Genomic DNA, 57,671 nt, shown 5'->3' with positions numbered 1-57,671 from the left:
AGCAATAACAATGGCTAGTGAAATGGGTCATCAAGTAGTTGATGTAGAGCATTTTCTATTAGCTTTGCTGGAAGACAATGCAGGTATATTATATCGAGTCTTAAGTAAGGCAAATGTCAATATTGCCGATCTACAAAATAAATTGAACGTAAGGTTGCAAGGTAAGCCGATTGTAAGTAATGTGGATATAAATAGTATTCGAATCTCATATGATTTGAATCAACTGCTTAGTTTAGCGGATAAGCAAATGCATAATTTTAAAGATGAATATCTAAGTGTAGAACATTTAATTATGGCATTATTTGAATTAAATAGTAGCTGGTTAAAAGAAATATTAAATGGTTATAATTTAAATAAGAAAAATGTAAAGAAAATTATTGATGAAATGCGAGGTGGAAATATGGTCGATAATCAAAATCCTGAAAACCAATACGAAGTATTGGAAAAATATGGACGTGATTTAACAAAAGATGTTGCCGATGGAAAACTTGATCCAGTTATTGGGCGAGATGAAGAAATTCGTCGTGTGATTCAGATCTTATCACGAAAAACAAAAAATAACCCAATTTTAATTGGTGAACCTGGTGTGGGTAAAACAGCAATAGTTGAAGGATTAGCTTGGCGTATCTTTAAAAATGACGTGCCAGTTTCTCTGCAAAATAAAACACTATATGAATTAGATCTAGGAGCACTAGTTGCAGGAGCTAAATATCGTGGTGAATTTGAAGAAAGATTGAAAGCCGTTTTAAATGAAATTAAGAAGGCTGAAGGAGATATTATCTTATTTATCGATGAAATCCACCAATTAGTTGGTGCTGGTAAAACTGATGGGGCAATGGATGCTGCAAACTTATTAAAGCCAATGTTGGCTCGTGGTGAGTTGCATTGTATTGGAGCAACAACATTAGATGAATATCGGATGTATATTGAAAAAGATGCTGCCCTTGAAAGACGTTTCCAAAAAGTTCAAGTTGATGAACCAGATCAAGATGATACAATTGCCATTCTTCGTGGTTTGAAAGATTCATTTGAATCACATCATGGAGTACAAATTACTGATAGTGCAATTATTGGTGCTGTTAATATGTCACAACGATATATAACTGACCGTTTCTTACCTGATAAAGCAATTGATCTAATCGATGAAGCTTGTGCTTCTATTCGTATGGAAATAGATTCATTACCAGAAGAGTTAGATGTTATAACACGTGAGAAAAATCGATTAGAAATGGAACGAATTTCAATTGAAAAAGAAGACAAAAATGAAGATAATGAAAAACGTTTAAATGAGATTAAAAGTCGGATTGCTTCTTTAGACGAACAAGTAAAAGGTTTAACTGACAAATGGCAAGAAGAAAAGAAATCATTGGATCATATTAAAGAATTAAAAGACCAAAAAGTAAGATTAGAAGCTTTAACGGATAAATATCAGACAGAGGGTAATTTGGAAGAAGCATCAAGAATCAAATATCAAACATTACCACAAATCGAAAAAGAAATTAAAGAATTTGAAGCTTCTAAAAAAGAAGATGACTTATTACAAGAAAAGGTCACTGTAGATACAGTTAGCGAAGTAATTGCTCGCTGGACAGGAATTCCAATGAATAAATTAATGGAATCTGAACGTGAAAAATTATTAAAGTTAGATGCTGCGTTAAAGGTACGGGTAATCGGTCAAGATGAAGCAATTGAAAAAGTTAGTGATGCAATTTTAAGATCAAGAGCAGGAATCAATGATGAAAATCGTCCAATTGGAAGTTTCCTATTCTTAGGTCCAACTGGAGTTGGTAAAACAGAAGTAGCTAAGTCATTAGCTGAGCAATTATTTGATACAGAGCGAAATATAGTTAGAATTGATATGTCAGAATACATGGAAAAATTCAGTGTTTCTCGTTTAGTTGGAGCGCCACCAGGATATGTTGGATATGAAGAAGGTGGACAATTAACAGAAGCTGTGCGTCGTCATCCTTATAGTATTGTTTTATTGGATGAAATTGAAAAAGCACATCCCGAAGTATTTAATATCTTGTTGCAAGTGTTAGATGATGGTCGAATTACTGACTCTAAAGGAAATCTAGTCAGCTTTAAAAATACGATTATCATTATGACTTCAAATATCGGTTCAAATTACTTATTAGAAGGTAATAATAGTGATACAAGAGCAGCGGTTGATAATGAATTGAAAGCACATTTCAAACCAGAATTCTTAAATCGTATTGATGAGATTGTTTATTTTAACTCATTAGATCAAGCGGTTGTTAATAAAATTATTGATAAATTTATTAAACAACTATCTGATCGTTTAAGTGATAAAAAGATCACTATTACAGTAAGTGATAGAGCTAAAGCTGTAATTAGTGAACAAGGTTATGATGTAACATTTGGTGCACGACCACTAAAACGTTTTATTCAGTCACGAATCGAAACATTGGTTGCTCGTGAAATGATTAAAGGTGATATTAAAAATGGAAGTCATGTATTAGTTGACTTTGATGATGATTTTAAATTAGCGATTCAATAAGTTAAAGGTGTTCTTTGAACACCTTTAACTATTTTTTTGTATGCATTTTTGTGATATAGTTAACAATAAAGAGGGATGGTGGATTATGGAAAGATTTCAAAGAGTTGTAATGAAATTTATTTCGCCCCAGGGAAACTTGTTTCGTTATTCGTTAAGTTTTTGTGTTTTGTTAGCTTTATTGCCGGCACTGATTATTTTTTTAAAGGTTTTTCAAACGGATATTTTAAGTGCGCCTAATTTAATTAATTTACTATATGATTATGTTCCTGAAACAATTTTAGCACCTTTTGTTGAGTATGTAATGTCACAAGAATATACAACATTTGTATCATTGATTATTTCAATGGGATTTTCTATTTATTTAGCGAGTAATGCTTTTTATTCTTTTATGTTGATTTCAATGACTGATGAAGGTTTTGATACTTATGCGATTTTAGTGCGAATTAAAGCTATCGTAGTTTTTGTTTTGTTAGTAATTGGTTTAGTAGGATTAACATTATTTAATTATTTAGTACCAATTAACAGCACAATTGTTATGTTGGCTGGTTTATTTATTGTATTTTACTGTTTTTATCGATATTTATCATTTGAAAAAAAACCATTATCATATGGCTTGATTGGAGCTGCTTTTACTAGTGCATGCATTGTTTTAATTGGAGTATTCTTTTTCTATATTGTCAATCATTATACACGATATAATGCTTTGTATGGGCCGCTTGCCAGCTTAGTAATCATGCTGATTTCAATTTATTTAATTTCTAGTGTAATATATTTTGGTTATTGTTTAAATCATGAGTATGGTAAGTCTTTTTCTAAAAGAACTTACAAACATCAAAAGTTTTATGATTATGGAAATAATTTTTTGGATAAAATCGTAGAAAAATTTGGAAAATTAATTTGAAATTTTACTGAAATTGGATTATATTTTTATTAATGGTTTCACTAAAAATATTGATAATATTCATTTCCGTGTTATATTTATACCATAGAAGGATTGTTGCTTTGAAGAGGTAAGACCAGATATATTTTTGTGTTTTTAGGCAAAATTATATTTGGTTTTTTTATTGGGAGGGAGTGATAAGAGAGCTATGATATCATTAGATGGCAAAGGGTAACTTCACACTCAGACAGTTAAATTATTATCTAAAGTAACGAATGAAACAGATGGGTCATCATTTATGACGGAAAAGAATGCAATGATAAAAATTTCTGCTAAAGAAACAGAAATAACTGGTAAAAATGCCAAACCACAAATAATTCCAGAGTTACGTGAATAGGTAGCGAGTGACTATCGAGTTTTAACAAGTTGTGAAATTGTAATAGGGGACAATAATAATTTAAAAAAGGTGATATTTGTAGTGAACTGAATAAGTTGTGGTCCAACTTATTCAGTTCACTACATTTTGCTTATGGAAATCAACTTTTTAATTTACTAAATTAATACTGATAAAAATAGAAGAAAAAGTAAAAAAAGTGATGTCGTTTATTGCTTTTCTCTGTCGATAATTCGTGTTAGAATGTTAGCGGAGGTCTATTATGCAACGATATTTTATAAATGAAGATTTAACAAGTAAACAACAACTAATTTTACCGGATGATGATTTGCATCATGTTAAAAAGGTAATGCGAAATATAAATGGTGATGAAATTATCTGTATAGATAATGCTGGACAAGTATATTATGGCGTAATTGAAGATATTGAGATAGGTTTAGTTAAAATTGATAAGCGGCTTGAAGAAAATAATGAATTAGATGTCGAGATAACTTTAGTTTATGCTCTACCCAAAGGGGATAAATTTGAATTAGTATTACAAAAAGCTACAGAACTTGGTGTCAAGCGTATTGTTCCAATTCAAACAAAGCGTTGCGTAGTAAAGATGGATGAGCAAAAGTTTGCTAAAAAAATCACTCGTTATCGAAAAATATTAAAAGAGGCTGCAGAACAGTCATGGCGTAATTTTATTCCAGAAATTACTAATGTAATCAAACTAGAACAGCTTGATCAATATTTAGGTGATCATAATCTAGTAGCTTTTGAAGAACTTGCTAAACAAGGTGAACATATGGTGCTAAAACAAACATTAGACCAATTATCTTCAGGTGATAAAATTACTATTGTAGTTGGAAGTGAAGGCGGCTTTGAACTTGATGAAATTGAGATGATGAATAAATTAGGAATTAAAGCTTGTTCACTAGGAAAAAGAATTTTGAGAAGTGAAACAGCTCCATTATATTTTTTAAGTGTAATTGGTTATGCTAGGGAGATTGGATAATGAGTATATTGGATTTATTAAATAAATATCGTTATGAAATAAAATTAAATAAGACAGGATTATATAATTTTGTGACTGGTGGTAATAAAGAGCTGGCAGGAGAAGGCTTTAATTATAAACTAAAGACACCGGAAGATTTATTTGCATATGAAGTTATTTTAAATGGAATTAGGACAAAAATAGCGATTGATGAGTGTTATAATAAATTTATGGCAGCTAATTATGATATTTTTGAATATGTGAATTATGAAGAAAAAAGAAAAATGTTTAATCATGATGAAGAAAAGATAATTAATAATTTCCCAAGTTTTCAAGATCATCAAAGTGGAGAAATAATTTATATTCCTTATTTAGAACCGTTTATAAACAGATATTATGCTAATGATTATCAATTAGTAACACTAAAACAACATCAAGTTTATTTAAATAGTTATGCTAAAACAATAGATAAAGTTATTGAATTATATGGAATACAACCATACAATTCACAATTTTCATCGTTGCAGCTGGTTGGTCAAGATGATGAAAGTTATTATTTTTATCATGATGATTTTAAAACGGTATATCAATTTAATGGACAAAATTATCGTATTGCAAATGAAATTAATTTAATTGATCGATATACAAAAGAATACCCTAATCTTAATTTGATTAAGGAAGCAATGGTTAAATTAGCTAATAGTCAGGATGATGAAGAAATATTAGAGTTTTTATATGAGAATAAATTTGTTGGTGATAAGACCTACAAAAAATTAATAAAGAAATTAAAAAAGGTGAGTAAATGAAGACAGTAGCATTTCATACATTAGGATGTAAAGTAAATACATATGAATCCAACGCAATGTTGAAGATTTTTAATGAAGCAGGATATCAAGAAGTTGACTTTAAACAAGTTGCTGATGTTTATGTTATCAATACTTGTACAGTTACAAATACGGGTGATAGTAAATCACGTCAAATGATTCGCAAGGCAATTCGTAAGAACCCTAAAGCGACTATTTGTGTAGTTGGGTGTTATAGTCAGACAGCCCCGGAGGAAATTGAAAAAATCGAAGGTGTTGGTGTTGTTCTTGGAACTCAATACCGTAGTGATATAGTCAAATATGTTGATGAGCATTTGGAAACTGGAGAAATGGTCATTAAAGTTGATAATGTAATGAATCTAAGGAAGTTTGAAGATCTAAATATTGATCGATTTAAAAATACACGGGCATTTTTAAAAATTCAAGATGGATGTAATAATTTTTGTACTTATTGTATTATTCCTTATGCTAGAGGAAGAGTGCGTTCAAGACAAAAAGAAAGTGTGTTAAACCAAGCCCAAAGGCTAGTTGACAATGGATATGTTGAAATTGTCTTAACTGGAATTCATACAGCTGGTTATGGTGAGGATCTAGATGACTATAGTTTTTATGAACTGCTAGTAGATTTAGTGAAGATCAAAGGCTTAAAGCGATTAAGAATCTCATCGATTGAAACAAGTCAAATTAGTGATGAAATTATTGATTTAATCGGCTCAAATGAGATTATCGTAGATCATTTACATGTTCCTTTACAAGCTGGAAGTGATGCTACTTTGAAGCGGATGAATCGTAAATATACAACAGCTGAATATCTAGAAAAAATTAATAAGATTCGCAGTTATTTACCAAATATTGCTTTTACGACAGATGTAATAGTTGGTTTTCCTGGAGAAACGGACGAGGAGTTTGAAGAAACATATAACTTTATTAAACAAGTTAATTATAGTGAATTACATGTTTTTCCATATTCACCACGAAAAAATACGCCAGCAGCTAAAATGAAAGATCAGGTAAATGATCAAATTAAGCATGAACGAGCTAATCGTTTATTGCAGTTATCGAAAGAGCTAAATCATGAGTTTGCTTTAAAACAGATTGGAAAAACTTTAAAAGTTTTATTTGAAAAAAGAGATGGAGAATATTTAATTGGTCATGCTGGTGATTATTTAAAAGTTAAAGTTAAAACAGCTGATAATTTAATTGGTGAGATCGTAACGATCAAAATTGATAAATATGATGAAATTTTGGAAGGAAGGGTTGTTTAATGAAACGCTTAAATGAATTGTTTGATACTGACAACGATATGAAAATCTATTCAATTCATAGTGATTCAAGATATGTAAAACCTTATTCGATTTTCTTTTGCATTGAAGGTTTAAGTGTTGATGGACATCGTTATGTTGAAGATGCTGTTTTTCAGGGTGCAAAAGTAATCGTTCATTCCAAAGATCTTAATTATTACCATGATAAGATTATTTATTTTCGGGTTGAGAATACTTTAGTAGAACTTAATCGTGTTTCAAATCTTTTTTATGATTGTCCAAGTAATAAAATGAAAATTATCGGAGTTACTGGCAGCAGTGGTAAGACGGTAGTTGCTTCAATGATTAAAGATGCTATGGCAAAATATTGTAGTAGTGGATATATAGGAACGATTTCGTTAGAATATAATGGCCGTAAAGAGGAATGTCCTTATACCACTCCAGAAGCTCTGTATTTGCAACGAAAATTGTTTGAAATGAATAGAGCTGGGGTCAAAGTTGTTGCAATGGAGGCATCAAGTCATGGTTTGGCTTTAGGACGTGTTGACGGGATTAATTTTAATATTGCTGTAATGACTAATATTGGGGCTGAACATTTAGATTTCCATGGAACAAAGGAACAATATGTTTTAGCTAAACAAAAATTATTTGAAATGATTAAACCGACGGGATGGGCGATTTTAAATAGTGATGATTTAAATTTTATGACTTTAAAAAATAATACCCAAGGACGCATTTTGACTTACGGAATTGAAATTGAAAGTGATATTATGGCTAAAAATATTCAATTACATTTAGATCATAGTGAGTTTGATATTTCATTTAAAGGAAATACTTTTCATGTTAATTCCCCAGTAATCGCAATGTTCAATATTTATAATGTCTTGGCTTTAACCGGTGTGTTGATTGCTATGGGATGTGATGATAAGATGGTCATTGATGCAGTTGAAAATGTAAAACCGATCGAAGGGCGAATGGAACTGATTCAAACAGAACAACAGTTTGCAGTTATTATTGATTATTGTCAACACATTAGTAATTATGAAGCTATTTTTGAATATGTTGATGGAGTTCGACAAGGGCATGGGCGAATTATTGCGGTTTTAGGGGCTCCTGGGAAGCGTAATTACAAATTACGTAAGGAACTTGGGCAATTAGCGAATCGATACTTAGATCATGTTATTTTGACACAATTGGATGATCGTGGTGAAGATGTTTATGAAATTTGTAAAACGATTCAAAAAGAAATTATCGATATTAATAGTGTAATTATCGAGTCACGTCAGATTGCAATTGAACAGGCAATCGAGATAGCTTGTAAAGATGATATCATTTTGATTCTTGGTAAGGGACATGAAAAGTTTATTTCACTCGATGTAGGACAAGTAGATTATCCTGGTGATAGCCAAATTGTTAAAGAGGCACTTGAAAGAATATATTATAAAGGAGAAGATGAAGATGAATTATAATAAAATGATTGACCACACTGTATTAAAAGCTGATGCAACTAAAGCAATGGTTGCTAAAATTATTGATGAAGCAAAAGAGTATAACTTTGCTTCAGTATGTGTTAATCCAACCTGGGTAGCTTATTGCGCTCAAGCTCTAGCTGATAGTGATGTTAAAGTATGTACTGTGATTGGATTTCCTTTAGGAGCTAATACAAGTACCGTTAAAGCGTTTGAAACAAAGGATGCTATTGCTAATGGTGCTGATGAAATTGATATGGTTATTAACATTGGAGCACTAAAAGATGGGAATACCGATCTAGTCTTTAATGACATTAAGGCAGTTGTTGATGCTGCTGCGGGTAAATGTGTAAAAGTGATTATTGAAACCTGTCTTCTTACCGATGAAGAAATTGTTACAGTATGTAAATTAGCTAAGGAAGCTCAAGCAACATTTGTTAAAACATCGACTGGTTTTTCAACAGGAGGGGCTACACCTGAAGCTGTTTCTTTGATGAAACAAACTGTTGGAGATGATTTAGAAGTAAAGGCATCTGGTGGAGTGCGGACAATTGAAGACATGGAAAAAGTTGTAGCTGCAGGAGCTACAAGAATTGGAACTAGTGCGGGATGTAAATTGGTTAAAAATAATAATTCATAACACGAATAAGTGAGTTGGTTATTTTAAATAAATAAAAAATATCTTCATTTATTACTGTTTAGTTAGAAAACTGACTAAGCACAACGAAATGAAGATATTTTTATTTAGATATTTATTTTATTCATCGATGCGATTATTAGCAACAACAAAATGTAATGCGATAAAAGCTAATTCATCATCATCGAATGATAGATTTAAATCATGTCTAACAACATCATTTAAAATCTTACTATAATTAAATTCCTCTTGATGACGTTCGATTATTTTTTCTTTTAAAGGATTTTCAACAAGTTGACCATTTGCAAGACGTTCTAAAGCTGGTTCTAAATGTAAACCGATAGCAACGAATAATTTATCATCATTTCTAAAGTCTTTATGATAGTCTTGATAAATTGTATACATTGTTTCTCTTAAAATCTTAAAAACTTGATCGTCAAGTAAATCAAAACCAGAATTTATTTCTAAATCTAATTTTTGATTTTTTGATAGATACATGGAAACCAATGAAATCTCAGCTTCAGGAAAATCAATTTCAAATTCACGTGCTAAACGGTCGCATAACATTTTTGCATATGGATAACTATGATCTTGTTTATATGAAGCGATTTGACTGTTACTCATGGGAATATAATTATTTGATTTGATCCGGATAATTGCAATGGTTAAATGTACTGAGAGATTATTGATTGAATTTTCTGAAAGAAATAAATCATAGTCATCAGCAGTATTTTTAATGATATTAGTAATTAGTACTTTTGTTTGATCAAAATCAGTATTGGTGTTGAATGTTAAATCCATTTTGTACCCTCCTAACAACTAGATATTACTATATAATAAATTGAAAAAAAAATCTACTATTTAATAGATTTAATTTTTAATGTAAAAATATTTTTATTTTATTAAATAGATAATAAAATCGTGGTAATATAATATATTCGTTTATTTTAAATTTATTAATAAAAATCTTTAAAAGTTAAAAAAAGTATTTGTAAGCGCTAACAAAACAACTGTTTCATTATATCTTAAAAAATGATTAAAATTTGTTGAAAATAATTTGTTTTTTTGGTGCAAATGACTTGAATTATAAAAACAATTTATAATATAATGCAGTCGTGGATAACAAAGGAAAATAAAGTTATTTTCCAAAATATAGTGTGTGTTATTCTTATTATGTAAGTGCATTACGATAGTAGTAGAATATTAGTCTTGATGACATCCCTTGCAAATCCATCAGATTATTATTTAAAACTTAAGTAAGAAACTTAACTAACAGTTATTAAATTTCAAGGAGGAAGAAAGAAACATGTTAGAAAAAGATCAATGGAATGGCTTTAAAGGTAGACTTTGGAAAGAGGAAGTGAACGTACGTGACTTCATCCAAAATAACTACAAGCCATATGATGGTGATGAATCATTCTTGGCTGGACCTACTGAAGCTACAGATAAATTATGGGGTAAATTACAAGAACTTCAAAAAGAAGAACGCGCTAAAGGTGGAGTATTAGATATGGAAACTCATGTGGTTTCTGGATTAACTGCTTATGGTGCTGGATATATTGACGAAGAACTTAAAGATTTAGAAGCAGTTGTAGGGTTACAAACTGATAAACCTTTAAAAAGAGCATTTATGCCTTATGGTGGTATCAAGATGGCACAACAAGCTTGTGAAACTTATGGATATACACCAGATCCTGAATTAGGAAGAATCTTTACAGAATATCATAAAACTCATAACCAAGGGGTTTTCGATGTATATACACCAGAAATCAGATTAGCTCGTCGTAATAAAATCATCACAGGTTTACCAGATACTTATGGACGTGGACGTATCGTTGGTGATTATCGTCGTGTTGCTTTATATGGTATTGATTTCTTAATTGAAGAAAAACAAAATGATTTAGCACATTGCGGAAGTGGATCAATGAGAGATGATACTATCCGTCAACGTGAAGAATTAGCTGAACAAATTAAAGCATTAAATGGTATGAAGAAAATGGCTGAAGCTTATGGTTTCGATATTTCTGAACCAGCTAAAAATGCTAAAGAAGCAGTTCAATGGTTATATTTCGGATATTTAGCTGCTATCAAAACTCAAAATGGTGCTGCTATGTCAGTTGGACGTGTATCAACATTCTTAGACATCTATCTTGAAAGAGATTTAGAAGCTGGAATTATCACAGAAGCTGAAGCTCAAGAATTAATTGATCATTTAGTAATGAAATGTAGAATGGTTAAATTCGCTCGTATTCCTTCTTACAACCAATTATTCTCTGGTGACCCAGTATGGGCTACACTAGAAGTTGCAGGACTTGGAACTGATGGACGTTCTATGGTTACTAAAAATGATTTCCGTTTCTTACACACATTAGAAAACATGGGGCCTTCACCAGAACCAAACTTAACAGTATTATATACTGCTGCATTACCAGAAAATTTCAAAAAATATGCAGCTAAGATTTCAATTGATACTAGCTCAGTACAATATGAAAATGATGATGTAATGCGTCCTGTATGGGGTGATGATTATTCAATTTGCTGTTGTGTATCTGCAACTCAAACTGGTAAAGAAATGCAATTCTTCGGAGCTCGTGCTAACTTAGCTAAATGTTTATTATACGCTATCAATGGTGGTATCGATGAAAAAACAAAAACTCAAGTAGCTCCAAAATATCGTCCAATCACTTCTGAATATTTAGATTACGAAGAAGTAATGGAAAGATATGACCAAATGATGGAATGGTTAGCTGATATTTATGTAAATACACTTAACTTAATCCAATATATGCATGATAAATATTATTATGAAGCAGCTGAAATGGCTTTAATTGATACAGATGTAAGACGTACATTTGCAACTGGTATTGCTGGATTCTCTCATGTAGTAGATTCATTAAGTGCAATTAAATATGCGAAAGTTAAAACAGTTCGTGATGAAGATGGTATTGCAATTGATTACGAAATTGAAGGAGACTTCCCTCGTTATGGTAACGATGATGATCGTGCTGATGATATTGCAGTATGGTTATTAAAAGAATTCTTAAATAAACTTAAAAAACATCACACTTACCGTGATTCAGAACCAACTACTTCTATCTTAACAATTACTTCTAATGTTGTTTATGGTAAAGCTACTGGTTCATTACCTGATGGACGTAAAGCTGGTGAACCATTATCACCAGGTGCTAACCCTTCTTACGGTGCAGAACAATCTGGTTTATTAGCTTCATTAAATTCTGTTGCTAAATTACCATACGAATGGGCATTAGATGGTATTTCTAATACTCAAACAATCAGCCCTGATACTTTAGGTCATGATGAAGAAGAACGTAAAACTAATTTAGTTCAAGTAATGGATGGATACTTTGCACAAGGTGCTCATCACTTAAATGTAAACGTATTTGGAACTGAAAAATTAATTGATGCTATGGAACATCCAGAAAAAGAAGAATATGCAAACTTCACAATTCGTGTATCTGGATATGCAGTTAAATTCATTGATTTAACTCGTGAACAACAAATGGATGTTATTTCAAGAACTTGCCATAAATCTATGTAATAGTTATTGAAAAATAAGCATAACAACAGCCTCTTAATTAAAAGAGGCTGTTTTAATGAAAAAGGAGATTAACATGGAAACAGCAATCAAGGGTTTTGTACATTCTATTGAAAGTTTCGGTTCAGTTGATGGTCCGGGAATACGCTATATAATCTTTCTACATGGATGCCCGTTACGCTGTAAATTCTGTCATAATCCAGATACTTGGGCTAATGCTAAGTCGACAATGGAAATGACACCTCAAGAAGCAATTGCTAAAGCACTTAAATACAAGAGCTATTGGGGAAATGATGGTGGAATTACAGTTAGTGGTGGTGAACCATTATTACAAATTGATTTTTTAATTGAATTATTTAAATTAGCGAAAAAAGAAGGAATCAATACTTGTATTGATACTAGTGGTGGTAATTTTACTAGAGAAGAACCGTTTTTTTCTAAATTTAATGAATTAATGAAATATACAGATTTATTATTAGTAGACCTTAAACATATTGATAGTACACAGCATCAAGAGTTAACAGGAAAAGGTAATGATAATATTTTAGATATGGCAAAATATTTAAGTACGATAAATAAACCTGTTTGGATTCGTCATGTTTTAGTACCGGGTATCAGTGATAAAGATGAATATTTAACAGAATTAGATAAATTTATTAGTACTTTGAATAATGTTAAGAAAGTGGAAGTTTTACCTTATCATACACTAGGAGTATTTAAATGGGAAGAACTAGGGATTCCTTATCAATTAGACGGAATTAACCCACCAAATCAAGAGCGTATTGATAACGCTAATAAATTATTACATACGGATAAATATAGATAGTTTAATACTATCTATATTTTTTTAGATGAAACGTAGTTTCATGAATTTGATGATTTTACGAAAACTTATGAAACATCTTGTCAAAAGTTTCTGTTTTTGCACTTAAACTATTCATTTGTATAGTAAATTAAGCTATAATGGAAATGTAAAAATGAGGAGGAAGAATAGATGAAATTAGGTGCAATTGAAGCTGGAGGAACTAAATTCGTAGTTTGTATTGGTGATGAATTTGGAAATGTAATAGAAAGAGATTCTTTCCCAACTGAAACTCCAGAAGAAACAATGGCGAATATTTTTAAATTTTTTGATGGAAAAGATATTGAGGCACTTGGAGTCGGATGTTTTGGACCAATCGATCCAGATTTAAACAGTCCAACTTATGGATATATTACAACAACACCAAAACCAGGATGGGGTAACTTTAATATCATGGGTGCTTTAAAGGAACGTTATGATATTCCTATGGGATTCGATACTGATGTTAATGGTGCTGCTTTAGGTGAAGCTTATTTTGGTGCAGCCAAAGGTTTAGACAGTGCTTTGTATATGACAATTGGTACAGGAATTGGATGTGGTGCTATTGTTGAAGGAAATTTAGTTCATGGGTTATTACATCCAGAAATGGGACACATGAATATGATTGTTCGTGAAGACGATACTTATGCAGGTAAATGTCCTTTCCACGGTACGTGTTTTGAAGGTTTAGCAGCAGGACCGGCAATTGAAGCACGTTGGGGTAAAAAAGGTTTTGAATTACCGGCTGACCATCCTGCTTGGGATTTAGAAGCTTACTATATCGGTCAGGCTCTAGCAACTTATGTTTTAGTTATTTCACCAAAGAAAATCATCTTAGGTGGTGGGGTCTCAAAACAAAAACAAATGTTCCCATTAATTCATAAATATTTAAGAGAATTCTTAAATGGATATATTCAAAAAGATGAAATTTTAACGGATAAGATTGATGATTATATTGTATCACCTGCTTTAGGTGATAATGCTGGTGTGTGTGGTGCTCTAGCATTAGCAAAACAGGCATTAGAAAAATAAATAAAAAGAGCTTAGGCTCTTTTTATTTAAATTAATTAGTATATTAAATATGATAAATATCTATACATAGATTAAAAAATGACTATTGGGTTATTGAAACCAATAGTCATTATAATCATATTTAAAGACACGATAAACGAATTTGCCCCCGGTTGTTGTGAATTTTTTGATCAAAGTACCAAATTGATCATATTCGCCCCATGACATTGCCATTCCGCTATCAATAATAATATTGTTATCAAGTTCTTGGACACTGCTTACATAACCAGAGTAATCAACGGGGATTGTATTAACCAAAGAAACAGTACGGTTATTTTCATCAATTAAATATTTATAATAATAAGAAATACCGTTTTTAGTATCGTAAGAAACATTTTGATAATTATCATCTTCTTTCCAATTATAATCGCTGCGAGTTGTACTGACTGCTAGATTATTATTATATAGATATAAATAATATTGTCCGCTGGCAAGAGTGGCATCTTCAACATAGGTAACACAGTGCTGTCCTGCCTGCAATGAAAAGTCACTTGTCTTAGTCAAAAGTAAATCATCGTAACCACTTTCTTGCCAGAAATTATTAGAACCGATCATATAGTCAACTGTTGGATTACTATAAATATTATCTAACTTCATAATTGTTGAAGTTTCTCGTGAACTAATGATCAAACTATCTTTTCCAACTAGTTCAAGTGAGTTGATATGCATCCAATCTAAATCATCTGCAGAATCTGGCTTGGCGGTAGTTTTATAGTAATCTGGAAAGAGTTCAATTAAATCAACAAGTTCTGTGATAGCTTTAGTATTATGATCAATCATAATGATTTTATCTTCACTAGTTACCGCATTCTTTTTACTGGCTAAAACAATTAAGTTATTTTGACTGTCGAAAATATAGTCATGATGCAATTTGTAATCACCAGTAGAATAAATTGTCGAAACATAACCAGTTTGATCAACTCCTACGATCTTTGTGCTTGAAACACTTAAATACATAGTATTATCTTCGAATAAAATTCGATGACTGCGGTATGAAATGATAGGAATTTCACTTCTAATCACGCCATCGTTATCATATAATCGCATATAGGTCTGTTCATCATTTTCTTCGGTTACATCATTACCTAAAACGGTGTATAAACCGTTGCTTAGCGCTGATGTAGTATCATAACTTTCAGTTGCAACGCTGAGATATTGATCACCGCCTGATAATTTAGGTGCTTGATAGCTCCACGTAATAGAATCAACTTGTTTGCCATTGGTATCCGTTAATGTAACAGTAATAGTGTTTTTAGCATCGGGAATAGATCCGATTAGCAAATATTCATGTTCTTTAGAAAAGCCGCTTAAACTATTAGTATTAAGTGTTCTGGTGAAGTCTTCGTATCCTTCGCAACTGATGGTATATGTCGCAACGCATTGATAATCAGTTGTAAAATACATATAGATTCCTGTGGTGTTTGTTCCATAAGGATTTTCAATTAACAAGGGATTGTTAAAAGTGTAATTATTTATTTGTTTAATCTTTTTAATCTGCTGATAAATATTTTTTTGATATTTATCACTGTAAATAGTTTCCGGATCACTAGTGGTATTTTTTAATTGTGTATAGGGACGACTATTTTCATCATCACTAGAGGCCTCGGTAACTAAGGGACCGTTAAAGATAAAGCATAACGCAATAATGCTAAATACTAATAGTCCAATCAATATATTTTTAACCTTCTTCATTATTACCTCCTTGAAAATATTATTAAAAATGAATATGTGAAAAATATCTTAAAAAAAACAATAATTAACAAAGTGATAAAATTTTATTTATGTTAATAGCCTATGGGAAAACGTTGATGAAAATTGCAATGTCATAATTTTAAAATTTGATGATTGTAAATCATGAAAAGGAATTATTCAGTTACGATGAAATACATCTTATTTTAAATAAGCGGAATATTATCAGATGGGCAGTGAAATTAAATTTTGAGAATGGATAAGATATTAGTGCTTTTATTTGTTATAATCTAAAATTCTCCAGAATTTTCAAATGGCTTCATATACAAGCAGCTTAATTATAGTAATCGCTTGGGATGTGATGAATATTGGATAGCGTTATTAAAAGTTTGGGCAATTGAGAATCAATGCGATGTTTTGGAGGCGAATCGTGTTGGTTATGGCGTTTTATTTGAGCTATGAGACATTTAGAACAATGAAATTACTGATAGAGGAAAAATTATTTATACATATATTGGATATGTATGTTAGAAATAACAAAAACTTTAAAGAAATTTAAGGAAGGAGTACATACCTGTAACTAATGAGAAACATCAAATGATGTTTCTTTTTTTATAATATATAATAATTATATATTATTAGTTGACAGATAATACTATATAGAATATAATATTATTGAAAGATAAATATGAAAGGAGCTGGGCTTATGATATTTAATACAGGAGCTGCATTGCTAGATGCAATTGTTCTTTCAGTAGTTTCCAAGGAGGCCGAGGGAACTTATGGTTACAAAATTACACAAGATGTTAGAATTGCTCTTGATGTTTCAGAATCGACCTTGTATCCTGTTTTAAGAAGATTATTAAAGGATAATTGTTTAGAAACATATGATCAAGAGTATGGTGGGAGAAATCGACGTTATTATAAAATAACGTCACAAGGACAAGCTCAACTTGAGATGTATAAAGGGGAATGGCATGAGTATGTGCGTAAGATCAATAAAATTATTGAAGGGGGGAAATAATTATGAATCGTAAAAAGTTTATTGAAGAACTAGCATTTTTACTTCAAGATATTGAAGATGCTGAACGAGAAGAAGCTATGCAATATTATGAAGATTATTTTGATGAAGCTGGTCCAGAAAATGAACAGCAGGTTATAAATGATTTAGGCTCTCCTGAACGGGTTGCAGCGATCATTAAAGCTGGTTTAGATAATCAGTTTGATCAGGATATTGAGTATAGTGAAAAAGGGATGGATAATTCAAATTATAAACAATCTCGTGAAATTATTGATGCTAAAATTATTAGTGAAGAGGAGACAGCTGCTGATGATAATAATGATTATCAAAATAATAAACGTCACAAGAATAATTTTAGAGGAAATTCCGACCGAAATCGAATCTTATTAATATTTATCATTATTGGGGCTGTTTTTCTAGCTTTACCAGTAGGTGGTGGGATTCTTGGTTTAGGATTAGGTTTTTTTGGAGCTGTATTTGGCCTTGGAGTTGGTATTTTGTGTGGTGGAGCCGCTTGTTTGATTGGTGCGATAGTCTGCTTTGTCAAAGCATTTATGATTATTGCAGCGTATCCAGGCGCAGGATTGATTACCATGGCGGCAGGATGTGCTTTAATTGCTTTAGCATTCGTCTTTTTCTGGTTAGCTAAAGGTTTGATTAAAATAATCCCTGCTGTTATTAGAGGAATCGTTGATTTTTGTCAAAATATATTTAATAGGGTAGGTGATCGGCGATGAAAAAAATAGGGTATGTGGCATTAGGATCGTTGTTGCTTGCAATTGTATTGTTCATCAGCGGTACGATGATTGGTGGTTTTTCAGAACTGGAAACTCTTTATGATAAGGGTGATTTTACAATCAGTCTACCTATTACTAAAACGATGGATGTAACAAAAGAATTTACAGACATTAAAAATTTGGAAATTCAAGCAGAAGCTGGAACTGTTGAATTAATTGAATATGAAGGTAGTACAATTAAAGTTGAAGCAAAAAATGTGAGCAAAAAAATTAAATTATATCAAGAACAAAACACTTTGATTGTAAAGGATAGTTTTAGATTTTGGCATCTTATAAATGTTACTGATATAACAACTAGAATTAAAATTTATATACCGAATAGCTATGAATTTAATAAGGTTGAATTAGAAGTAGATGCTGGAGAATTGATTGTTCCTAATTTGAAGGCTAATGATGTTGAAATTGATGTGGATGCTGGAAGTTTTAAGGCCGAAAATATTATTGCATCATATACTAAAGTAGACGTTGATGCCGGGGATGCACGGATTAACTTGTTGAATAGTTATCGAAGTGAATTTAACTGCGATGCTGGAGATATTGATGCAACAATGGTAGGTAGTGAATCAGATTACAGTTATGAAGTCGATAGTGATGTTGGTGATATTAGTATTGGAAGTTATCGAAGTGACGGACTGAGTGATGAATATAGTCATAGTGGCGGTCAACGTAAAATAGAAGCTGATTGTAATGTTGGAAGTATTAGAATTAAGATGGAGGTGTAAGAAATGAAAAGAATTTATCGATCACGACAAGATCGGATGGTTTGTGGAGTATGTGGTGGAATTGCAGAATACTTTGATCTTGATCCTTCATTGGTAAGATTAGGTTGGATTATTTTCTCTGCTATGGGAGGCAGTGGCTTTATTGCTTATATTATTGCCGCAATAGTAATTCCCAGCAGATAAAGGCAAAAGCGAGTTCTCAAGAGAATTCGCTTTTATTATTTTGGTAAAAAGAATAATTTTTTAATCAAAGTTGTCTTCATAAAATATTGAAATGATTATAATAATATACCTACCTTAAATGACTGATTTTGTTGAATTTGAGGAGTTTTTCTGAAAATTTAATAAATTGGGGTCACAGAAGTATAAAACGGTTTTAAATCAGCAATATTTGCCATAATAAGTTATTTTTAAACTAAAAGAACCTGTTTAAAACAAGTTCTAGTCAGTAAAGATTTCAAAACCAGTATTACTCTTAATCGTATCTGCCATTTCATAGACGATATTTGATAAAACATATTGACCATTATTAATATAAATTTCAATAATATCCTGGTCATAGTAGATGTTTAAATTACAGTGATCGATTTTTGGTGAACGTAGCTCTTTTAATGCCGTATCAGATTTAAACACATTAGAACGATCGATACAAAGACAATCGTCATACTTGATAAGATAACCTCCAATATTTATGAAATCACCTGTTTTTAAATTAGTCACGATCTTGCATGCCTGCGTAGCTTTAAACTCAGTTGCAGGCTTTTTAAAGAGACCATCGACAGATGGATGAATATTCGTAAATATAGCATCATTTTGATATGTGATTACACGTGGATAAGTAATTAATCCAATCCAGTTAGCTTCATCGGCAACAGGCATACGCATCCAGCCTACATAAATTCTTCGTCCGGCTTCGTCAATCGTTGTTTGGGGAGCATAAATATCTAAACCATAGTCAAGATAATTTAGTTCACCAGTAATCTCTAATTGACAGTTTTGATGATCAAAATTAGCTGTTGTAATACGTGCGTGAGATGGATAGCCGCTATCATTAGTCCGTTCTGGAGACATGATCAATATATCCTGATGGGCAACTGTAAAAATATCTGGGCATTCCCACATATCACCGCATTTAATGCCGCGATAATTATTAGCATAATGCCATTCAGTTGCATTTTTAGAAGTATAAAATAATAATTGACCATTATAATCATTGTTATCATCTAAATACTTACTTGCTAAAACCATATAGTAAGTATCTTGGAATTTCCATACTTTTGGATCACGTGTATGAACAGGATGACCGACTTCGCCATCTTTAAATACTGGAATGATCAATTGTTTTTGATTAAGATTATCGAAGTTAAATCCATCATCGCTTATAATCATACTTTGGCTAGAATAAAAATCATAACCTGGGGCAGTTTTATGAATATTTTCGGGATTGACTTTTTGATAAACAACAGACGTATAATATAGATACATTTTTTTATCAACTTCTAATGCTGAACCAGAAAAACAACCATTTGCATCAAAGTCTTTACTAGGGTATAATGCAATTCCCTGGTCAACCCAGTTTACTAGGTCTTTACTAGTAGCATGACCCCAGTGCATTGTTCCCCACTTATTTTCATAAGGAAAATGCTGATAAAATAAATGATAATTATTTTGGTAATAAATAAACCCGATAGGATCATTGATCCAATGTTTAGGGGCTGTTAAATGATATTTTGGGTGCATGTAATTTCCTCCTTGATGTACAGATAGATTATAATATAAATTAAATAATCAAACAATAAAAAAGGAGTCTGTTTAACAAACTCCTATGGTACTAAAATATTGATAGCTTGGCTTATTGCTTCAATTGTCACTGGCAATGGTGACCCCTCTTCACCATCAATATCAATTACAACTTTTTGTTGGCTGTAAATCTCAATTTTTTTTGCTTGAACATAAGAAATAAATGGGCTATTAGCATGTTTTTTCAACAAATAATCTTTTGATAGAGCAACTAAATCAGTAACAGAACATTTTTTTATTACGATTAAATCAAGCATTCCATCTTGAATATCTGCATAAGGGATAATATTTTCAAATCCGCCAACACGATTTGTATTTGTAACCATAAACATTTTTGCTTCTGTTTCTAAAATATTAGCATCATCTAAAACAATTTTTAAATTAATATTAGTATTTAATTGACTAGGAAGATTAGCAATACCGTTTAGATAGTAAGCTAAGGGACCTAATCTTTTTTTATCAGCTTTGCTAACGGTGAATGATACATCACTGAACATTCCCCCGGCAGCCACATTCATAAAATAGCGTTCGTTGATTTTACCTACATCGCAACAGACAGTCTTAAAATTATTGATTAAATTACAAACTCCTTCGATATTGCTAGGTAGGTTCAAATAATTTGCGAAGTCATTGACAGTTCCTGCTGCCAGTATACATAGTGGAATTTTTTTATCGCTGGCAACCATCCCGCTAACTACTTCATTGATCGTTCCATCACCGCCAACTACTGTAATGAAATCATAGTCTTGTTCGTCAGCATTTAGTGCTTTAAAATAAGCATCATCTTTTTTTAAGGTGTAGAAAACATCAATATGATTAATTAATTGACGCAAAGTAAGCTGCCCAATTAATTTATCTAAAGTGTTTTGAATAGTCCGTTGTCCCGAAGACGGATTAATAATGAATAAACAGCGTTTCATAAAACTACTCTTTAATCAGCTCTTTTAAAATTTCAACTGATTGTTTCATCATCGTGAGTGAAACAAATTCAAATGGACCATGGAAATTATCACCGCCGGTGCCGATGTTTGGGCAAGGAAGCCCCATAAATGTTAAGCGAGCACCATCGGTACCACCACGGATAGGACTAGCAAAACCTTGGATTCCAACACTATTCATTGCTTTTTCTAATCTTTCAATTATATAATAATTTTCTTTGATAACTTCTGCCATATTTAAATATGATTCTTTAATATCTAGTTTGATCAATTCATATCCATATTTTTCATCTAAATATTTTTTAATACGTTTAAAATCATTGATTTGTTTTTTGGCTAATGTAAGATCGTGATTTCTAATGATGTATTCTAAAGTAGCTTTTTCACAACCACCTTCTAAATGGTGAAGATGATTGAAACCATCATAACCATCAGTAAAATATGCTTTTTGCTGAGCTGGCAGCATGTTTTCAAATTCAATTGCAACATTGATTGCACTAACCATTTTATCTTTGGCATTTCCTGGGTGGATTGATTTTCCGGTTATTTCAACTTGAGCACTATATGCATTAAAGTTTTCATAATTATATTCTTCAATATCCCCACCATCTAAAGTATAGGCATATTTGGCTCCAAATTTATTAACATCGAAATTATCAGCTCCACGCCCGACTTCTTCATCAGGAGTAAAAGCAATTTTAATATCATTATGTTTGACTTCAGGATGTTCATACAAATAATTTGCTAAATCCATAATGATAGCAACACCAGCTTTATCATCAGCTCCTAATAAAGTAGTACCGTCAGTAGTGATTAAATCATGACCAACCATTTTCTTTAGACTAACAAATTCTTCAGGGTCTAAAGAAAGTCCTAATTCTTTATTGATTTCGATGATAGAACCATCATAATTATTGATTTTTTGAGGTTTAATATTAGTTCCGCTAGCATCTGGAGAAGTATCCATATGAGCAATAAAGCCGATGATATCCCCGGTACCACCATTCCCTTTAATTGTTCCATAAACAATACCGTATTCATCCAAATGTGCATCTGTGATTCCTAATTCCAACATTTCTTTAACTAATTCTTTTCCTAAATCTAGTTGTTTCAGCGTTGAAGGGGTAGTATCTGAGTATTCATCTGATTGTGTATCAATGCTTACATATTTTAAAAATCTTTCTTCAATATCCATATTATTTCTCCTTTAACCTAATACATTAATTATACTCATTATTGATAAATAGACAACTGTTGAGGGCTAAGGAAATTAATTTTTCTTACTTTAGTACCCTTTAAGTTTCTTTACTAAATAGAATTTCTAGTTTAAAATCATTTTATCAATTATTAAAGGAGAAGTTATGGCTAAATATTATGCAGTAAAAAATGGTCGCAAACCAGGAATTTATTCATCTTGGGATGAATGTAAGAAACAAGTTGAGAAATTTAAAGGAGCAATATATAAATCATTTACTTCATTAGAGGATGCAAAAGTATTTATTAAAGAAGAAAAGATAGAATTTGATGGGGGTTTAATTGCTTATGTTGATGGCAGCTACAATATTAAGACACATGAATATGGTTTTGGATGTGTGATTATTGAGGAACAAAAAGTAATCAAAGAAATGTATGGTAAAGGTGCTGATGAAAATTATGCTTCGATGCGTAATGTTGCGGGTGAAATTTTAGGCAGTATTTGTGCAATGGAATTTGCTAAAAACAATGGTTATAAACAAATTTGTATTTATTTTGATTACGAGGGAATTGAAAAATGGGCAAATGGTATGTGGAAAGCAAACAAACCAGGAACACAAGAATATCAGCGTAAAGTAAAAGAGTATCGTCAAGATTTAAAAATTGCATTTGTCAAAGTATTAGCCCATAGTGGTGATTTTTATAATGAAAGAGCTGATGTATTAGCGAAAAAGGCGGTTGGAATTAATGGCTAAGAAGATTAAACTAACAAAAACACAACAAAAGAAATTATTAAGATCATGGCTTGGAATCATAGTTATCTTGGCGGTAATTGGTTACAATTTTTATCAGCAGAACAAATCAATTCCCACAGGCGAACGATTTGAAGTAACTTTAGATAGATGTGTTGATGGTGACACAGCATGGTTCAATGTAGATGGTGAGAGTACAAAAGTTCGTTTTTTATATATTGATACACCTGAATCAACTAAAGAGATAGAGCCGTATGGTAAAGAAGCGAGCGATTATACAAAAACACAATTGACGAATGCTGCGAAAATCGAATTGGAATTAAATGTAGATGGTGATAGTAAAGATAAGTATGGGCGTTTATTAGCATGGGTCTTTGTAGATGGTGAATTACTTCAAGAACAAATTGCTCGTGAAGGTTTAGTTGAAAAGTTCTATGATTACGGATATGACTACACTTATAAAAATGAAATTATTGAGGCAGCAAATAGTGCTAAAAGTATGAGAAAAGGGATTTATTCTGAAAATTAAATTGTATGCGCTTTAATACAAAATTAAATAAATTATTGACTTGATAATAAATTATTGGTATAATTATCGCAGAAATCAATTAAAGTATGGTATTTATAAAAAAATTTTAATACCAACAAATTGTGTATAATCGTATACAATTTGCGGTTTTTGGGCGGAATCCCTAGGGGCTCATGGGGTTAGCGTGTAAAAAAATGTTTGAAATTTGATACATATTAAGGTATCCTAGTAGATATATAGTAAAGGAATAGGTGATTAAATGTTTAGGTATGTTTTAAAGCGGGTGCTCATTGGTATCGTAACACTGTTCTTACTTTCATCAGCAACATTCTTTTTGATGAAGGCAACACCAGGGTCGCCAATTAGTGGTGAAAAATATAAAAATGAAGCGGCACGCGAAATTGCGATTAAAAAGTACAATTTAGATAAGCCAGTATTTGAGCAATATACTCTATACATGAATGATTTGATTCATGGTGATTTAGGGGAAAGTATTGTTCGTCCTGGACGTGATGTAGGTACAACAATCTCACAAAGTTTCCCAGTTACAGCGAGACTAGGTGCAATTGCTTTTGCCTCAGCACTAGTGATTGGAGTTGCACTAGGTACTGCAGCTGCATTATCAAAACGTAAATGGCTTAACAATCTTTGTATGTTTATTGCAACAATCGGGGTATCTGTACCATCATTTTTGATCGGGGTACTTTTAATGATTGTTCTGGGGGTTAAATTGAAGCTGTTCCCATTTGTGGGGCTGACTTCACCGGCTCATTATGTTTTACCAGCCTTGTCATTGGCGTTTTATCCAATTGCCATGGTATGTCGTTTAACTAGAAGTAGTATGCTTGAAGTTATGCGTCAAGATTATATTATCTTAGCGCGGTCAAAAGGAACACCTTATAAAAAGGTCGTTATTAAGCATGCGTTAAAAAATGCATTGATTCCAGTTATTACATATGCAGGTCCTGCGTTTGCCTACATGTTAACAGGAAGTTTCGTTATTGAAACTCTATTCTCAGTACCAGGAATTGGACGAGAAATGGTTTCAAGTATTCAAACTCGTGATTATTCAATGATTATGGGATTAACAATATTCTTAGGATTCTTGGTAATTTCATTTAATATTATTACTGATTTACTATCAGCAGTAGTAGATCCACGAATCAAATTAAAATAGGAGGAAGCAAGATGGAAGAAAATAAGGTAATGAACATCGAACTTACTCCAGAAATGTTTGAGAAGTTAGATGATTCGAAAAAGAATAGCGAAAAAATCGCTTACGAAAGTAAAACATATATTGCAGATGCTTGGAATCGTTTCAAGAAAAATAAATTAGCATTGATTGGGTTATGCTTTTTATTGGTAATGGCAATTGGATGTATCTTTGTGCCAATTTTCTCATCATACACTTATGATGGACAAAATATGGCTAATACTTTCGCTGGTCCATCAATGGATCATATCTTTGGTACTGACCGTTTTGGTCGTGATGTACTGGTTAGGATTATGTACGGTGGGCGGATCTCACTTGCAGTTGGATTCTCAGCCGCAATTATTTCTTTATGTGTTGGGGTTACTTATGGGGCTATCGCTGGATATGCTGGCGGAAAAGTCGATATGATTATGATGCGTATCGTTGATGCCTTATATTCTATCCCAGATATGTTATACTTAATTATGATTACAGTTGTATTGGGTTCAAATTTCCAGTCGATCATAATTGGGATCTGTATTTCCTCATGGATGGGGATGGCTCGACAAGTACGGGCTCAAGTAATGACTTTAAAAGAACAAGAATTCTCATTAGCAGCCTTTGTTTTAGGCGCTAGCAAAAAAAGAATTTTATTAAAACACTTGATTATAAATAGTATGGGACCAATTATTGTTTCATTTACAATGTTAGTTCCAAGTGCAATTTTCTATGAAGCAACATTAGGATTCTTAGGTATCGGTTTATCAGCTCCACAAGCCAGCTGGGGGACTTTAGCTAATGATGCACGGGCGATGATCAGTTCACAGCCATTACAGGTTGTATGGCCAATTTTAGCAATCTGTTTAACTATGTTAGCTTTAAACTTTATTGGTGATGGTTTAGGGGATGCCCTTGACCCTAAGAAGAAGTAGGAGGGGAATTATAGAATGAAGATGTTAGAAGTAAATGACCTTACTACTGAATTTAGTACCGAAAATGGAACAGTTAAAGCTGTTCGTGATGTATCATTTTATGTAGATAAGGGCGAAGTGTTAGGTGTTGTTGGTGAATCTGGTTCAGGTAAATCACAAACAATGTTCTCAATTATGGGATTACTAGCTGGAAATGGTAGTGTAACTAATGGGTCAATTAAAATTGATGGTGAAGAAATAGCACCGACTCATTTTGATAGTCGTAAAAAATATGAAGAAACAATGGATCGAATTCGTGGTAATGATATGGCAATGATCTTCCAAGATCCAATGACTTTCTTAAATCCGACATTAAGAATTGAGACTCAATTAATTGAACCGATTATTAATCATAATCCAAAAATTTCAAAAAAAGAAGCACGTGATAAAGCGATTGATTTAATGCGTAAAGTAGGAATTCCTTCACCAGAAGATCGAATTCGTCAATATCCTCATCAATTCTCTGGTGGGATGCGTCAAAGAATCATCATTGCAATCGCTTTAGCGTGTGATCCAAAAGTAATCATTGCTGATGAACCTACAACAGCGTTAGATGTTACAATCCAGGCGCAAGTATTAGATTTGATTGGAAGTTTAAAAGATGAAATCGATTCAAGTATTATCATGATTACTCATGATTTAGGAGTAGTTGCTAGTATTTGTGATCGTATTGCTATTATGTATGGTGGTAAAATTGTAGAAACTGGAACTACTGATGAAATTTTCTATAATCCACAACATCCATATACAAAAGGATTACTTTCATGTATTGCCAATCCTGAAGATTTAGAGAAAAAAGAATTACATCCGATCCCTGGATCACCACCTGATTTATTAAATATTTCAGAAGGATGTCCATTCCTTGATCGTTGTGAAAACGCAATGAATATTTGTGTTGATCACATGGATGAGTATCGTAATTTTTCAAGTACTCACTGCAGCTCATGCTGGTTAAATAATCCATATTTGAAAAGGAAAGGGGAATAGACAATGAGTGAACCAATTTTAAAAGTAAAAGGACTTAAAGTTCATTTCCCAGTATCTGGTGGATTCTTAGCTAAAAAACAAGTTGTAAAAGCAGTTGATGGAGTGGATTTTGAGATTGCTCCTGGTGAAACTTTTGGCTTAGTTGGAGAATCTGGATGTGGTAAAAGTACTACTGGACGTGCTTTGGTTAAAATTTATGATCCAACAGAAGGGCAAGTCATTTTTGAAGGTGAAGATATTACAAAAATTAAAGGAGCTAAATTAAAAGAGTTCCGTCGTGATATGCAGATGATTTTTCAAGATCCATATGCAAGTTTAAATCCACGAATGACTGTTGGGGAAATTATTCGTGAACCAATGGATATTCATGGGGTTTATGATACAAAAGAAGAACGCGAAAAAAGAGTTCGTGAATTATTAGAGATCGTTGGTTTGAAACCAGATCACATTCGTCGTTATCCTCATGAGTTCTCAGGAGGACAAAGACAAAGAATTGGAATTGCGAGAACCCTTGCATTAAATCCAAAGTTTATTGTATGTGATGAACCGATTTCAGCTTTGGATGTTTCGATTCAAGCACAGGTTATCAATTTACTTGAAAAGATTCAAAATGAAATGGGAATTGCATATTTATTTATCGCCCACGATTTAAGTATGGTTAAACATATTTCTGATCGTATTGGGGTAATGTATTTGGGAAATATGGTTGAAATTGGGGATGCTGATGATATTTATCATGAGCCACTTCATCCATATACTCAAGCGCTGTTATCTTCGGTACCTATTCCGGATCCTAAGGTAGCACGCAACAAAAAACGTATCGTATTGGAAGGTGAGCTTCCAAGTCCGATAAATCCGCCTAGTGGATGCGTCTTCAGGACACGCTGTCCAAAGGCAACTGAGAGATGTGCACAAGAGAAACCAGCTTTAAAAACAGTTGGAAATCGTCAAGTGGCATGTTTCTTATATGAGAAATAGTTGAAAGGGGAAAAAACATGAAAAAACTATTAGCTTATGGTCTTAGCTTCTTAATGGCTCTAACTTGTTTAACAGGTTGTGGTGGCGGAAGTGAAGCCGATTTACGAGTTGCAGTAGGAAAAGACACTGCTGACTTAGATCCTGCAATCGTTGATGATTCAGTAACTGCTAACATTTTAGCGCAAGTTTATCAAGGTTTATATACACTTGATACTGATGGTAATGTAATTACTAATTTAGCAACTGATATGCCTGAAATCAGTGAAGATGGTCTTACTTACACAATTAAGATTTCTGGGGATACTAAATGGAGCGATGGAGAAAAAGTAAAAGCTTCTGACTTCGTATATGCTTGGAAACGTGCGGTAACTACTGGTGGTTACTACACACAATTTATTTGGCAATATATTGATGGTACTTCTCATATGGTAAAGGATAAGAAAACAGGTAAAGAAACTGACACTCCTTATACTACTATGGATGAATTAAAAGACTTTGGAGCAACTGCTTTAGATGATACAACTATTCAAATTAAGTTAAAATCTAAATGTGCTTACTTTACTTCTTTATTAACTAACACTGTATTCTATCCAGTTAGAGAAGATTATTTGAAAGAAAATGCTGAAGATATTACAAAATCTTCTTGGGGTAACAATTCTGATGTTCCTTACAATGGAGCATTCAAAGTAACTTCTGTAAACACTAAAGATGAAGTGTTATTAGAAAAAAATGATGAATATTATGATGCTAAAAATGTTACTTTAAATTCTATTTCTTTTAAAGTAATGTCAGATATGGATGCACAAACTAGTGCGTTTGAAAAAGGTGATTTAGATTTCGCTACTTCTTGTAACATTGATACTATCAATAGCAAGGATGAATTAAAGAAACAATCTTGGAAAATCGATCCTTTTGTATGTAACTACTACGTATTAATCAATGCTGGTGATGAAAATACAAGAGAAGAATTAAAAGATGCTGATATCCGTAATGCAATCGGATTATCAATTAACCGTGCTAATGTTTTAAAAGCATTAGGATATGGTGACAATGCTTATGAATTAAATGGATTAATTCCAAAAGGTATTCCTGGAGCAACTGGTGACTTCCGTGAAGAACAAGATGCTGTAGAAAAATTAGCTACTTATAACTTAGATGAAGCAAAAGCTATCATGACTTCTAAAGGTTATAGTGAAAGTAATATGTTAAAATTAACATATACTTACAATGATAACACTATGCATAAAAACGTTGCTCAAGCAATGCAAGCATCTATGAAAGAAGCTTATATTGATCTTACTTTAAGTGCAACTGAAGGTGAAGCATTCTTTGATGCTCGTGACAAAGGTGATTTCGAAATCTGTCGTCATGCCATGACTGCTGACTTCATCGATCCAATGGCTTATTTATCAATGTATGTTGGTTCAACTACTCCAGGTAACATAGTAGATGATGCTAAATACGAAGAATTAGTAGCTGCTGCTAATGCAATTGATGATAAAACTGAACGTATGAATGCTTTACATGCTGCAGAAAACTATTTAGTTGGTGAACAACATTATGTAATTCCATTATTTGGATATGCTGAACCATACTTAATGTCTTCTAAAGTAACAGGTGTAACTCATTCACCAGAAGGACATTATCAATTAGCTTATGCTAAAGTTGAAAAATAAGAAATAAAATAGGGTACACTTTGTGTACCTTATTTTTCTAGGAGGAAACTATGAAAGAGATTAGATCAGTAAAAGAACAATATCAAATTAAAGATGCTTGTTTGAAAGAACGATTAGAACTTATTTTACCTAAAGTAATGAAAAAATATGATGTTGATATGTGGATCAGTGCTTCTAAAGAATATAATGAAGATCCATTATTTCATGCAATTACACCAGCTAATTATCCAACTGCACGAAGAATTTCATTGTTTGCTTTTGTTAAAGAGGGGGATAATATACATCGTTTTTCTCTCTGTATGCCAAGTGAGGAATTAGCGCCATATTATACAAGTTATTGGACTGATTTTAATAATGAAGATCAAATGGCTTGTTTAAATCGTTTATGCAAAGAATATGATCCACAAACAATTGCAGTCAATGTTTCAAATAATTTTGCTTTTAGTGATGGATTGACACAGGGGTTATATGAAATGATTACAGCAAAAATGGCTCCAGAATATGCTGAACGAATCGTACGTAATGATATGTTGGCAATTAAGCTGATGGAGTTGCGTACTCCATTAGAATTAGAATTACATCCAGAAGTTATGGAGGTTGCTTTTTCTGTGATTGAAGAAGCTTTTAGTTCAAAAAGTATTATTCCAGGGGTTACTACTTGTGAGGACTTACAATGGTTGATGATGCAGCGTGTTAAAGATCTAGGATTAGATTATTGGTTTGAACCAACTGTTGATTTACAACGACCTGGTTTAGATAATCCCCGATATTTTGGTGTAATTGAAAAAGGTGATTTATTACATTGTGATTTTGGAATTAAATATTTGAATATTTGTACGGATACTCAAAGATTGGCTTATATTGCTAAAGATGATGAAGAGAGTATTCCACAGGAATTGCTTGATGGAATGAAGGTTAATGATCGTTTTCAAGACATTGTGGCTGAAAACATGGCTGATGGTAAAAGTGGTAATGATGTTTTGATAGATTCTTTGAAACAAGGTAAAGATGAAGGAATTGAAGCTGTATTATATTCTCATCCATGTAATATTTATGGTCATGGGCCAGGGACAACGATTGGTTTATGGAATAATCAAAAAGCAATTCCTGTTAAAGGTGATGTGTTAATGTCATATGATACAACATATGCACTTGAATTAAATACAAAGAGCAAAGCTTTTGGCCAAGATTATTATTTCTATACTGAAGAAACAGTAGCATTTACTCGAGATGGATTAATTTATTTACATCCGGGACGTAAAAATATTTATTTTATTAAGTAGGTACTAAGATGAAAAATAGAATGAAAAAAGAGTTTTTAGGGTTTGAAGGCGGGCTATTCAGCGAGGTAGAAAAAGCGGATGTTGGTGATAGTTTTGCTAAATTAGCTGAAAATGGAGTAGCATTAATGGGATGGGCCGATCCTTTTATGCCTGACTTTTCAATTCCTGAGCATATTATGGAAAAAACACTTGAAGCAATAAAATCTCCTGTAGCAGCGCATTACACTGCTCCAACGGGAAATATGGAGCTTAGGGCAATGATTTGTCAAAAAGCCAAGAAAATGTATGGAGTAGATTTAAATCCGGCTAGAAACGTAATTATTACGCCTGGAAGTGATAGTGCTTTATTCTTTGCAATGTATCCTTTCTTGGAAAAAGGTGATGAAGTAATCATTCCTTGTCCAAGTTATCCTAATAATATGCAAAATATTACAATGATGCAGGCTACGCCGGTAGTTCTTGAATTAAATGAAGCTGAAGATTATCAAATTAATCACCAAGCATTAGAATCACTAGTTAGTAACAAGACTAAGATGATTGTTTTAACTCATCCTAATAATCCGACTACAACAGTCTATAATCATGAAAGTCTTATGGCAATTAGGGAAGTGGTTTTAAAACATGATTTAGTACTTGTTTGTGATCAGGCTTTTGAAGATTTTACATTTGAAAATGAGTTTATTGCACCGATGGCTTTAGATGGTATGTTTGAACATACAGTTACCGTTTGTTCAATTTCTAAAGGGATGGGATTAAGCGGTTATCGAGTTGGCTATATTATGGCAAGTGATGTAATTATGGATGTGATGTATGGTTGTGCGGTAAGTGTGATTGGGGCAACTAATACTGTTAGTCAAATTGCTGCAATTGAAGCTTTTAAGCATCCTGAATTTATGGATGAATTCAACCGTGCTTACGATATTCGTCGTCATCAAGCTTACAATATTTTAAATACAGTACCTGGGGTTTCAATGGAATTGCCAGCCTCTGGTTTCTTAGCCTGGGTTGATGTTAGCGCTTTAGGCGATAGTAGTGCGATTTGTAAGCGTCTTATTAGTGAAGCTAAAGTGGCGGTTAATGATGGAATTAATTATGGACCCGGTGGAGCAGGACATCTACGTATTGTATTAGGTGTTTATCGTGATGATCAACAAGTTATCGAAGCATTAACTCGGATGGCAGCAACATTAGATGCAATTGCTAAAGAAAAAGGTATAAAATAAAAACATGAATTTGAATTCATGTTTTTATTTTGCTGCTTTTTTTGATTTTTTATTACAGATGTACGCAACTGCAATAGTAATTACAGCAACGATAGGTAGGATCCATAAGAAATTACTATTAATGTATTTATAATCTCCTGACCATACCGAAGTCCATTCACCGATTTTTTTAATTAGAATAGCAATAGCATAAGAAGTTGTAACAACTTGTACGGCACCAACTAATAATTTAGTCCATTTAGGAAAGACTTCAGTGAATAAAATTAAAGAAATAATACATACTGCACTAATAAAACAATTTATTACGAAATACATAGCAATTCTCCTTTAACGTATACTTAAATAAAATACCATAAAATCGTCCCAAATGCAATATCAACTATATATTATGCCATAAATATGCTAAGATATAACTAAGAATATAAATGGAGGCTATTATGAAGTTATTAACTATCTGTATTCCTTGTTACAACGCAATCGAGTATATGCACAAAGCATTGGGTTCCTGTTTATTATTAAAAGATGAACTAGAAGTTATTATTATTGATAAAAATTCAACTGATGAAACTTATGAAGTAGCAATGGAATATCAAAATGAATACCCTGATACTTTTAAAGTTATTAAAAATACTGAAAATATCGATGATATTAAATGTGCTTATCAGTATACCACCGGATTATATTTTAAACTCTTGAATAGTTATGACTGGTTTGATCAGGCATCTTTAGTACGGGTCATTGAAACATTAAAAGATATTATTCGAGTACAAGCAAATCTGGATGTTTTAGTAACCGATTATTTTTGTTGTTATGGAAAAAGACCACGCAAAGTAAGCTATCGTTCGCTTTTGCCAAGTGATAAAATTTTTGGCTGGCATGAAATAAAACATTTCAAAAAACAGCAATATTTATTAACACCGGCATTAATTATAAAAACTAAGATTATTAAAGAAGTGATTGATAATTTTCCTCTAAATGCAACTTTTTATATGGAGATGTTTGCCTACGCTCCTCTTCCATATATTAGATCATTTTGCTATATCGACATGCCTTTATACTGTTTTGGCCGTAATCCATTTGAAAATGTTATTAATAACGATATTTTTATTCCTGCATTATTAGATACAGCACGTGAATATATTGATTATTATGATATTTATACACTGCGCTCTCGTAAGCAACGTCATTATATGATCAAGTATCTATCAATGATTACTTTGATAACTTGTGCTCTTTTATCTCATGATGGTTCACCTGAGAGTATTCAAGATAAAGATGATTTGTGGAGTTATTTAAAATATACCAAGCCTAAATTATACAAGGAACTTCGAAAAACTACATATGGACGCTTATTCTCGATTGAAGGTCGTTTATCTAAAAATATTATTGATAAAGCTTATAATGTTATTTTAAAACTATATGGAATTTAAAAACTGCTTAATAGCAGTTTTTTATTTGAATAGTGTATAATTGTATACAAATTTATGATTTTCACTTTATAGTTTATGAATATACTAAAAAATAATAAAAAAATTAGTTTTTTTCAATATTTATATTGACATTTTTCTTATAGAAGCTATAATCTATTTATAAATCAATTAATGATTTATGTAGGGGAAGAAAGATACACACTATAATAGTATCTAATAACGTTTAAACAGAACTCATGGGGGATGAGTTCTGTTTAATTTTTGCCTAGAAAAAAAATAAAAAATTTCATAAATATAATATATATTAGTTGCATTATTGATGATTTATCGATATATTAACTAGAAGGAGTGAGAGTATGGAAAATAGGAGTTTAATAAAAAAAGTACTAGAGACGGATCCGGCTGCGAGATATGCCTTAAATGTGATTATTAATTATCCTGGGGTACATGCAATGTTTTGTTATCGGATCAATAGTTTTTTGTGGAAGAAATTACATCTAAAATTTTTAGCACGGATGTTTAGCCAAATTGCAAGATTTTTTACGGGAATCGAAATTCATCCTGGGGCAACTATTGGAAAGCGTTTATTTATTGATCATGGTATGGGGGTAGTTATTGGTGAAACAACGATCATAGGTGATGATTGTGTTTTATATCAAGGTGTTACTTTAGGTGGAGTTGGAACTGGTGAACACAAAGTAAAGCGCCATCCAACGTTATTGAATAATGTCATGGTTTCAGCAGGAGCAAAGGTTATTGGTGATGTTACGATTGGTAATAATAGTATTATTGGAGCTCAAACAGTTGTGTTAAAGGATGTCCCTGATAATTGTACAGTTGTTGGGGTACCAGCATTTATAGTTAAAGAAAATGGCGTTAAAGTTAAAAAAGAATTATAAACAGTGGTTTTTTTTAATCCCATTAGCTTTGTTTATCCTTGATTATTTTCTAATTATGACTGGAATAATTAAACCAATCGATAATTTTGTTTATCAATTGCTGCAAATACTGATTAATGAAAGAGTAACACCAATTGTAATTATGGTAACTCATCTAGGAAGTTTTATCGGGATTATTGGAGCAATCTGTGTTGCATTTATAATCAGTAAAAGAATTGCTCTAGTTTGCTTAGCAGCGTCATTTATCCAGCAGCTGCTTAATCGAATTATAAAGTTTATTGTTAAGCGGCCTCGACCAAGTGTTGTGCATTTAGTCAACGAAACTAATTATAGTTTTCCTAGTGGACATGCAATGGCAATAACTTGTCTATATGGATTATTTATTTATTATTTGTATCATAGTAAGTTGAAATATCGCAAGTTGTTGATCAGCGGATGTATAATAATTATATTATTTGTGACATTAAGTCGTATATATTTGGGAGTCCATTATTTTAGTGATGTATTTGGCGGTGTAATGCTTTCTTTAAGTTTGATCATGTATATGAGTAATATTCCCTCTTTTAATGCATAAACTGCATTGAGGAGGGTTTTATTTTGGAAAAATTAAGTGAATACGGTCTAACTTTAGTTGTTATTAATGATGATTTCCATTTATATGATCTAGTTAGTAAAGAGGTTTATGAAGTAATGACGTTGTCGTATATAGAGCAACTTTTGGATAAGTGGAATAAAAAGGGAAAATGCCTGCATAATTATGGTATAATTAGGATAACTATCTAAGGAGAATTATAAATGCAAAAAGATAAATTAAAACAATATAGTGGACTGTTAATAATCGGAATTTTGTTAATAGTTGTTTATAAGGTATTTGAACCATCATGGTTTTCGGTATTATTAAATGCGTGCTTCCCGATTATTATAGGTGGGGTACTAGCCTATTTTTTAGAGCCGTTAGTACAGATGGTGACTAAACTGTTTGAAAACTGTCAAAGCTCATTTTTGAAAAAGCATAGACGTGTATTAAGTGTTTTATTAGTGAGCTTGGCAGTAATTTTAATGATTATTTTGTTATTGACCTGGTTAATTCCTATGGTTATGGATTATGCAGTAGAATTTGCTAAAAATATTGATACATATGTTAAGAGTTTTGAAGCATCGATAAATAGTTCTTTTGAAGATCCTAATTTAGCTGGAACGATTATCCAGGTGGAGCAGACTTTTGTTGATTCTATCAAAAGTCTTAGCGCAAATGATTTTATGGAAGTAATTGCTTTTGCAGGTAAAACGGGGAGTACGTTATTAACTATTTTGATGGGCTTGATCTTTTGTCCATATATTTTGATTGAAGCAGAAAAACTTGCACGTATTTTTGATCGTTTTATGCTTTGTTTTATTAGTCAAGAAAATTTGAATTTAATTCATGGTTATGCGATTAAATCACATCGTATTTTTGGTAATTTTATTTATGGGAAATTCATTGATTCAGTCATTATTGGATTGATTGCACTAGTCGGATTTGGACTGATGGGCTTACCGTTTTTCCCATTATTAGCTTTTGTTGTTTTTATTACCAACATGATTCCTTATTTTGGACCATTCATAGGTGGGGTGCCCGTAGTTTTTATCGTATTATTAACAAATGGGATAATGCCAGCAATCTGGACTGCTCTTTTCATTTTTGCGTTACAGCAGTTTGATGGCTTGATTTTAGGACCGCGCATTTTAGGCGATAGTGTAGGAATATCACCATTTTGGATTATTTGCTCAATTACCATATTTGGGAGTCTCTTTGGATTCTTGGGAATGTTTTTAGGAGTTCCGTTAATTTGTGTAATTCGGATGTTCTTTAATGATTTCCTAGAATATCGAAAAAATCGTATTAAAGATTAATGAGCAGAATCATTAATCTTTTTTTGTGCCAGTAAATCTCAATACGTGCCATAAGTATATCATTTTAATAATAATTAGATAAAATAAAATTAGGAGGAGATGGACGTGAAAAAATATGTAATCGGAAAACCACGAAGGATTTTAGCTATTGTCAATATGTTGATATGGGTACCATTTGCGACAATGTTGATTGTATTTGAAGTTCAATACCATGCTTCAATCGTCAATGGAATTTTTTTAGGCCTTGTTATTTTAATTATTAATTTTTTTATTGCTGGTCCAATAATTTATAGCTCTGGAATGTGGTGGAGTATCGATGAAGAGGTATTTAAATATAGTTCGTTTAGAAAATTTACAGCTAGAATCAAAGCTTTTTATCTTCCTAAACAGCAAAATAGCTATTTCCTTGCTTTAAAAGTTCAACAGATGGATAGGATTGATTTAGGTTGGCATGATGTTCCAATATTTCCTTTTGGTTTAATTGGGCATCCTATAACTTTTACAATTACAATGAAAGATGGTACTACTGTAGAACTAGAAGCACTCTATACAAAAGAATCACAAAAGTTTGTAATGGCTTGTAAACATATTGAGTCTCTTGGAATAATGCTTAATGATCCATATAATTTATTAGAAGTTATTGCTAATCCTAAACGTATGGTATCTCAATATATCGATGAAATTGAAAGCGGGGTTCATCATGATTAGGATCGCAATGGCAATAAAAAATCAAGATATCAAAAATATCTTAAAAATAGAACTGCTTAAGTTATGTGATGATCTACAAATCATGGATTACCAAGAAGCAGTTAATTATGATGTTTATATGATGGAAATTAAAAATATTGCTGAAATTGAAAATTTAAAGAGGATTCGTTTAGAGGATTATCAGCAAATCATCGTATTGATTGGTTTAGAAGATTTAGAGCTAATAAAAAAAGGTTATGAGTTAGAAGCCTTTAATTATATTCGAACCAATAAATTTATAGAAGATATTGATAATCTCATGAGTCAGCTTGGTGATGTCATGGTAAAAAGATTTAAAACTTATCAAATTCAAAATAGCGGAACTATTTCTAAAGTAAGAATAAGTTCAATTAATTATGTTGAATCCTTTAGACATTACATTCATATTCATGCTAATAGTGGTGAATATATTGAAAGAAAAAATATAAGCGAGTTTGTCTGCCAAATGAAAAATGAAAATTTTATTCAAATCCATAAATCTTATGCTGTTAATCTTCATGCTGTTATTAAAATCGCTGCAAATTGCGTAGAACTGGTAGATGGTTCCATATTGCCAATTGGAAATAGTTTTAAAAAGCAATTAATTGAGTTGTTTGATAAATAATCCTTGACTGTATTCTTAGTATATAGTGTTAAATGTTAGGTAGAAGGGAGGTTTTATTATGACAACACACGAGGTTGAAGTGATTTTTGGCATAACTAAACAAACACTAATTTATTATGAAAAAGAAGGCTTAGTTGTTTGTCAAAGAGATGCAAATAATTATCGGAATTATTCATCTAAAGATCTTGATACATTAAAAATGGTCTTACTATTACGTTCAATGGAAATATCCATTGATGAGATAAAACTAATAATGAATAGTGAACTTTCAATTAGATATGTACTTGAAAGAAAACAGGAGTATATTGAACAATTACAAATTGAGTTAAAAGATATTGATGAAAAAATTAAAGCATATATACAACGGCATAAAGTAGAGGTTATTTTTGATAATTCTATAAATCATGAATACGAGGGTCTGTTGATTAATCAAAATGAATTTTGTTTTAATGAAGTGAAAATTAATTGTAATGACATTATGCAGATTGATTTATCGATGTGTAGTTCAAAGGGGTGTGATGGTAAGGCATATTTCTTTTTGAATTATTATGTTGATCTTGATATTCATACTACTAGTGATACGTATTCTTTTCAAATAATGAATAATAGTCAGATAAATAATCTATTTAATTATATAGTTTCATTATCTGTTCCGATCAATGATCCATTAGGTCTTATTAGAATTTATCGAGATAGAAATGATCCAGTAATGTTAAATAAATATTTAAATAAACATTTTAGCAGTTGGTCCCAAGAATATAATTTAGATAATCCTCGTGAGAATTATATTTCAATTATGAAAGAGAGTTATATTTATCCATTAAAAGAATTAAAGGATAATGAGCATAGTATTGATAAACTTGTAAATGAACAATTTAAAGCTTTAAAAACACCATATACTGAGATATTCAAAAGAGCTAGCAAAAGTATTAATAAGTGTTTTGCAAAGTTAATAAAAAGAGGAGATTGTAACGATGATTAAAATGGCATTGCACTTATTAAAGTTAGAAAAAAAGAGTGCTGTTGATTTATGTATTTGTATAGCTTCAACAGTAACTGTTTGTTTATTATTTATGGAAATTCTAAAATCACCAGAGATTAGTGGTAATTTAGATTTTTTAAATATTCAATTTTTATATAATGCGTTATTAACGTTTTTTATGATCTTTATGTGTGTCGTTTTAATGGTATATTCAAGCAATTATTTTATTAGACTTAAATCTAGAGAAATAGGGTTAACTGTCTTATCAGGGCTAAGCTTTTTTAAACGAACTATATACAGTTTGGTTCAAGTATTATGTATTGTCCTTTTTTCTTCAATGATTGGAATTATAGTTTTTTTGGGAATAAGTCCAATTGTTAAAATGGTGATATACGAAATTTTAAGTGTTGATGCAAATATTTTTGTCCTTAGTTTTGATGCTTTGATGCAGGGATTAGCAGTAATTTTAGCGATGATATTGGTAATTATGTTATTTAATAGTGGTTTTATTATGCGTACTGGAATAACAGAATTACTTGAAAATCATAATATAATTAGTTATAAAAAAGATACTCGTGCAATAAAACCGCCGGATGGGATTTATCCTCTTATTTATATATTTGGCTTAATATGTATGTATACTGGAAATAATCAAGTTGGTGGATATATCTTATTTTCATTTTTTGGGGCAGTCGGTGCCTATGGAGTGTTTCGGCATTATTTACCACATCACTATAATAGAAATGCTTTAAAGTACTGCAAAACGGCAAAAGACCTATTAATTAAAGAAGATGTAAGTTTGATTATGCAACAGTCAAAATCTTTTATTTTAATCTTAATGGTAGCAATGATCGGAATCGTGCCATTCATTTGTGGGACTACTGATAATAGTTTGTTCAATTTTGAGATGCATCTTGCATTTGTTATTACCAATATATTATTGAGTTTGACGCTTATAAATCGTTTTAAAATTGATCATATACAAAGAAGAGAACACTTTCATGCCATCTATCAACTTGGCTTTGCAAGAGCAGAAATTGATTTTGTTTATATGCAGGAAATAAAATATTATTTTCGTCATCTTTGGATATTGTCAATAATTTATATTTTTAATATTTTTATTGTCTTTTATTTTAATCAGGGAATGGGAATAATGACAACTTTTATTATTATGGCTGAATATCTAATTCCTTATATGTTAGCAGAAATGATTATTCTATATGAAAGAAAGGAGGAAATTAAAAATGACAAATATTATGCTTGAAGTTAAAAATTTAAAGAAAATATATGATGAACTAGGTCCTTCACCAAAAATTGCTTTAGATGATCTTAGTTTTGAAATTAAAAATAATGAATTTGTTTGTATTATGGGGCCTTCTGGTTCTGGAAAAACGACCTTAGTAAATATTTTATCAACAATTGATAAAGCAACTTCAGGAATTGTTAATATTTCAGGTGCAAGTATTGTTGGGATGAGTGGGGCAGCAAAGGCAAAATTTAGAAAGAAAAAGTTAGGTTTTATTTTTCAAAATTATAATTTACTTTATTCTTTAACGATTCGTGAAAATATTCTTTTTCCGTTAATTATAAATAGTATCGGTGAAAAAGAATGGCAGGAAAATTTAGAGCAGGTTACACAGATTTTAGGTATTAAGGACATACTCGATAAACATGTATATGAGTGCTCTGGTGGGCAACAGCAGCGAGCGGCAATTGCAAGAGCCCTAATTAGTAAACCTGAAATAATTATTGCTGATGAACCAACTGGTAATCTTGATAGTAATAATTCTAGAGAATTGATGGAATTATTTTCGAAAATCAACCATGATTCTCAAACAACAATTATTATGGTGACTCACGATGCATTTGTTGCATCGTATTCAACTAAAATGTTATATATGAAAGATGGTAAGATCGATAAAATTTTAAATCGACATGGTCTAACACGAGATGAATATTTTAATGAGATTGTTAAAGTTAATGCAATATTATCTAATAATTGAAAGGAATGATTGAAATGATGAGGATCAAGCTTTATTTAGGAAGTCAGGAACTAGAGAAGTATTTAAATAAAAAAGTACAGCATAATTATATTTTGGAAACTATTATTCCTTTTGGTCTTTTTCAACCTTTAAGATTAGATGTATTAAAATTTAAAAAGAAAAAGGATTTGCAACGTATCTATATTGTTGATTCCAATGACTTAGTATTAATCAAACGTAAATATCAAAATTTGGGATGGCAGTATTTTGAAAATAATTACGCTAATGATGAATTTAATAATGATGCAATCTTCTATTATGATAGTATTGATGAAAAAGAATTGATGAAGATGAATATTAAAGAGTCATGTCATCAAAATGATGTATCAGCGAGTCTAGTAAAAGGTTTATTTTTCGGTACAGTATTTTTAATTTTTTCAGTTATTTGTCCAAATCTAATGATTCATGTAAATAATAATGGTTTAGATTTTATTTTAGGGAATTTATATATTATTACTGCTCTCACATTAATAGTGATGGCTGTAATTGGAAAATTAAGAAATAAAAAGCGAAAGGAATAAGTTTCCTTTCGCTAAGTTTATTTTAATAGTTTTTCTAAACAAGCTAATTGCACACAGATACATAGTAGTTCAGCGGCTTTTGATAATTCATCAACTGAAGGATATGATGGAGCAATTCTAATGTTAGTATCTTGTGGGTCGATTCCATATGGGTAAGTTGCTCCGATAGTTGTTAAAACGACACCAGCATCTTTACATAATTCCCCAATTCGTTTAGCACATCCAGGCATTACATCGAGACTGATAAAATATCCGCCATTTGGTTCAATCCATGAAGCAATTCCTTTACCGCCTAATTCATTATTTAAGTGTTCGATTACACAATCAAATTTAGGTTTTAATAAAACTGCTTGTTTTTTCATATGAGCTTTTAAACCAGCAACATCTTTAAAAAAGTTCAAATGCCTTAATTGATTCATTTTATCTTGCGAGATAGATTGAATCGTTAATCTTTTTTTTATGTCCACAATATTATTTTCACTGGCAACAATACATGATACACCCGCTCCAGCAAAACTGATTTTTGATGTTGAAGCGACCATGATGACCATATCTTCATGCTGATATTTAGGCAATTCGTTAAATATATTTAAAAGGGTATCGCCATGCTCATTCAAATCATGAACACAGTAAGCATTATCATATATAATTCTAAAATCTTTTGCTGCTGGTGTTAAACTGGCAATTGCTTTAATAATATCATCACTATATGTGATTCCTTGAGGATTAGAATATTTAGGAACACAGAACATTCCCTTAACACTTTCATCTTGAAGATGTTTTTTTATTGTCTCAATATCAGGACCATCACTATTCATCGGAATATTGATCATCTCAATTCCGAAATGTTCACAAAAAGCAAAGTGACGGTCATATCCAGGAACTGGACATAAAAATTTTACTTTATCTAACTTTGACCATGGAGTATTTCCCATGACACCAAATAACATAGCTTGACTAAGATAATCATACATCAATGTTAGACTAGACGTTCCACCTACAATAACATTTTTCTCATTTACATCTAATAATTCACCAAAGAATCTTCGCATTGCTGGTAAACCTTCAAGGCCACCATAATTACGGCAATCAATGCCATCAATCATATAATCTTCTTGTTTTAATAAACCGAGTGATAAATCTAATTGTTCACTAGCTGGTTTACCGCGTGACATATCTAATTTTAAATCTCTTGCTTTGAAATCAAGATATCTTTTTTCTAATTCTTTTTTTAATTCACATAACTCATTATTGTTCATTTGTGAAAATGCTTTCATTGGCTTTTCCCCCTGTAATCAGCTTGTATATTTAAGACCGTATGTATTGTACCATTATATGTTAATTTTTCAAGATTATTTGCTTAAATTTATCAACATTTATATCTATTTAGTAAAACGAGTAAAATAATGTATTTTACGAAAAACAATCTATTAATTTTATGAATAAGGGAGTTGTTCTTTTTTAGTTAAAACTATTGACTTATAGTTGACTCTAAGTATTAGGATGTATTTATCAAAGATATTGGAGGAAGAGAAAATGGAAACAAGAAAACTCGGTAGTAATTTTGAAATATCAGCAATTGGTCTAGGATGTATGGGAATGACCCATGGTTTTGGTGATGCGAGTGATCAAAAAGAAATGATTGAAGTAATTCGCGGTGCTTATCAAGCAGGAATTACAATGTTTGATACTGCAGAGTGTTATCAAGGTGTTAGTGAAACAGGAGAAATTTTATATAATGAAGATTTAGTTGGACAGGCATTGAGTATCTATCCCCGTGATAGTTATCAGATCGCAACTAAGTGTGGAATCAAGGTGATTGATGGAAAGCAGGTTTTAGATGCACGTCCTGAAGTAATTCGCACTTCTTTATCAGAATCACTGAAACGTTTAAAAACAGATTATGTGGATTTATATTATTTACATCGTGTTGATCCTAAAACACCGATTGAGCTTGTTGCTCAAACAATGAAAGAATTGATGGCGGAAGGAAAAATAAAGCATTGGGGATTATCAGAAGCAGGCGTTGAAACAATAAGAAAAGCTCATGCTATTTGCCCACTTACAGTAGTTGAGAGTGAGTATTCGATGATTTTTAGAGAACCTGAAAAAAATGGATTACTTGATACATTAAAGGAATTGAAAATAGGATTTATTCCATTTGCACCATTAGGTAAAGGATTTTTAACAGCAACGATCGACCCTAATCAAACTTTTTCTAAAAATGATACTAGAAGTAAACAACCACGATTTAAAAAAGAGAATATGGCAATAAATCAAGTACTAGTTGAATTGATCAAGAAGTTAGCAAAAGAAAAACAGGTAACTCCAGCTCAAATCGCTTTAGCTTGGGTAATGGCTCAAGGTGATTGGATCGTACCTATTCCAGGAAGTCGAAAGCTAAGTCGGATTGAAGAAAATATTAAAGCCAGCAAAGTTATTTTAGATGAGGTTGATTTGAAAAATATAAAAAGAGCATTAGATAATATGGATTTAAAGGCAGAACGTTGGGATCCAAATTCTGATAATGCTAAACGAGTAGGAAAATAGTCGTGAAAGAAAAACTTTGGACAAAAAAGTATCTATTATCAGTAATAATTCTTTTCGCAATATGCCTTTGTTCCAATATTGTATTGTCGGTTCTAACGATTTTTGCTAAAAATTTAACTGGATTAGATACATACGCAGGATTGATGACATCAATTTTTACTTTGGCAGCTTTGTGTGTTCGTTTTATTGCGGGTATTTTGTTAGATAAATTTGGGTGTAAAAAAGTAATATTAGGTGGTATAACGTTGATGATGGCTGCAGCATTTTTCTTTATTGACTGTAAGCAAATTGAATTGGCGATTATTTATCGAATAATGCAAGGGATTGGGTTTGGAATAGCTTCAACTGGGGCTAGTACATATGTTGCCAAAATGTGTCATCCTAATCGATTATTAGAAGGGGTTAGTTATGCTTCTATTGCCAACAGTTTAACAGGGGTAGTAGGACCATCGATTGCTTATAGTATTTTAGGAGCTAATTATGATCGCTTTAAATTGCTTTTTATTGTTTCATTATTAATTTGTATTTTAACTTTTGGGTTAATGCTGCTGGGTAAAGATGTATCAATTGTTAGCATAGAAAATCAAAATAAAGAGAAAGAAACTATTAATTGGCTTATTTTAATTGTTCCGATTTTAGTATTATTCTTTAATTCCTTGACGCAAAGTGCAATTACCTCATTTGTTTCTCTATATGCAATTAGTCTTGGATTTGCTGGAGCAGGAATGTTTTTTTCAGTAAATGCAATTGGAATGATTAGTTCACGTTTTATTATGAATAGACTAGTTATTCATTTTGGTGAGTTCAAAATGTTGTTATTAAATTCTTTATTATTTTTTATTAGTGTATATTTAATTGGTCAAGTAACTAGGATGTACCAACTCCTGTTTTTAGCGCTTCCCGCTGGATTTGCAACTGGAGCTGTTGCCCCGATTGTTAATACATTTTTAATTAAGCGAATGCCGGAAAGTAAAAACGGTATTGCTAATGCGACATATTATGCTGCAATGGATATTGGGTATGCAATTGGTTCAGTTGTTTGGGGAATTATTGCTGCCTTTAGTGGTTATCGGATGATTTTTTATCTTGGGGCATTAATGCAAATAGTTGGTGTCATTCTTTGCTTAGCTCAAATGAAGATTTATCGATTAAAATAAAAATTGAAGGTCTACAAATTATGACTTATAATTATATAAAGAGGGTGATGAAAATGACAATTGCAGAAGTTAGTAAAAAATTTGGGATTAGTTCGACAACATTACGATATTATGAAAAAATTGGATTAATGAATCCTGTAGCAAAAAATATTAGTGGTCATCGAGATTATCAGGAACCGGATTTGCGTCGAATCAATTTTATTAAATGTATGCGGGCTGCTGGAATGACAATTGAGCAAATAAAGTTGTATGTAGATTTATTTAATGAAGGAGAGCATACGATTTCTCAAAGAAAAGATATTATGATCGAACAATTAGGAAATTTAGAAGCACAAGTTGAAGAATTACAGTCGATCATCAGCTATTTAAAGCATAAAATAGATAATTATGAAAGTACTCTAGTAAAAAGAGAAATGGAGCAGCGGAATAAACTAAAAGGGTAGTTTGTTTTTAAAGCTGGATTGGTAGAAAAAATACTTATCATATGATAGAATATAAATAGTAAATGAATTACTTCCCAGATCTCGTAGAATGTTATTATTCTACGGGATTTTCTTTTTATAAAATGTTATAATTTAGATGATTAAGTAAAAAAATTATTCAAAGTCAAATTTGTTACTAATAATAAGGTAAAGTTTTTTTAGTTAAATTGATATAGTCGGAGGTAGAAGAATGAATATTTATTATATTATTGGGGCGGTTGCAATCATTTTAATCTTATTATTTGTATATTGGTATAGTCACCGTAGTAATAAAGAACCACATGAGTATATTTTAGTTGTATCATTTGACGATGGCTATTATTATGATTTATGTGAAGATGAGAGATTTAAAAAATTAGCTCAATTTGAAAAGAATAATAACGAATTTATTGCCAAGACAAAATTAAATGAAGTTTATTTAAAAAAGGAAATTGGTAAAATTTTAGAGATGGATCTAGCTAAGCTGCATGTAATTATAAAACGTTGGTAATCACAGTATTTACTGTGATTTTTTTGTAATTCAGGCTAATTTAATGCAATTTAGACCAAAAGGCATGAAACAATCTAAATTATTAGATATACTTGAAGTAGAGAGAGGTAATAATTATGGGAATTGGTTTAATCGCATTAGCATTTATTTTTATGTATGGTCTTAAATTAACGATCAATGATGTAAATTTAATTCCTGCCTATATTTCGGCTCTTTTGATGATTTTAGGACTTTTATGTATCCGTAAACGGTTAAGAGAAAAGTATCTTGATTATGCATTAATTTTAACAATAGCTTTATGTATAGTAATTTTTATTGAACCAAGGTATTGATTTTAATGAATTTGTTTTTGTTAAAGGATTGATTAGTTTTGCAATGTTATATTTTGTATTAAAAGGAATTGAGAGAATAAGTAGCGATTATATTGAAATTGAAAAATATCAAAAACATATTAAAAACTTTATAATTATCAATTTTATTTTATCATTTCCGATATTAAATATTTTATTCGTTTCGTTACTATGGTTTTCTATGATTGGAATCTATGGATATATATTTTATAAGGCTTGCTGCATTACGTATCACTTAAATAAGATAAATCAGTATTTAAGTGAGCGATATACGAAAATTTTAATCAAGCGAGTTCACCCACGAAAGAAAACATATTGGCTAATTGCAATCATAGCTTTGATCATGAGTATAGGTGGAATAACTTTTTTATCTGATCCGATAATGTATCGTTTAGAGGATCGAAGTGTTTTTACAAATTATGCGATTTATGCTTATCGAAATGATGATGTGATCATTGAATATTGTTCTATTTGGAATGAGAGTAATAATAAAACAGGAACACTTAAAACGACCAATACTAAAACTGTTGCATACCCAGGTATTTATATTCGTGATGAACTCATTGAAATTTCTAAACAAGTGAGTATTAAAGTTAATGATAATTCAGTATTGCCGGATGATACTATCGATATTACTAGTGAAAATGATGGACAGCACACTGGATATCAAAAGTTAATCTTTGACTATGTTTATTTTGATAACGATCTTGAGTACGATTATGGTCCATATATTTCAATTGTTTTATATGATAAAGATGGTTATAAACCACTAGACATGAATGTTAATCTTACTAAAGTAAAAAGTAATAATTATGGATATCGAAATAATGAAATTGAAATAAAAAATTTAGAAATAGATGAAAATAATGTATTAAAGAAACCAGACATTCATTTAAAAAATACTAATTTTAAAATACTGAAAGCATATTTGATTCAGGGAAATCATGAATATCAGCTGTATTATAATGAAGAAATTAAGAACAATTATATTTCTGGTTTACCATGTGTTATACCAATTAAAAACGATAATGAGCTAAAAATAATTCTATATGATGAAAATAATAAAAGCAAAACATTGTTATATCAATTGGAGCTAAAAAATTGAAATTAATATGTAATGAGAAACATCGTCAAAAATTAGAAACATTTTTTGCTCGTTATCAAGAATTAGATATTATTTTAGTGGAACAAGGAATAGAATATGCAGGGTTATATTATACTTTTACACTCAATAATTTAAAAAGTGTTGAAAGTGATTTAAATGAGATGCTCGAACGGTATTTAATTGGTTATCTTGCTGAGAAGATACATAGGATTAATTATCAAGATATTGTCTATATTGAAGGATTTTCCAAAGAGGCCTATTTAAACACACAGACATGTCAGTACCTATGTCATTATAAACTATATGAATTAGAGCAATTATTAGATAAATATAGCTTTATTCGGATAAATAGGTCGATAATTGTAAATATTAATTATATTGAGTATATGCTGCCTGAACTGAATTCTCGTTATACCTTGTATATGCAAAATGGAATCATGCTAGTCCTAACAAGAAGTTATTTGAAGAAATTTAAAGAAAGGTTAGAAATAAGGTGATTGAAGTGCTAGAAAGAATAGGCATAAATCTATCGTTGAGCTTTATTTATATCTTATTATTTAGGCATCTAATTACTCCTACAGTGATTGTAAATACTGATTTTCAAGTGATTATATTATATTTTTTGTTGGCCCTTTTAATCAGTATTTTTTTAGAGGCATGGCATTATCTAATCATTGATTTAATTGAATATCCTAAAGTAACATTAACAGTGATAGCTATTGGAATGATCGTTTGTTTATTTATAAAAACTAATTTATACATGTTATTTTGTTTAGGGTATGTAGTTATTATGATGTTGACTGATTTTTATCGTACTTATAAGATACAGCAGGCGCTGATTTTATTTAAAAACAAACATTAAAAAATCGTTATTTTATACAGTAACGATTTTATCTTTTTTTAACACTATCACGTTGAATGGTTTTTGTCGCAATTAATATTTTTTGAATATCATAATCAGGTGTATTAATTTTTTGTACTAATCTTGATACTGCAGTTTTGCCTAAATATTGTTTATTGACATGAACAGTAGTAAGCGCAGGAGTAATTAATTCACAAATTGGCAAATCATCAAAACCGCATATTGAAATAGATAGATCTAATTCATTGAAGGCTTTGATTGCTCCTAAAGCGATATTGTCATTAACAGCATAGAAAGCTGTAGGTAATTTTTCTTTAGGAAATTCTGCTAAAAAGGAATTTAAAAAAGCTTTCATATCCAAATATGCTCCTTCGGGCGTTGGTTCAACTAATGCTTCATTTTCAGGTGATAAAAGTAAATTATTATCATTTAAAGCATGGACATAGCCATTTTTCCTTTCCCTAAAATTATTGATTTGATGAGATGAATTAATAATACCAATACTTGTATGGCCATTTTTAATTAAATGCTCAACGATTTCGTAGGTACCATCAACATTGTTAATGGCGACGTAATCAAAGTTAGTATCTCTAAATGCAGTATCTAAAACAACCAAAGGAATACAAATATTTCTAAAATAATTCAAATCCTGAACTTCCATTTCTGTCCCTAATAAAAGAATCCCACTAGTTTGATCAGTTTTTAATATATCTTCTAAACGTCTATTTTTTAAGATTTCTGCATCTACATGATTGATGACTAATTCAAATCCTTGTCCACTACATTCAGTTTCAATTCCCCTGATTAATTCTGAAAAAAATGGAGTATCTCCAACAACGTGAGCTTGTTTATTAACGATCAGTAGACGAATTAACTTATCTTGATCGCTATTTTTTCTAAAATATCCCATCTCACGAGCTATTTGTAAAATATATTCTCTTTTTTCATTACTAATCCCTTTACGGTTATTTAGTGCATTTGAGACAGTTCCATCAGATACTCCTGCTTTTTTTGCAATATCACTTATTTTTATTTTCATTTTGTATACCTCTCTTAAGGCTATTATAAACAATCACTAAATAAATTACAAATATATTTAGTGATTGTTAAATATTTTAACTAAAATAGTTATAAACCGATATAAAAAAGATTTATTTAGCTAAAATTTAGCTAAATATTTTATATTTAGTGAATATTTAGTTATTTTATATAAAAAATTTAGTTTTTATATTGATGATAATAAAAACGTTTAGTATAGTAATAATGTAGAAAGTTGCAACACTACAAATTCATTTAATTTATATTAAGAGGGACGGAATATGGAAAATAACAAGTTTATTAACAAAGCATTAGAAGTGTCTGGTCGTATAGCGGCAAATATTTATCTTGATTCAATTTCCAAGGGGTTGATGGGGACTTTACCAATTTTAATGATCGGTTCACTGGCATTATTATTTGGAGTTTTTCCCTTTGACCCATGGCTTAATTTCATTCAATCAACTGGGATAGAAAAATATTTCTTAGCAGCATCCACAGTTACTACAAGCTGTTTATCTATCTATGCTTCATTTTTAATTGGTCATCGTTTAGCTGGTCATTTTAAATGTGATCAAATTCCTGCGGGATTAATTTCAATATTTGCATTTTTTATTACAACGCCTTTAACTGAAGAAAGTGCTTTATCGATGCAGTTTATGGGGGCACAGGGGTTATTTGGAGCAATGATTGCAGCATTGATTGCCACACGTTTATATTGTTTCTTTATGACTAAAGAAAAATTAAAGATTCATATGCCAGAGGGAGTACCGCCAATGATTGCAAATACGTTCTCGGCATTGATTCCAGGTATTTTAGTTGGATTTATTTTCATTTTTGTTTCATTTGGTTTTTCGTTTACTTCATGGGGATCATTTTCACAAATGGTCTATTCAGTAATTGTTACACCTTTAAATGCATTGGGTGGAAGCGTCTGGTCATTAGTTGTATTACTTTTAGTTCAAATGTTTTTATGGTTTTTTGGAATCCATGGTTCAAATGTTATTTCAGGGGTAATCACTGCGGTATATTTACCAATGGCAACAGCAAATATGGAAGCATATGCAGCTGGAAAGGAACTTCCTAATATTTTAGGGAATACATTCTATGATGCATTCAGTGGAATTGGTGGTGCTGGAGGGACATTGTCATTATGTATCATCTTATTGCTTTTTGCTAAATCTAAACAAAATAAAGAAATGGGCAAATTAGGAATCGTTCCAGGTTTATTCACTATTAATGAGCCGGTTGTTTTTGGTTATCCATTGATTATGAACCCAATTCTGGCAATTCCATTTATTTTAACACCAATCGTACAAACATTAGTTGCCTATTTTGCAATGGCAATTGGGCTTGTTCCACCATTAACTGGAGTTCAAGTACCATGGTGTATGCCGATTATTATTAAACCATTATTAGCAGGGGGATGGCAGGCAGCAGTTCTTCAAGTTGTTTGTATCGCAATTGGATGTTTAGTTTGGTATCCATTCTTCAAAGTATCAGATAACCAACGCTACAAAGAAGAAATTAGTGCTAAAGGACACGAAGAAGCCTAATTAACAAAGTTTTACTATTCACAAATAGTCTTGATTATAATAAAACACAGGTGTTGAAATAATATATAAATTAAATGTATTGTAAGTACTCCTTTCTTTATTAAATGGATAATCAAGAAAATAATAGATTATAAAACCAAATAAAAATATTTAATGCTATTTAATAAAGTTTGGCAGAGATGATTATTAAAAATCAACGTAAGAAAGATCATGTCTTTAGTGAAATGATAAAGGCATGATCAATTGTTTAAAAAGATAGTAAAATAAATATTTTAAAATTTGATTACTTGAAAGGAGCTAACAGATGGAGATAGAGTTATTAGAGAGACAGTCTAGTGAATTGCGAAAGGATATTGTTGAGGTATGCTATCACTCAAAAGCCGGACATGTTGGTGGTTCATTATCAGCAATTGATATTTTAAATGTTCTCTATTTTAACGAATTAAGAATTGATCCAAATAATCCTAAGATGGAAAATCGTGATCGGTTCATTTTAAGTAAGGGACATATTGCAGAAGCTTTATATGTTACATTGGCTAAGCGAGGTTTTTTCGCATACAGTGAGTTAGATAATTTTTCAGGATATAATACTAAATATATTGGTCATCCTAACAATAAAGTGGCTGGTGTGGAAATGAATACTGGTGCTTTAGGACATGGATTAGCAATTGGCGTAGGACTTGCGATTGCAGCGAAGAAGATGGGGCAGGATTATCGAACTTATGTTTTAATGGGGGATGGTGAGCTGGCAGAAGGTTCTATATGGGAATCAGCGATGGCTGCTGGACATTATAAGTTGGATAATCTATGTGCTATTGTTGACCGTAATCATTTGCAGATCAGCGGTTGTACTGAAACTGTTATGACTTTAGAAGATCTTAAAGGAAAATGGCAGATGTTTGGTTTTGAAGTAATTGAAATCGATGGCAATAATTATGAAGAAATAATCAATGCATTTACTCAAGCAAAAGCAATAAAAAATAAACCATCTTTAATTCTTGCTAATACAGTAAAGGGAAAAGGGGTTTCTTTTATGGAAAATCAGGCATCATGGCATCATGGTGTTTTAGATGCAGTACAGTATAAGCAAGCATTGATGGAATTGGGGGATTTATAAATGGGAAATAAAATTGCTAATCGTGCAGTAATTTGTGAAAAATTACAAGAGTTCGCTAAAACGGATCAAAAGATTTGTATCGTTACAAGTGATTCTCGTGGCTCTGCTTCATTAACTCCATTTACGAAAGAATTTCCAGATCGAGTCATTGAAGTAGGAATTGCTGAACAGGATTTAGTTGGAATTGCAGCAGGTTTAGCTGCTGCAGGAATGAAACCGTATGTTGCATCACCGGCTTGTTTTTTAACAATGCGTTCGATTGAACAAATTAAAGTAGATGTTGCTTATTCTAAAACTGATGTCAAACTGATTGGAATCAGTGCAGGAGTCAGCTATGGAGCTTTAGGAATGTCACATCATTCTTTACAAGATATAGCAGTATTAAATGCTATTCCTAATATGACAATCATCGTTCCGGCTGATCCTTATGAAACAAAAAAAATGATGAATAAATTGGCTGATTTCCATGGACCAGTTTATATTCGAGTTGGGCGTAATCCGGTTTCCGAAGTTTATCATGATGATAATTTTGATTATGAAATTGGCAAAGCTAAAATAATGCACGATGGTGATGATCTTTCTATTGTGGCATATGGAGAGATGGTCAGGGTAGCTTTAGATGCAGCTATTCAATTAGAGCTTCAAGGAATTCAGGCTCGTGTAATCAACATGCATACTATTAAACCGTTTGACCAAGAAGTAATTGTCAAAGCAGCAAAAGATACAAAAAGAATTATTACAATTGAAGAGCATAGCATTAATGGTGGACTTGGAAGCATTGTCAGTCAGATAGTAGCTAATCAAGCTCCATGTATAGTGAAGACATTAGCAATTCCAGATGAAACTTTAATTTCTGGAAACTCGCAGCAGCTGTTTGAATACTATGGTTTAACAAAAGAAAATGTAGTTTCAATTGCTAAACAGTTATTAAAGGATGAAAAGTAATGAAGTATATATTAACGATTGATCAAAGTACTTTTTCAACCAAAGTATTTATTATTGATGAAGAGAGTAATATGCTGGCTTCTTCAAGTTATCAACATCAACAATATTATCCTCAAAACGGCTGGGTCGAACATGATGGAGAAGAAATTTATACTAATTTACTTAAGGCTGTCAGTACGCTAAAAAAAGAATTTCCTGAATTAGTCGCAAAAGTTGCTGGAATAGCAATTACTAATCAACGTGAAACAACTATTCTTTGGGATAAAAGGACAGGAAAGCCTGTTCATCATGCAATTGTTTGGCAGTGTCGTCGTACAGCCTCAATGTGTGAAAAATTAAAAATCCATCAAGACTTAGTAGAAAAGTTAACCGGTTTAAAAATCAATCCGTATTTCTCAGCTCCGAAGATAAAATGGTTGATTGAAAATTGTAAACTTGATGAAATTGATAATTATGCTTTTGGAACAATGGAGTCATGGTTGATTTATAATCTAACTAATGGTAAAAAACATGTTAGTGATGTTACTAATGCATCACGAACATTATTAATGAATATTGAAACTTTGAAATGGGATGAAATGCTATGTAGTATTTTTGATATTCCATCAATTATTTTACCAGCCATTTTAAATAATGACGAGATATTTGGTTATAGTGATGTTAATGGTATCTTAGATCATGAAGTGCCAATCTGTGGAGTGATTGGTGATTCACAGGCAGCGCTATATGCCCAGCATTGTTTTGAAACTGGTTCAATGAAAGTAACTTTAGGAACAGGATCAAGTGTAATGATTAATGCGGGTAGTTGTAAACCACAACTAACTAAAGGAATAGTCAATGCAGTAGGCTGGTGTGTTGAAAATAGGATAATCTATGCTCAAGAGGCAATTATTAATTGTAGTTGTGATACTCTTAATTGGTTAAAAAATCAAATTGGATTATTTAAAAAAGAAGCACAGTTAAATAGCATCTGGGATGAAATAGAGAATAATGACGGGGTTTATCTAGTTCCTGCATTTGTTGGCTTAAGTGTTCCTTGGTGGAATGATCAAGCGCGTGCAAGTATTTGTGGGCTGGCTCGTAATCATGATTATAAATACATTTTAAGAGCAGGCTTAGAATCGATTGCTTATCAAATCTATGATGCAGCAACTGCTTTAGGATATACATCTAATCAAATAATGAATATTGATGGTGGAGCAGTTTCAAATATAGGGTTGTTACAATTTATTGCAGATATTTTAAATGTTGAAGTTAAGGTGTCATATAATTATGCACTTTCAGCTATGGGGGCTTATGAGATTTCACGATTAAAATTATTTGGACAAACGGAATATTATGAAGATAAGAAAAAATATTTTCCAACTATGGACGAAAAGGTGAGAAATGCAAATATTTATGGCTGGCATCAAGCAGTAAAAGGAGTTTTAGCAGTAGCCAAACTAGATAATGAGGTGGAAATAAATGATAAATATTAAATTAGGAGTTATTCCGACGAGAAGAGATATTTTTAGCAAAGAAGAGGCATTAAAATATAAAGAATTGATTTTACAAAAATTAGCAACAATGAATATTACTTTTGTTGATATCGAGGATGCTAACGACGAAGGATTATTATTTGATGATAATGATGTTGATAAAGTCGTTGATAAAATGATTAAAGAAAAGGTGGATGCTTTGTTCTTTCCTCACTGTAATTTTGGAACTGAGTATTTAGTTGCACAAGTAGCAAAAAAAATGAATCTTCCTATTTTGATTTGGGGACCGCGTGATGAAAGTCCTTTAGGTGATGGAAGTCGTTTGCGTGATAGTCAGTGTGGATTATTTGCAACTGGAAAGGTATTAAGACGCTTTCGGTGTAAATTCACATATCTGCCAATGTGTCGTCTTGAAGATCAAGAATTTTATGAGGGGATAAGACGATTTTTAGCAACGGTAAATATTATTAAAGAATTAAAAGATTTAACAATATTACAAATTGCAACGCGACCATCTGGTTTTTGGACAATGATGGTTAATGAAGGTGAATTACTAGAGAAATTTAACATTAAGATCCATCCGGTTACTTTAGCTGAAGTTAAAGATGAGATGGATGCAGTTGAGCAAAATAAAAAAGATGAAGTAATTCAAGTAATTGATTATCTAAAAAAAGAAACTATAATTGAAATTAGTGATGAAGCTTTAGTAAAAGTAGCAGCTTTAAAGGTAGCAATCAAAAGTATTGCAAAAAGATATAATTGTAAGGCTGCGGCTGTTCAATGCTGGAACGCTATGCAGGGAGTATTAGGAATTTTTCCGTGTGCTGCTAATGCTTTATTAACAGATGAAAAATTTCCTGTTGCTTGTGAAACTGATATTCATGGTGCTATCACTTCAATTATTGCACAGGCTGCGTCAATTGAAGATAATGTTACTTTCTTTGCGGATTGGACTGTTCCTCATCCAACAAACAACAATGCTGAGTTATTACAACACTGTGGTCCATGGCCGATTTCCTTGATGGAAGAAAAGCCAAGATTAGGGGCACCATTTGCGTTTAATCATTCTCACCCAGGGAGTCTTCATGGGAAAATTAAAGAAGGGGAGATGACAATTTTAAGATTTGATGGTGATAATGGTGAATATTCATTATTAATGGGAAAAGCAAAAACAATTCCTGGACCATTTAATCAAGGTACTTATATTTGGATTGAAGTAGATGATCTAAAAAAACTTGAGGATAAACTAGTATGTGGCCCTTATGTACATCACTGTACAGGAATATATGAAGATATTTTGCCACAAGTATTTGAAGCTTGTAAATATATAGAAGGTTTGACACCAGATCCATATGATCGTGATAATGAAGTATTAAAAGCATTAGTAAGGGGGGAAAAGTAATGGGATTGAAAGTTGCGATAAATAAAAAAAGTTTTGAAAAGAATGGTAAACCATTTTTCTATTTAGCAGATACTTGTTGGAGTGCATTTACAAATATTAATGAAAATGATTGGAAATATTATTTACAGTATCGTAAGCGACAAGGATATAATGTTCTACAAATTAATATTTTGCAGCAGTGGGATGCTAGTGCTACTGATTTAAATCATTCACCGTATCAAAAAGATGAAAAAGGTAATTATCAATTTGATAAATTGAATGATTCATATTTTAATCATGCTCGTAGTATGTGTGAAGTTGCAAAAGAATATGGTTTTGAATTAGCACTAGTTGTTTTATGGTGTAATTATGTACCAGCGACATGGGCAAATAATATGTTGAGCCATAATACGATGCCTTACGAAGAGATCGATGGATACATAAAAAAAGTAAATGAGACATTTACTGATTTGGATCCATTATATGTAATCAGCGGGGATACTGATTTAAATGAGGAAATTAGCTGCTCTTATTATTTGAAAGCAAGTCAATTACTACATGAATTAGCACCGAATTGTTTACAAAGTCTACACGTACGTGGACGTTTGATGGAAATTCCTGAGAAACTAATTAAACAAATGGACTTTTATATGTTTCAATCCGGGCATAATGCAAAGCTGGAAAATAGAGCGATGCCTTATTGTTTACCAGAATATTTTATTGAACATTATCCAGTTAAGCCATTATTGAATTCAGAACCGTGTTATGAACAAATGGGGTATTCCTCAAATATGTATGGTCGGTTTCATCAATTTGAAATCAGACGAGCTGCTTGGCAAAGTATTTTAACCGGTGCTTTTGCGGGAATCACATATGGGGCAGCTGGCATTTACAGTTGGCATACTTATGGTAAAGAATTTGCAAACGAAGTAGGAGAAGGATTTGATTCCCCGAATCCATGGCATCTTGCTATTCATTATCCAGGTGCTTGGGATTATAGTGATATTAAAGTTATTTTTGATAATTATGAAATTACTGAATTATCATCAGCTCAAAATTTATTAATGAATGGAATTGATGATATTCGTGCGGCTTTAACTAATAACAAGCTATTATTGATTTATGTTCCGGAAAATACAAAAATTAAATTAAAACTTGAAACTACAGCAATTGACAAGATTACAATTATTGATTTGGAAACACGTCATCGAGAAGTGGGGACAGTTAGTTCTTGTCAAGGTGGATGCATGGTTGGAATGCATATTTTTGAACATGATGCTTTGTATGTGGTGGATTTAAAATAATGAAACGTATTCTATTGTTATGTGCTGCAGGAATAACAACATCATTATTGACAAAAAAATTAGATGATTTAATTAGAGAAGTCAATGAAGAGTATCAAGTTATTGCCTGTCCTGTTGCGGAAGTAGCGACTCAAGGTATTCAAGCAGAAATTTTATTATTAAGCCCACAAGTAAGATTTAACTATGCAAAGATACAACAGATGTTTCCCGATAAATTAGTATTAAAAATAGGTGCAGAGGATTACAAGAATCTAAACGCTGAAAAAATTATAAAAGATTTAAAAAACAATTTAAAATAACAATCTAGAAAGTTTGGAAAATTAAATAATTACTGCAAATAGTCGACTTTATCCTCCCTGATAAATTTTCTATAAATTATTGTAATTTGATAGTTTTTCCAAACTTTTTAATTTAGATAAAAGGAGAATTATATGAGATTTTTTTTAGATACGGCTAATGTCGAAGAAATAAAAAAAGCAAATGATATGGGGGTTATTTGCGGTGTTACTACCAATCCCTCTATTATTGCTAAAGAAGGTCGAGACTTTAATGAGG

Annotated in this window: 58 protein-coding genes (1 of these 58 running past the window's edge); 50 read left to right on the top strand and 8 right to left on the bottom strand. The window is 31.5% G+C overall.

Annotation, left to right across the window (positions count from 1 at the left end; genetic code table 11):
- The 7 genes from clpB to deoC form a co-directional block, all read left to right on the top strand.
- Positions 1 to 2,521 carry the 3' portion of an ATP-dependent chaperone ClpB gene (gene clpB / locus KSU54_RS11340; protein WP_008792064.1) on the top strand. 47 nt of this gene lie to the left of the window's left edge, so only the last 2,521 of its 2,568 coding nucleotides appear in the window; its start codon lies off the left edge, out of view; the stop codon is at positions 2,519 to 2,521.
- An 85-nt stretch (positions 2,522 to 2,606) separates the two neighbouring features.
- The gene (locus KSU54_RS11335) at positions 2,607 to 3,422 is read left to right on the top strand and encodes a YihY/virulence factor BrkB family protein (protein WP_008792063.1); all 816 of its coding nucleotides are present in this window, start codon (positions 2,607 to 2,609) and stop codon (positions 3,420 to 3,422) included.
- A gap of 635 nt (positions 3,423 to 4,057) precedes the next feature.
- Complete coding sequence (locus KSU54_RS11330; protein ID WP_003534869.1) at positions 4,058 to 4,795, top strand: 16S rRNA (uracil(1498)-N(3))-methyltransferase; 738 nt, start codon at positions 4,058 to 4,060, stop codon at positions 4,793 to 4,795.
- On the top strand, positions 4,795 to 5,580 hold the full coding sequence (locus tag KSU54_RS11325) for a hypothetical protein (RefSeq protein WP_009008808.1): 786 nt from the start codon (positions 4,795 to 4,797) through the stop codon (positions 5,578 to 5,580). Before KSU54_RS11330 ends, KSU54_RS11325 begins: the two co-directional genes overlap by 1 nt.
- A complete protein-coding gene (gene mtaB / locus KSU54_RS11320; RefSeq protein ID WP_009299615.1) occupies positions 5,577 to 6,863 on the top strand; it encodes a tRNA (N(6)-L-threonylcarbamoyladenosine(37)-C(2))-methylthiotransferase MtaB in 1,287 nt (428 codons plus the stop codon). The genes KSU54_RS11325 and mtaB overlap by 4 nt, the downstream gene beginning before the upstream one ends.
- Positions 6,863 to 8,329 (top strand): UDP-N-acetylmuramoyl-L-alanyl-D-glutamate--2,6-diaminopimelate ligase, encoded by a 1,467-nt coding sequence (locus tag KSU54_RS11315; protein WP_117792547.1) that lies wholly within the window; start codon positions 6,863 to 6,865, stop codon positions 8,327 to 8,329. Before mtaB ends, KSU54_RS11315 begins: the two co-directional genes overlap by 1 nt.
- Positions 8,319 to 8,969 carry a deoxyribose-phosphate aldolase gene (gene deoC, locus KSU54_RS11310; protein ID WP_117792545.1) on the top strand — a complete coding sequence of 217 codons (651 nt, stop codon included), beginning with the start codon at positions 8,319 to 8,321 and terminating at the stop codon, positions 8,967 to 8,969. Before KSU54_RS11315 ends, deoC begins: the two co-directional genes overlap by 11 nt.
- 117 nt (positions 8,970 to 9,086) lie before the next feature.
- Here deoC and KSU54_RS11305 read toward each other — a convergent pair whose 3' ends face one another.
- Positions 9,087 to 9,767, bottom strand: coding sequence for a BglG family transcription antiterminator (locus tag KSU54_RS11305; protein WP_003534861.1), 681 nt, complete (start codon positions 9,765 to 9,767; stop codon positions 9,087 to 9,089).
- 505 nt (positions 9,768 to 10,272) lie between these two features.
- Here KSU54_RS11305 and pflB point away from each other — a divergent pair.
- The 3 genes from pflB (at position 10,273) to KSU54_RS11290 (ending at position 14,395) form a co-directional block, all read left to right on the top strand.
- On the top strand, positions 10,273 to 12,525 hold the full coding sequence (gene pflB / locus KSU54_RS11300) for a formate C-acetyltransferase (RefSeq protein ID WP_003534860.1): 2,253 nt from the start codon (positions 10,273 to 10,275) through the stop codon (positions 12,523 to 12,525).
- 55 nt (positions 12,526 to 12,580) lie between these two features.
- The gene (gene pflA, locus KSU54_RS11295) at positions 12,581 to 13,348 is read left to right on the top strand and encodes a pyruvate formate-lyase-activating protein (protein WP_003534859.1); all 768 of its coding nucleotides are present in this window, start codon (positions 12,581 to 12,583) and stop codon (positions 13,346 to 13,348) included.
- 168 nt (positions 13,349 to 13,516) lie between these two features.
- The gene (locus tag KSU54_RS11290) at positions 13,517 to 14,395 is read left to right on the top strand and encodes an ROK family protein (RefSeq protein WP_003534857.1); all 879 of its coding nucleotides are present in this window, start codon (positions 13,517 to 13,519) and stop codon (positions 14,393 to 14,395) included.
- Between the two features lie 90 nt (positions 14,396 to 14,485).
- Here KSU54_RS11290 and KSU54_RS11285 read toward each other — a convergent pair whose 3' ends face one another.
- Positions 14,486 to 16,126 carry an aryl-sulfate sulfotransferase gene (locus KSU54_RS11285; protein ID WP_008792058.1) on the bottom strand — a complete coding sequence of 547 codons (1,641 nt, stop codon included), beginning with the start codon at positions 16,124 to 16,126 and terminating at the stop codon, positions 14,486 to 14,488.
- A gap of 703 nt (positions 16,127 to 16,829) precedes the next feature.
- On the opposite strand from KSU54_RS11285, the gene KSU54_RS11280 reads away from it, so the two are divergent.
- From KSU54_RS11280 to KSU54_RS11265, 4 genes are read left to right on the top strand one after another with little or no spacing between them, the layout of a single operon-like run.
- A complete protein-coding gene (locus KSU54_RS11280; RefSeq protein WP_008792057.1) occupies positions 16,830 to 17,147 on the top strand; it encodes a PadR family transcriptional regulator in 318 nt (105 codons plus the stop codon).
- A 2-nt stretch (positions 17,148 to 17,149) separates the two neighbouring features.
- The gene (locus KSU54_RS11275) at positions 17,150 to 17,881 is read left to right on the top strand and encodes a DUF1700 domain-containing protein (RefSeq protein ID WP_003534851.1); all 732 of its coding nucleotides are present in this window, start codon (positions 17,150 to 17,152) and stop codon (positions 17,879 to 17,881) included.
- Positions 17,878 to 18,663, top strand: coding sequence for a DUF4097 family beta strand repeat-containing protein (locus KSU54_RS11270; protein WP_008792056.1), 786 nt, complete (start codon positions 17,878 to 17,880; stop codon positions 18,661 to 18,663). The genes KSU54_RS11275 and KSU54_RS11270 overlap by 4 nt, the downstream gene beginning before the upstream one ends.
- 3 nt (positions 18,664 to 18,666) lie before the next feature.
- Positions 18,667 to 18,846 carry a PspC domain-containing protein gene (locus KSU54_RS11265; protein ID WP_003534847.1) on the top strand — a complete coding sequence of 60 codons (180 nt, stop codon included), beginning with the start codon at positions 18,667 to 18,669 and terminating at the stop codon, positions 18,844 to 18,846.
- Between the two features lie 258 nt (positions 18,847 to 19,104).
- On the opposite strand, the gene KSU54_RS11260 is transcribed toward KSU54_RS11265, so the two are convergent.
- The 3 genes from KSU54_RS11260 to pepT all read right to left on the bottom strand — a co-directional run bounded on the left by KSU54_RS11260 (position 19,105) and on the right by pepT (position 22,596).
- The gene (locus KSU54_RS11260; RefSeq protein WP_117792543.1) at positions 19,105 to 20,403 is read right to left on the bottom strand and encodes a glycoside hydrolase family 32 protein; all 1,299 of its coding nucleotides are present in this window, start codon (positions 20,401 to 20,403) and stop codon (positions 19,105 to 19,107) included.
- A gap of 83 nt (positions 20,404 to 20,486) precedes the next feature.
- Entirely contained in the window at positions 20,487 to 21,383 is an 897-nt protein-coding gene (locus KSU54_RS11255; protein ID WP_003534844.1) for a diacylglycerol/lipid kinase family protein, read from the bottom strand.
- 4 nt (positions 21,384 to 21,387) lie between these two features.
- Complete coding sequence (gene pepT / locus KSU54_RS11250) at positions 21,388 to 22,596, bottom strand: peptidase T (protein WP_003534841.1); 1,209 nt, start codon at positions 22,594 to 22,596, stop codon at positions 21,388 to 21,390.
- A gap of 166 nt (positions 22,597 to 22,762) precedes the next feature.
- On the opposite strand from pepT, the gene KSU54_RS11245 reads away from it, so the two are divergent.
- From KSU54_RS11245 to KSU54_RS11205, 9 genes are all read left to right on the top strand, one after another.
- Positions 22,763 to 23,350: a ribonuclease H1 domain-containing protein gene (locus KSU54_RS11245; protein WP_003534839.1), complete on the top strand. Its 588-nt coding sequence runs from the start codon at positions 22,763 to 22,765 to the stop codon at positions 23,348 to 23,350.
- Positions 23,343 to 23,876, top strand: coding sequence for a thermonuclease family protein (locus tag KSU54_RS11240; protein WP_003534837.1), 534 nt, complete (start codon positions 23,343 to 23,345; stop codon positions 23,874 to 23,876). The genes KSU54_RS11245 and KSU54_RS11240 overlap by 8 nt, the downstream gene beginning before the upstream one ends.
- Before the next feature lie 259 nt (positions 23,877 to 24,135).
- Entirely contained in the window at positions 24,136 to 25,053 is a 918-nt protein-coding gene (locus tag KSU54_RS11235) for an ABC transporter permease (protein ID WP_008792052.1), read from the top strand.
- Positions 25,054 to 25,064: 11 nt separating this feature from the next.
- The gene (locus KSU54_RS11230; protein WP_003534835.1) at positions 25,065 to 26,000 is read left to right on the top strand and encodes an ABC transporter permease; all 936 of its coding nucleotides are present in this window, start codon (positions 25,065 to 25,067) and stop codon (positions 25,998 to 26,000) included.
- Between the two features lie 15 nt (positions 26,001 to 26,015).
- Positions 26,016 to 27,026: an ABC transporter ATP-binding protein gene (locus tag KSU54_RS11225; protein ID WP_003534834.1), complete on the top strand. Its 1,011-nt coding sequence runs from the start codon at positions 26,016 to 26,018 to the stop codon at positions 27,024 to 27,026.
- Between the two features lie 3 nt (positions 27,027 to 27,029).
- The gene (locus KSU54_RS11220) at positions 27,030 to 28,004 is read left to right on the top strand and encodes an ABC transporter ATP-binding protein (protein WP_003534833.1); all 975 of its coding nucleotides are present in this window, start codon (positions 27,030 to 27,032) and stop codon (positions 28,002 to 28,004) included.
- A 17-nt stretch (positions 28,005 to 28,021) separates the two neighbouring features.
- Entirely contained in the window at positions 28,022 to 29,680 is a 1,659-nt protein-coding gene (locus KSU54_RS11215; protein WP_117792541.1) for a peptide ABC transporter substrate-binding protein, read from the top strand.
- A 50-nt stretch (positions 29,681 to 29,730) separates the two neighbouring features.
- Positions 29,731 to 30,963: a M24 family metallopeptidase gene (locus KSU54_RS11210; protein ID WP_003534828.1), complete on the top strand. Its 1,233-nt coding sequence runs from the start codon at positions 29,731 to 29,733 to the stop codon at positions 30,961 to 30,963.
- Positions 30,964 to 30,971: 8 nt separating this feature from the next.
- Positions 30,972 to 32,186, top strand: a complete 1,215-nt coding sequence (locus KSU54_RS11205) for a pyridoxal phosphate-dependent aminotransferase (RefSeq protein WP_008792049.1) — start codon at positions 30,972 to 30,974, stop codon at positions 32,184 to 32,186.
- Positions 32,187 to 32,210: 24 nt separating this feature from the next.
- Here KSU54_RS11205 and KSU54_RS11200 read toward each other — a convergent pair whose 3' ends face one another.
- Complete coding sequence (locus KSU54_RS11200; RefSeq protein ID WP_003534824.1) at positions 32,211 to 32,501, bottom strand: hypothetical protein; 291 nt, start codon at positions 32,499 to 32,501, stop codon at positions 32,211 to 32,213.
- A gap of 122 nt (positions 32,502 to 32,623) precedes the next feature.
- Between KSU54_RS11200 and KSU54_RS11195 the strand changes: the two genes are divergently transcribed.
- The 11 genes from KSU54_RS11195 (at position 32,624) to KSU54_RS11145 (ending at position 41,304) form a co-directional block, all read left to right on the top strand.
- Entirely contained in the window at positions 32,624 to 33,616 is a 993-nt protein-coding gene (locus KSU54_RS11195; protein WP_008792048.1) for a glycosyltransferase family 2 protein, read from the top strand.
- A 356-nt stretch (positions 33,617 to 33,972) separates the two neighbouring features.
- A complete protein-coding gene (gene epsC, locus KSU54_RS11190; RefSeq protein WP_003534820.1) occupies positions 33,973 to 34,515 on the top strand; it encodes a serine O-acetyltransferase EpsC in 543 nt (180 codons plus the stop codon).
- Positions 34,487 to 35,089: a phosphatase PAP2 family protein gene (locus KSU54_RS11185; protein WP_009008815.1), complete on the top strand. Its 603-nt coding sequence runs from the start codon at positions 34,487 to 34,489 to the stop codon at positions 35,087 to 35,089. Before epsC ends, KSU54_RS11185 begins: the two co-directional genes overlap by 29 nt.
- Positions 35,090 to 35,112: 23 nt before the next feature.
- Positions 35,113 to 35,298 (top strand): hypothetical protein, encoded by a 186-nt coding sequence (locus tag KSU54_RS11180; protein WP_009008816.1) that lies wholly within the window; start codon positions 35,113 to 35,115, stop codon positions 35,296 to 35,298.
- Between the two features lie 12 nt (positions 35,299 to 35,310).
- Entirely contained in the window at positions 35,311 to 36,408 is a 1,098-nt protein-coding gene (locus KSU54_RS11175) for an AI-2E family transporter (protein WP_008792046.1), read from the top strand.
- A 99-nt stretch (positions 36,409 to 36,507) separates the two neighbouring features.
- Positions 36,508 to 37,116, top strand: a complete 609-nt coding sequence (locus tag KSU54_RS11170; RefSeq protein WP_009008817.1) for a hypothetical protein — start codon at positions 36,508 to 36,510, stop codon at positions 37,114 to 37,116.
- Complete coding sequence (locus KSU54_RS11165; RefSeq protein WP_003534809.1) at positions 37,109 to 37,759, top strand: LytR/AlgR family response regulator transcription factor; 651 nt, start codon at positions 37,109 to 37,111, stop codon at positions 37,757 to 37,759. The genes KSU54_RS11170 and KSU54_RS11165 overlap by 8 nt, the downstream gene beginning before the upstream one ends.
- Positions 37,760 to 37,817: 58 nt before the next feature.
- Positions 37,818 to 38,741, top strand: coding sequence for a MerR family transcriptional regulator (locus KSU54_RS11160; RefSeq protein WP_117792539.1), 924 nt, complete (start codon positions 37,818 to 37,820; stop codon positions 38,739 to 38,741).
- Positions 38,734 to 40,005 (top strand): hypothetical protein, encoded by a 1,272-nt coding sequence (locus KSU54_RS11155; protein ID WP_117792536.1) that lies wholly within the window; start codon positions 38,734 to 38,736, stop codon positions 40,003 to 40,005. The genes KSU54_RS11160 and KSU54_RS11155 overlap by 8 nt, the downstream gene beginning before the upstream one ends.
- Entirely contained in the window at positions 39,986 to 40,744 is a 759-nt protein-coding gene (locus KSU54_RS11150) for an ABC transporter ATP-binding protein (protein WP_008792041.1), read from the top strand. Before KSU54_RS11155 ends, KSU54_RS11150 begins: the two co-directional genes overlap by 20 nt.
- Positions 40,745 to 40,758: 14 nt before the next feature.
- On the top strand, positions 40,759 to 41,304 hold the full coding sequence (locus KSU54_RS11145) for a hypothetical protein (protein ID WP_009299625.1): 546 nt from the start codon (positions 40,759 to 40,761) through the stop codon (positions 41,302 to 41,304).
- Positions 41,305 to 41,321: 17 nt separating this feature from the next.
- Here KSU54_RS11145 and KSU54_RS11140 read toward each other — a convergent pair whose 3' ends face one another.
- Positions 41,322 to 42,581, bottom strand: coding sequence for an aminotransferase class I/II-fold pyridoxal phosphate-dependent enzyme (locus tag KSU54_RS11140; protein ID WP_003534800.1), 1,260 nt, complete (start codon positions 42,579 to 42,581; stop codon positions 41,322 to 41,324).
- Between the two features lie 259 nt (positions 42,582 to 42,840).
- Here KSU54_RS11140 and KSU54_RS11135 point away from each other — a divergent pair, with 259 nt between their 5' ends.
- From KSU54_RS11135 to KSU54_RS11095, 8 genes are all read left to right on the top strand, one after another.
- On the top strand, positions 42,841 to 43,854 hold the full coding sequence (locus tag KSU54_RS11135) for an aldo/keto reductase (RefSeq protein WP_009299626.1): 1,014 nt from the start codon (positions 42,841 to 42,843) through the stop codon (positions 43,852 to 43,854).
- 2 nt (positions 43,855 to 43,856) lie between these two features.
- Positions 43,857 to 45,011 (top strand): MFS transporter, encoded by a 1,155-nt coding sequence (locus KSU54_RS11130; protein ID WP_003534796.1) that lies wholly within the window; start codon positions 43,857 to 43,859, stop codon positions 45,009 to 45,011.
- Positions 45,012 to 45,064: 53 nt separating this feature from the next.
- A complete protein-coding gene (locus KSU54_RS11125) occupies positions 45,065 to 45,454 on the top strand; it encodes a MerR family transcriptional regulator (RefSeq protein ID WP_008792037.1) in 390 nt (129 codons plus the stop codon).
- Positions 45,455 to 45,683: 229 nt separating this feature from the next.
- Positions 45,684 to 45,983, top strand: a complete 300-nt coding sequence (locus KSU54_RS11120) for a hypothetical protein (RefSeq protein ID WP_003534793.1) — start codon at positions 45,684 to 45,686, stop codon at positions 45,981 to 45,983.
- A gap of 116 nt (positions 45,984 to 46,099) precedes the next feature.
- Positions 46,100 to 46,315, top strand: a complete 216-nt coding sequence (locus KSU54_RS11115) for a hypothetical protein (RefSeq protein ID WP_003534789.1) — start codon at positions 46,100 to 46,102, stop codon at positions 46,313 to 46,315.
- Positions 46,299 to 47,438, top strand: coding sequence for a hypothetical protein (locus KSU54_RS18890; RefSeq protein WP_022008128.1), 1,140 nt, complete (start codon positions 46,299 to 46,301; stop codon positions 47,436 to 47,438). Before KSU54_RS11115 ends, KSU54_RS18890 begins: the two co-directional genes overlap by 17 nt.
- Entirely contained in the window at positions 47,435 to 47,935 is a 501-nt protein-coding gene (locus tag KSU54_RS11100) for a LytTR family DNA-binding domain-containing protein (protein ID WP_003534786.1), read from the top strand. Before KSU54_RS18890 ends, KSU54_RS11100 begins: the two co-directional genes overlap by 4 nt.
- Positions 47,936 to 47,940: 5 nt before the next feature.
- Complete coding sequence (locus KSU54_RS11095) at positions 47,941 to 48,300, top strand: hypothetical protein (RefSeq protein WP_224209072.1); 360 nt, start codon at positions 47,941 to 47,943, stop codon at positions 48,298 to 48,300.
- Positions 48,301 to 48,328: 28 nt separating this feature from the next.
- Here the strand turns inward: KSU54_RS11095 and KSU54_RS11090 are convergent, their stop codons facing one another.
- Entirely contained in the window at positions 48,329 to 49,339 is a 1,011-nt protein-coding gene (locus KSU54_RS11090; RefSeq protein ID WP_009010032.1) for a LacI family DNA-binding transcriptional regulator, read from the bottom strand.
- A 280-nt stretch (positions 49,340 to 49,619) separates the two neighbouring features.
- Between KSU54_RS11090 and KSU54_RS11085 the strand changes: the two genes are divergently transcribed.
- From KSU54_RS11085 to KSU54_RS19165, 8 genes are all read left to right on the top strand, one after another.
- Positions 49,620 to 50,891: a PTS sugar transporter subunit IIC gene (locus KSU54_RS11085; protein ID WP_008792032.1), complete on the top strand. Its 1,272-nt coding sequence runs from the start codon at positions 49,620 to 49,622 to the stop codon at positions 50,889 to 50,891.
- Between the two features lie 304 nt (positions 50,892 to 51,195).
- Positions 51,196 to 52,008 (top strand): transketolase, encoded by an 813-nt coding sequence (locus KSU54_RS11080; protein ID WP_008792031.1) that lies wholly within the window; start codon positions 51,196 to 51,198, stop codon positions 52,006 to 52,008.
- Complete coding sequence (locus KSU54_RS11075; RefSeq protein WP_008792030.1) at positions 52,009 to 52,953, top strand: transketolase family protein; 945 nt, start codon at positions 52,009 to 52,011, stop codon at positions 52,951 to 52,953.
- Positions 52,953 to 54,431 carry an FGGY-family carbohydrate kinase gene (locus KSU54_RS11070; RefSeq protein WP_008792029.1) on the top strand — a complete coding sequence of 493 codons (1,479 nt, stop codon included), beginning with the start codon at positions 52,953 to 52,955 and terminating at the stop codon, positions 54,429 to 54,431. The genes KSU54_RS11075 and KSU54_RS11070 overlap by 1 nt, the downstream gene beginning before the upstream one ends.
- The gene (locus tag KSU54_RS11065; protein WP_117792534.1) at positions 54,418 to 55,833 is read left to right on the top strand and encodes an L-fucose/L-arabinose isomerase family protein; all 1,416 of its coding nucleotides are present in this window, start codon (positions 54,418 to 54,420) and stop codon (positions 55,831 to 55,833) included. The genes KSU54_RS11070 and KSU54_RS11065 overlap by 14 nt, the downstream gene beginning before the upstream one ends.
- Positions 55,833 to 57,116 carry an apiosidase-like domain-containing protein gene (locus tag KSU54_RS11060; RefSeq protein ID WP_199414807.1) on the top strand — a complete coding sequence of 428 codons (1,284 nt, stop codon included), beginning with the start codon at positions 55,833 to 55,835 and terminating at the stop codon, positions 57,114 to 57,116. The genes KSU54_RS11065 and KSU54_RS11060 overlap by 1 nt, the downstream gene beginning before the upstream one ends.
- Positions 57,116 to 57,415 carry a PTS sugar transporter subunit IIB gene (locus KSU54_RS11055; protein WP_008792026.1) on the top strand — a complete coding sequence of 100 codons (300 nt, stop codon included), beginning with the start codon at positions 57,116 to 57,118 and terminating at the stop codon, positions 57,413 to 57,415. Before KSU54_RS11060 ends, KSU54_RS11055 begins: the two co-directional genes overlap by 1 nt.
- A 132-nt stretch (positions 57,416 to 57,547) precedes the next feature.
- The coding region (locus KSU54_RS19165) for a transaldolase family protein (protein ID WP_272491015.1) at positions 57,548 to 57,671 on the top strand (124 nt) is incomplete at its 3' end.

The organism is Erysipelatoclostridium sp. MSK.23.31 (assembly GCF_019125875.1).
Classification (GTDB): Bacteria; Bacillota_I; Bacilli_A; order Erysipelotrichales; family Coprobacillaceae; genus Thomasclavelia; species Thomasclavelia ramosa.
Note: the sequence above shows the minus strand (reverse complement) of the source record. Positions and strands in the feature narration are given on the sequence as shown.

Coding starts and splice junctions, on each gene's coding strand:
- KSU54_RS11055 (WP_008792026.1), top strand. CDS start 57,116: ATGAAACGTATTCTATTGTTATGTGCTGCAGGAATAACAACATCATTA.
- pepT (WP_003534841.1), bottom strand. CDS start 22,596: ATGGATATTGAAGAAAGATTTTTAAAATATGTAAGCATTGATACACAA.
- KSU54_RS11075 (WP_008792030.1), top strand. CDS start 52,009: ATGGGAAATAAAATTGCTAATCGTGCAGTAATTTGTGAAAAATTACAA.
- KSU54_RS11315 (WP_117792547.1), top strand. CDS start 6,863: ATGAAACGCTTAAATGAATTGTTTGATACTGACAACGATATGAAAATC.
- KSU54_RS11065 (WP_117792534.1), top strand. CDS start 54,418: ATGATAAATATTAAATTAGGAGTTATTCCGACGAGAAGAGATATTTTT.
- KSU54_RS11200 (WP_003534824.1), bottom strand. CDS start 32,501: ATGTATTTCGTAATAAATTGTTTTATTAGTGCAGTATGTATTATTTCT.
- KSU54_RS11225 (WP_003534834.1), top strand. CDS start 26,016: ATGAAGATGTTAGAAGTAAATGACCTTACTACTGAATTTAGTACCGAA.
- KSU54_RS11090 (WP_009010032.1), bottom strand. CDS start 49,339: ATGAAAATAAAAATAAGTGATATTGCAAAAAAAGCAGGAGTATCTGAT.
- KSU54_RS11115 (WP_003534789.1), top strand. CDS start 46,100: ATGGGAATTGGTTTAATCGCATTAGCATTTATTTTTATGTATGGTCTT.
- KSU54_RS11280 (WP_008792057.1), top strand. CDS start 16,830: ATGATATTTAATACAGGAGCTGCATTGCTAGATGCAATTGTTCTTTCA.
- KSU54_RS11335 (WP_008792063.1), top strand. CDS start 2,607: ATGGAAAGATTTCAAAGAGTTGTAATGAAATTTATTTCGCCCCAGGGA.
- KSU54_RS11145 (WP_009299625.1), top strand. CDS start 40,759: ATGATGAGGATCAAGCTTTATTTAGGAAGTCAGGAACTAGAGAAGTAT.
- KSU54_RS11330 (WP_003534869.1), top strand. CDS start 4,058: ATGCAACGATATTTTATAAATGAAGATTTAACAAGTAAACAACAACTA.
- KSU54_RS11245 (WP_003534839.1), top strand. CDS start 22,763: ATGGCTAAATATTATGCAGTAAAAAATGGTCGCAAACCAGGAATTTAT.
- KSU54_RS11125 (WP_008792037.1), top strand. CDS start 45,065: ATGACAATTGCAGAAGTTAGTAAAAAATTTGGGATTAGTTCGACAACA.
- KSU54_RS11080 (WP_008792031.1), top strand. CDS start 51,196: ATGGAGATAGAGTTATTAGAGAGACAGTCTAGTGAATTGCGAAAGGAT.
- KSU54_RS11205 (WP_008792049.1), top strand. CDS start 30,972: ATGAAAAATAGAATGAAAAAAGAGTTTTTAGGGTTTGAAGGCGGGCTA.
- KSU54_RS11175 (WP_008792046.1), top strand. CDS start 35,311: ATGCAAAAAGATAAATTAAAACAATATAGTGGACTGTTAATAATCGGA.
- KSU54_RS11235 (WP_008792052.1), top strand. CDS start 24,136: ATGTTTAGGTATGTTTTAAAGCGGGTGCTCATTGGTATCGTAACACTG.
- KSU54_RS11120 (WP_003534793.1), top strand. CDS start 45,684: ATGAATATTTATTATATTATTGGGGCGGTTGCAATCATTTTAATCTTA.
- KSU54_RS11170 (WP_009008817.1), top strand. CDS start 36,508: ATGGACGTGAAAAAATATGTAATCGGAAAACCACGAAGGATTTTAGCT.
- KSU54_RS11210 (WP_003534828.1), top strand. CDS start 29,731: ATGAAAGAGATTAGATCAGTAAAAGAACAATATCAAATTAAAGATGCT.
- KSU54_RS11220 (WP_003534833.1), top strand. CDS start 27,030: ATGAGTGAACCAATTTTAAAAGTAAAAGGACTTAAAGTTCATTTCCCA.
- KSU54_RS11060 (WP_199414807.1), top strand. CDS start 55,833: ATGGGATTGAAAGTTGCGATAAATAAAAAAAGTTTTGAAAAGAATGGT.
- KSU54_RS11275 (WP_003534851.1), top strand. CDS start 17,150: ATGAATCGTAAAAAGTTTATTGAAGAACTAGCATTTTTACTTCAAGAT.
- KSU54_RS11150 (WP_008792041.1), top strand. CDS start 39,986: ATGACAAATATTATGCTTGAAGTTAAAAATTTAAAGAAAATATATGAT.
- mtaB (WP_009299615.1), top strand. CDS start 5,577: ATGAAGACAGTAGCATTTCATACATTAGGATGTAAAGTAAATACATAT.
- KSU54_RS11290 (WP_003534857.1), top strand. CDS start 13,517: ATGAAATTAGGTGCAATTGAAGCTGGAGGAACTAAATTCGTAGTTTGT.
- deoC (WP_117792545.1), top strand. CDS start 8,319: ATGAATTATAATAAAATGATTGACCACACTGTATTAAAAGCTGATGCA.
- KSU54_RS11270 (WP_008792056.1), top strand. CDS start 17,878: ATGAAAAAAATAGGGTATGTGGCATTAGGATCGTTGTTGCTTGCAATT.
- KSU54_RS11260 (WP_117792543.1), bottom strand. CDS start 20,403: ATGCACCCAAAATATCATTTAACAGCCCCTAAACATTGGATCAATGAT.
- KSU54_RS11230 (WP_003534835.1), top strand. CDS start 25,065: ATGGAAGAAAATAAGGTAATGAACATCGAACTTACTCCAGAAATGTTT.
- KSU54_RS11140 (WP_003534800.1), bottom strand. CDS start 42,581: ATGAAAGCATTTTCACAAATGAACAATAATGAGTTATGTGAATTAAAA.
- KSU54_RS11325 (WP_009008808.1), top strand. CDS start 4,795: ATGAGTATATTGGATTTATTAAATAAATATCGTTATGAAATAAAATTA.
- epsC (WP_003534820.1), top strand. CDS start 33,973: ATGGAAAATAGGAGTTTAATAAAAAAAGTACTAGAGACGGATCCGGCT.
- KSU54_RS11240 (WP_003534837.1), top strand. CDS start 23,343: ATGGCTAAGAAGATTAAACTAACAAAAACACAACAAAAGAAATTATTA.
- KSU54_RS11070 (WP_008792029.1), top strand. CDS start 52,953: ATGAAGTATATATTAACGATTGATCAAAGTACTTTTTCAACCAAAGTA.
- KSU54_RS11160 (WP_117792539.1), top strand. CDS start 37,818: ATGACAACACACGAGGTTGAAGTGATTTTTGGCATAACTAAACAAACA.
- KSU54_RS11255 (WP_003534844.1), bottom strand. CDS start 21,383: ATGAAACGCTGTTTATTCATTATTAATCCGTCTTCGGGACAACGGACT.
- KSU54_RS11185 (WP_009008815.1), top strand. CDS start 34,487: ATGGCGTTAAAGTTAAAAAAGAATTATAAACAGTGGTTTTTTTTAATC.
- KSU54_RS11265 (WP_003534847.1), top strand. CDS start 18,667: ATGAAAAGAATTTATCGATCACGACAAGATCGGATGGTTTGTGGAGTA.
- KSU54_RS11155 (WP_117792536.1), top strand. CDS start 38,734: ATGATTAAAATGGCATTGCACTTATTAAAGTTAGAAAAAAAGAGTGCT.
- KSU54_RS11135 (WP_009299626.1), top strand. CDS start 42,841: ATGGAAACAAGAAAACTCGGTAGTAATTTTGAAATATCAGCAATTGGT.
- KSU54_RS11085 (WP_008792032.1), top strand. CDS start 49,620: ATGGAAAATAACAAGTTTATTAACAAAGCATTAGAAGTGTCTGGTCGT.
- KSU54_RS11215 (WP_117792541.1), top strand. CDS start 28,022: ATGAAAAAACTATTAGCTTATGGTCTTAGCTTCTTAATGGCTCTAACT.
- pflA (WP_003534859.1), top strand. CDS start 12,581: ATGAAAAAGGAGATTAACATGGAAACAGCAATCAAGGGTTTTGTACAT.
- KSU54_RS11195 (WP_008792048.1), top strand. CDS start 32,624: ATGAAGTTATTAACTATCTGTATTCCTTGTTACAACGCAATCGAGTAT.
- pflB (WP_003534860.1), top strand. CDS start 10,273: ATGTTAGAAAAAGATCAATGGAATGGCTTTAAAGGTAGACTTTGGAAA.
- KSU54_RS11285 (WP_008792058.1), bottom strand. CDS start 16,126: ATGAAGAAGGTTAAAAATATATTGATTGGACTATTAGTATTTAGCATT.
- KSU54_RS11305 (WP_003534861.1), bottom strand. CDS start 9,767: ATGGATTTAACATTCAACACCAATACTGATTTTGATCAAACAAAAGTA.
- KSU54_RS11165 (WP_003534809.1), top strand. CDS start 37,109: ATGATTAGGATCGCAATGGCAATAAAAAATCAAGATATCAAAAATATC.